Annotated in this window: 55 protein-coding genes and 3 tRNA genes (2 of these 58 cut by a window edge); 26 read left to right on the plus strand and 32 right to left on the minus strand. The window is 63.1% G+C overall.

What is annotated here, in order from left to right; translation table 11 throughout:
- Positions 1 to 259: the 5' end (the start) of a class I SAM-dependent methyltransferase gene (locus DM826_RS06550; protein WP_120102600.1), read on the minus strand. The gene continues 515 nt to the left of window position 1, outside the view; only the first 259 of its 774 coding nucleotides appear in the window; its start codon is at positions 257 to 259; the stop codon falls past the left edge of the window.
- 217 nt (positions 260 to 476) lie between these two features.
- Here DM826_RS06550 and DM826_RS06555 point away from each other — a divergent pair, with 217 nt between their 5' ends.
- Positions 477 to 1,370 carry a phosphatase PAP2 family protein gene (locus tag DM826_RS06555; protein ID WP_120102601.1) on the plus strand — a complete coding sequence of 298 codons (894 nt, stop codon included), beginning with the start codon at positions 477 to 479 and terminating at the stop codon, positions 1,368 to 1,370.
- 13 nt (positions 1,371 to 1,383) lie between these two features.
- On the opposite strand, the gene glnA is transcribed toward DM826_RS06555, so the two are convergent.
- Positions 1,384 to 2,751, minus strand: a complete 1,368-nt coding sequence (gene glnA, locus DM826_RS06560; RefSeq protein ID WP_120102602.1) for a type I glutamate--ammonia ligase — start codon at positions 2,749 to 2,751, stop codon at positions 1,384 to 1,386.
- A 125-nt stretch (positions 2,752 to 2,876) separates the two neighbouring features.
- On the opposite strand from glnA, the gene lrp reads away from it, so the two are divergent.
- Together lrp and hisH are read left to right on the plus strand one after the other, a co-directional pair.
- Positions 2,877 to 3,338, plus strand: a complete 462-nt coding sequence (gene lrp, locus DM826_RS06565) for an HTH-type transcriptional regulator Lrp (RefSeq protein ID WP_120102603.1) — start codon at positions 2,877 to 2,879, stop codon at positions 3,336 to 3,338.
- A 110-nt stretch (positions 3,339 to 3,448) separates the two neighbouring features.
- Positions 3,449 to 4,102 carry an imidazole glycerol phosphate synthase subunit HisH gene (gene hisH, locus DM826_RS06570; protein WP_120102604.1) on the plus strand — a complete coding sequence of 218 codons (654 nt, stop codon included), beginning with the start codon at positions 3,449 to 3,451 and terminating at the stop codon, positions 4,100 to 4,102.
- Positions 4,103 to 4,118: 16 nt separating this feature from the next.
- On the opposite strand, the gene ileS is transcribed toward hisH, so the two are convergent.
- Both ileS and DM826_RS06580 read right to left on the minus strand, forming a co-directional pair.
- On the minus strand, positions 4,119 to 7,277 hold the full coding sequence (gene ileS / locus DM826_RS06575; protein ID WP_120102605.1) for an isoleucine--tRNA ligase: 3,159 nt from the start codon (positions 7,275 to 7,277) through the stop codon (positions 4,119 to 4,121).
- Between the two features lie 224 nt (positions 7,278 to 7,501).
- Positions 7,502 to 7,780 (minus strand): DUF433 domain-containing protein, encoded by a 279-nt coding sequence (locus DM826_RS06580; RefSeq protein ID WP_120102606.1) that lies wholly within the window; start codon positions 7,778 to 7,780, stop codon positions 7,502 to 7,504.
- A gap of 322 nt (positions 7,781 to 8,102) precedes the next feature.
- On the opposite strand from DM826_RS06580, the gene DM826_RS06585 reads away from it, so the two are divergent.
- On the plus strand, positions 8,103 to 8,600 hold the full coding sequence (locus DM826_RS06585; protein ID WP_120102607.1) for a hypothetical protein: 498 nt from the start codon (positions 8,103 to 8,105) through the stop codon (positions 8,598 to 8,600).
- A gap of 190 nt (positions 8,601 to 8,790) precedes the next feature.
- Here DM826_RS06585 and thsA read toward each other — a convergent pair whose 3' ends face one another.
- Entirely contained in the window at positions 8,791 to 10,452 is a 1,662-nt protein-coding gene (gene thsA / locus DM826_RS06590; protein WP_120102725.1) for a thermosome subunit alpha, read from the minus strand.
- A gap of 327 nt (positions 10,453 to 10,779) precedes the next feature.
- Between thsA and DM826_RS06595 the strand changes: the two genes are divergently transcribed.
- Positions 10,780 to 13,317, plus strand: coding sequence for a CDC48 family AAA ATPase (locus DM826_RS06595; protein WP_205738807.1), 2,538 nt, complete (start codon positions 10,780 to 10,782; stop codon positions 13,315 to 13,317).
- Between the two features lie 9 nt (positions 13,318 to 13,326).
- On the opposite strand, the gene DM826_RS06600 is transcribed toward DM826_RS06595, so the two are convergent.
- The 9 genes from DM826_RS06600 to DM826_RS13020 all read right to left on the minus strand — a co-directional run bounded on the left by DM826_RS06600 (position 13,327) and on the right by DM826_RS13020 (position 21,118).
- Positions 13,327 to 13,860: a KH domain-containing protein gene (locus DM826_RS06600; protein WP_120102608.1), complete on the minus strand. Its 534-nt coding sequence runs from the start codon at positions 13,858 to 13,860 to the stop codon at positions 13,327 to 13,329.
- 65 nt (positions 13,861 to 13,925) lie between these two features.
- A complete protein-coding gene (rio1, locus tag DM826_RS06605) occupies positions 13,926 to 14,789 on the minus strand; it encodes a serine/threonine-protein kinase Rio1 (RefSeq protein ID WP_120102609.1) in 864 nt (287 codons plus the stop codon).
- A gap of 50 nt (positions 14,790 to 14,839) precedes the next feature.
- Positions 14,840 to 15,124: a translation initiation factor eIF-1A gene (eif1A, locus tag DM826_RS06610; protein WP_120102610.1), complete on the minus strand. Its 285-nt coding sequence runs from the start codon at positions 15,122 to 15,124 to the stop codon at positions 14,840 to 14,842.
- 52 nt (positions 15,125 to 15,176) lie between these two features.
- The gene (locus DM826_RS06615; RefSeq protein WP_120102611.1) at positions 15,177 to 16,283 is read right to left on the minus strand and encodes a hypothetical protein; all 1,107 of its coding nucleotides are present in this window, start codon (positions 16,281 to 16,283) and stop codon (positions 15,177 to 15,179) included.
- Between the two features lie 66 nt (positions 16,284 to 16,349).
- Complete coding sequence (locus DM826_RS06620) at positions 16,350 to 17,336, minus strand: tyrosine--tRNA ligase (protein ID WP_120102612.1); 987 nt, start codon at positions 17,334 to 17,336, stop codon at positions 16,350 to 16,352.
- Between the two features lie 60 nt (positions 17,337 to 17,396).
- Entirely contained in the window at positions 17,397 to 19,370 is a 1,974-nt protein-coding gene (locus DM826_RS06625) for a DUF460 domain-containing protein (RefSeq protein ID WP_120102613.1), read from the minus strand.
- A gap of 68 nt (positions 19,371 to 19,438) precedes the next feature.
- Positions 19,439 to 19,837: a hypothetical protein gene (locus DM826_RS06630; protein ID WP_120102614.1), complete on the minus strand. Its 399-nt coding sequence runs from the start codon at positions 19,835 to 19,837 to the stop codon at positions 19,439 to 19,441.
- Positions 19,838 to 19,932: 95 nt separating this feature from the next.
- Positions 19,933 to 20,877, minus strand: a complete 945-nt coding sequence (gene rnz / locus DM826_RS06635) for a ribonuclease Z (protein ID WP_120102615.1) — start codon at positions 20,875 to 20,877, stop codon at positions 19,933 to 19,935.
- Between the two features lie 73 nt (positions 20,878 to 20,950).
- Positions 20,951 to 21,118 (minus strand): hypothetical protein, encoded by a 168-nt coding sequence (locus tag DM826_RS13020; protein ID WP_165853264.1) that lies wholly within the window; start codon positions 21,116 to 21,118, stop codon positions 20,951 to 20,953.
- Positions 21,119 to 21,266: 148 nt separating this feature from the next.
- Here DM826_RS13020 and DM826_RS06640 point away from each other — a divergent pair, with 148 nt between their 5' ends.
- The 3 genes from DM826_RS06640 (at position 21,267) to DM826_RS06650 (ending at position 23,537) form a co-directional block, all read left to right on the plus strand.
- Positions 21,267 to 22,298 carry an AAA family ATPase gene (locus DM826_RS06640; protein ID WP_120102616.1) on the plus strand — a complete coding sequence of 344 codons (1,032 nt, stop codon included), beginning with the start codon at positions 21,267 to 21,269 and terminating at the stop codon, positions 22,296 to 22,298.
- Positions 22,299 to 22,300: 2 nt separating this feature from the next.
- Entirely contained in the window at positions 22,301 to 22,933 is a 633-nt protein-coding gene (locus DM826_RS06645) for a protein sorting system archaetidylserine decarboxylase (protein WP_120102617.1), read from the plus strand.
- 85 nt (positions 22,934 to 23,018) lie between these two features.
- The gene (locus tag DM826_RS06650) at positions 23,019 to 23,537 is read left to right on the plus strand and encodes a hypothetical protein (protein ID WP_120102618.1); all 519 of its coding nucleotides are present in this window, start codon (positions 23,019 to 23,021) and stop codon (positions 23,535 to 23,537) included.
- Between the two features lie 8 nt (positions 23,538 to 23,545).
- On the opposite strand, the gene DM826_RS06655 is transcribed toward DM826_RS06650, so the two are convergent.
- Positions 23,546 to 24,088, minus strand: a complete 543-nt coding sequence (locus DM826_RS06655) for a CDP-2,3-bis-(O-geranylgeranyl)-sn-glycerol synthase (RefSeq protein WP_120102619.1) — start codon at positions 24,086 to 24,088, stop codon at positions 23,546 to 23,548.
- Positions 24,089 to 24,182: 94 nt separating this feature from the next.
- On the opposite strand from DM826_RS06655, the gene DM826_RS06660 reads away from it, so the two are divergent.
- On the plus strand, positions 24,183 to 24,878 hold the full coding sequence (locus tag DM826_RS06660; protein ID WP_120102620.1) for a DUF502 domain-containing protein: 696 nt from the start codon (positions 24,183 to 24,185) through the stop codon (positions 24,876 to 24,878).
- Positions 24,879 to 24,887: 9 nt separating this feature from the next.
- On the opposite strand, the gene DM826_RS06665 is transcribed toward DM826_RS06660, so the two are convergent.
- The 4 genes from DM826_RS06665 to DM826_RS06680 form a co-directional block, all read right to left on the minus strand.
- On the minus strand, positions 24,888 to 25,337 hold the full coding sequence (locus DM826_RS06665; RefSeq protein ID WP_120102621.1) for a hypothetical protein: 450 nt from the start codon (positions 25,335 to 25,337) through the stop codon (positions 24,888 to 24,890).
- A gap of 117 nt (positions 25,338 to 25,454) precedes the next feature.
- Positions 25,455 to 26,399, minus strand: a complete 945-nt coding sequence (locus DM826_RS06670; RefSeq protein WP_120102622.1) for a branched-chain amino acid transaminase — start codon at positions 26,397 to 26,399, stop codon at positions 25,455 to 25,457.
- Between the two features lie 90 nt (positions 26,400 to 26,489).
- Positions 26,490 to 27,230 (minus strand): 3,4-dihydroxy-2-butanone-4-phosphate synthase, encoded by a 741-nt coding sequence (gene ribB / locus DM826_RS06675; RefSeq protein WP_120102623.1) that lies wholly within the window; start codon positions 27,228 to 27,230, stop codon positions 26,490 to 26,492.
- Positions 27,227 to 27,937, minus strand: a complete 711-nt coding sequence (locus DM826_RS06680) for a DUF120 domain-containing protein (RefSeq protein WP_120102624.1) — start codon at positions 27,935 to 27,937, stop codon at positions 27,227 to 27,229. Before DM826_RS06680 ends, ribB begins: the two co-directional genes overlap by 4 nt.
- 182 nt (positions 27,938 to 28,119) lie before the next feature.
- On the opposite strand from DM826_RS06680, the gene argS reads away from it, so the two are divergent.
- On the plus strand, positions 28,120 to 29,877 hold the full coding sequence (gene argS, locus DM826_RS06685) for an arginine--tRNA ligase (protein WP_120102625.1): 1,758 nt from the start codon (positions 28,120 to 28,122) through the stop codon (positions 29,875 to 29,877).
- Here argS and DM826_RS13280 read toward each other — a convergent pair whose 3' ends face one another.
- The 3 genes from DM826_RS13280 to DM826_RS06695 form a co-directional block, all read right to left on the minus strand.
- Entirely contained in the window at positions 29,878 to 30,006 is a 129-nt protein-coding gene (locus DM826_RS13280; RefSeq protein ID WP_267899966.1) for a hypothetical protein, read from the minus strand.
- Positions 30,007 to 30,045: 39 nt separating this feature from the next.
- Positions 30,046 to 31,743, minus strand: coding sequence for a cell division ATPase MinD (gene minD / locus DM826_RS06690; protein ID WP_120102626.1), 1,698 nt, complete (start codon positions 31,741 to 31,743; stop codon positions 30,046 to 30,048).
- Between the two features lie 260 nt (positions 31,744 to 32,003).
- Positions 32,004 to 32,076, minus strand: a tRNA-Arg gene (locus DM826_RS06695).
- Between the two features lie 204 nt (positions 32,077 to 32,280).
- Between DM826_RS06695 and DM826_RS06700 the strand changes: the two genes are divergently transcribed.
- From DM826_RS06700 to DM826_RS06710, 3 genes are all read left to right on the plus strand, one after another.
- Positions 32,281 to 33,804: a single-stranded DNA binding protein gene (locus tag DM826_RS06700; RefSeq protein WP_120102627.1), complete on the plus strand. Its 1,524-nt coding sequence runs from the start codon at positions 32,281 to 32,283 to the stop codon at positions 33,802 to 33,804.
- Positions 33,805 to 33,920: 116 nt separating this feature from the next.
- Positions 33,921 to 34,352 (plus strand): histone, encoded by a 432-nt coding sequence (locus DM826_RS06705; RefSeq protein ID WP_120102628.1) that lies wholly within the window; start codon positions 33,921 to 33,923, stop codon positions 34,350 to 34,352.
- Positions 34,352 to 35,359 carry a histone deacetylase family protein gene (locus DM826_RS06710; protein WP_120102629.1) on the plus strand — a complete coding sequence of 336 codons (1,008 nt, stop codon included), beginning with the start codon at positions 34,352 to 34,354 and terminating at the stop codon, positions 35,357 to 35,359. Before DM826_RS06705 ends, DM826_RS06710 begins: the two co-directional genes overlap by 1 nt.
- 40 nt (positions 35,360 to 35,399) lie before the next feature.
- Here DM826_RS06710 and cca read toward each other — a convergent pair whose 3' ends face one another.
- Positions 35,400 to 36,755, minus strand: coding sequence for a CCA tRNA nucleotidyltransferase (gene cca / locus DM826_RS06715; RefSeq protein WP_120102630.1), 1,356 nt, complete (start codon positions 36,753 to 36,755; stop codon positions 35,400 to 35,402).
- A gap of 99 nt (positions 36,756 to 36,854) precedes the next feature.
- Here cca and DM826_RS06720 point away from each other — a divergent pair.
- A tRNA-Asn gene (locus DM826_RS06720) sits at positions 36,855 to 36,927 on the plus strand.
- A 285-nt stretch (positions 36,928 to 37,212) separates the two neighbouring features.
- Positions 37,213 to 37,287: transfer RNA gene (locus tag DM826_RS06725), tRNA-Ile, on the plus strand.
- 606 nt (positions 37,288 to 37,893) lie between these two features.
- Here the strand turns inward: DM826_RS06725 and DM826_RS06730 are convergent.
- Positions 37,894 to 39,204 (minus strand): YncE family protein, encoded by a 1,311-nt coding sequence (locus DM826_RS06730; RefSeq protein ID WP_233735686.1) that lies wholly within the window; start codon positions 39,202 to 39,204, stop codon positions 37,894 to 37,896.
- A 243-nt stretch (positions 39,205 to 39,447) separates the two neighbouring features.
- Between DM826_RS06730 and DM826_RS06735 the strand changes: the two genes are divergently transcribed.
- The gene (locus DM826_RS06735; protein WP_205738808.1) at positions 39,448 to 40,014 is read left to right on the plus strand and encodes a nitrous oxide reductase accessory protein NosL; all 567 of its coding nucleotides are present in this window, start codon (positions 39,448 to 39,450) and stop codon (positions 40,012 to 40,014) included.
- A gap of 21 nt (positions 40,015 to 40,035) precedes the next feature.
- Here the strand turns inward: DM826_RS06735 and prf1 are convergent, their stop codons facing one another.
- Together prf1 and DM826_RS06745 are read right to left on the minus strand one after the other, a co-directional pair.
- Positions 40,036 to 41,283, minus strand: coding sequence for a peptide chain release factor aRF-1 (gene prf1, locus DM826_RS06740; protein ID WP_120102632.1), 1,248 nt, complete (start codon positions 41,281 to 41,283; stop codon positions 40,036 to 40,038).
- A gap of 64 nt (positions 41,284 to 41,347) precedes the next feature.
- Positions 41,348 to 41,902, minus strand: a complete 555-nt coding sequence (locus tag DM826_RS06745; protein WP_165853265.1) for a response regulator — start codon at positions 41,900 to 41,902, stop codon at positions 41,348 to 41,350.
- A 94-nt stretch (positions 41,903 to 41,996) separates the two neighbouring features.
- Between DM826_RS06745 and DM826_RS06750 the strand changes: the two genes are divergently transcribed.
- The 3 genes from DM826_RS06750 to DM826_RS06760 all read left to right on the plus strand — a co-directional run bounded on the left by DM826_RS06750 (position 41,997) and on the right by DM826_RS06760 (position 44,051).
- On the plus strand, positions 41,997 to 42,608 hold the full coding sequence (locus DM826_RS06750; RefSeq protein WP_120102634.1) for a DUF309 domain-containing protein: 612 nt from the start codon (positions 41,997 to 41,999) through the stop codon (positions 42,606 to 42,608).
- A 239-nt stretch (positions 42,609 to 42,847) separates the two neighbouring features.
- Positions 42,848 to 43,141: a hypothetical protein gene (locus DM826_RS06755; RefSeq protein ID WP_120102635.1), complete on the plus strand. Its 294-nt coding sequence runs from the start codon at positions 42,848 to 42,850 to the stop codon at positions 43,139 to 43,141.
- Positions 43,142 to 43,178: 37 nt separating this feature from the next.
- The gene (locus tag DM826_RS06760; RefSeq protein ID WP_120102636.1) at positions 43,179 to 44,051 is read left to right on the plus strand and encodes a DUF4382 domain-containing protein; all 873 of its coding nucleotides are present in this window, start codon (positions 43,179 to 43,181) and stop codon (positions 44,049 to 44,051) included.
- A gap of 38 nt (positions 44,052 to 44,089) precedes the next feature.
- Here DM826_RS06760 and DM826_RS06765 read toward each other — a convergent pair whose 3' ends face one another.
- On the minus strand, positions 44,090 to 44,650 hold the full coding sequence (locus DM826_RS06765) for a hypothetical protein (RefSeq protein WP_120102637.1): 561 nt from the start codon (positions 44,648 to 44,650) through the stop codon (positions 44,090 to 44,092).
- A 172-nt stretch (positions 44,651 to 44,822) separates the two neighbouring features.
- On the opposite strand from DM826_RS06765, the gene DM826_RS06770 reads away from it, so the two are divergent.
- From DM826_RS06770 to DM826_RS06795, 6 genes are all read left to right on the plus strand, one after another.
- A complete protein-coding gene (locus DM826_RS06770) occupies positions 44,823 to 45,794 on the plus strand; it encodes a phosphoadenosine phosphosulfate reductase family protein (protein ID WP_120102638.1) in 972 nt (323 codons plus the stop codon).
- Between the two features lie 91 nt (positions 45,795 to 45,885).
- The gene (locus tag DM826_RS06775) at positions 45,886 to 47,328 is read left to right on the plus strand and encodes an aldehyde dehydrogenase family protein (RefSeq protein WP_120102639.1); all 1,443 of its coding nucleotides are present in this window, start codon (positions 45,886 to 45,888) and stop codon (positions 47,326 to 47,328) included.
- A gap of 42 nt (positions 47,329 to 47,370) precedes the next feature.
- Positions 47,371 to 48,084 carry a diphthine--ammonia ligase gene (locus DM826_RS06780; protein WP_120102640.1) on the plus strand — a complete coding sequence of 238 codons (714 nt, stop codon included), beginning with the start codon at positions 47,371 to 47,373 and terminating at the stop codon, positions 48,082 to 48,084.
- Positions 48,085 to 48,144: 60 nt separating this feature from the next.
- Positions 48,145 to 48,420 carry a ribbon-helix-helix domain-containing protein gene (locus DM826_RS06785; protein WP_120102641.1) on the plus strand — a complete coding sequence of 92 codons (276 nt, stop codon included), beginning with the start codon at positions 48,145 to 48,147 and terminating at the stop codon, positions 48,418 to 48,420.
- Positions 48,413 to 48,676 (plus strand): type II toxin-antitoxin system RelE family toxin, encoded by a 264-nt coding sequence (locus DM826_RS06790; protein ID WP_120102642.1) that lies wholly within the window; start codon positions 48,413 to 48,415, stop codon positions 48,674 to 48,676. Before DM826_RS06785 ends, DM826_RS06790 begins: the two co-directional genes overlap by 8 nt.
- A gap of 60 nt (positions 48,677 to 48,736) precedes the next feature.
- Positions 48,737 to 49,030 (plus strand): transcriptional regulator, encoded by a 294-nt coding sequence (locus DM826_RS06795; RefSeq protein ID WP_120102643.1) that lies wholly within the window; start codon positions 48,737 to 48,739, stop codon positions 49,028 to 49,030.
- A 32-nt stretch (positions 49,031 to 49,062) separates the two neighbouring features.
- On the opposite strand, the gene DM826_RS06800 is transcribed toward DM826_RS06795, so the two are convergent.
- From DM826_RS06800 to DM826_RS06815, 4 genes are all read right to left on the minus strand, one after another.
- The gene (locus DM826_RS06800; protein WP_120102644.1) at positions 49,063 to 49,755 is read right to left on the minus strand and encodes a type 1 glutamine amidotransferase domain-containing protein; all 693 of its coding nucleotides are present in this window, start codon (positions 49,753 to 49,755) and stop codon (positions 49,063 to 49,065) included.
- A gap of 127 nt (positions 49,756 to 49,882) precedes the next feature.
- The gene (locus DM826_RS06805) at positions 49,883 to 51,196 is read right to left on the minus strand and encodes a HEAT repeat domain-containing protein (RefSeq protein WP_120102645.1); all 1,314 of its coding nucleotides are present in this window, start codon (positions 51,194 to 51,196) and stop codon (positions 49,883 to 49,885) included.
- 56 nt (positions 51,197 to 51,252) lie between these two features.
- A complete protein-coding gene (locus DM826_RS06810) occupies positions 51,253 to 52,095 on the minus strand; it encodes a polyprenyl synthetase family protein (RefSeq protein WP_120102646.1) in 843 nt (280 codons plus the stop codon).
- Between the two features lie 95 nt (positions 52,096 to 52,190).
- Positions 52,191 to 53,402: a helix-turn-helix transcriptional regulator gene (locus tag DM826_RS06815; protein ID WP_120102647.1), complete on the minus strand. Its 1,212-nt coding sequence runs from the start codon at positions 53,400 to 53,402 to the stop codon at positions 52,191 to 52,193.
- Between the two features lie 121 nt (positions 53,403 to 53,523).
- Between DM826_RS06815 and DM826_RS06820 the strand changes: the two genes are divergently transcribed.
- Entirely contained in the window at positions 53,524 to 54,804 is a 1,281-nt protein-coding gene (locus DM826_RS06820; RefSeq protein WP_120102648.1) for a DUF7094 domain-containing protein, read from the plus strand.
- 74 nt (positions 54,805 to 54,878) lie between these two features.
- Here DM826_RS06820 and DM826_RS06825 read toward each other — a convergent pair whose 3' ends face one another.
- Positions 54,879 to 55,723, minus strand: the 3' portion of a protein-coding gene (locus DM826_RS06825) for an aminopeptidase (RefSeq protein ID WP_120102649.1). The gene runs 247 nt beyond the window's last position; only the last 845 of its 1,092 coding nucleotides appear in the window; its start codon lies beyond the right edge, outside the window — the gene reads right to left on this strand; the stop codon is at positions 54,879 to 54,881.

Consider the following 55,723-nt stretch of genomic DNA (forward strand, 5'->3'; position numbering starts at 1 on the left):
CGCCAAACTGGTGCCGCAGGGCTACTGCGGCGTCACGATCCAACTCAACGGCGGTGTAGGACTGTGGGTTTCGATCGAGGGTGTGGCGGGCCGTGTAGCCGGTTCCGGGCGCAAACTCAACGACATCGTCGGTGTCAGTGATCGCCAGTTCGGTGAGTAAGTCGAGCGTTAGCTGTTTGCCGCCCGGACGGAGCGATCGCTTGCCGAGCGCGGAAAGTAGCTCATGGGCCGGTCGATCAGCCATCGATTGGTGAGCCATCAGTTACGCTCCGCGCCAGCGACGGCGGCGTCGACGATAGCGGTGTGTTGGGGACGATTGGGTGCAACCAGTCCAACTGATGTCGCCATAGTGGCCGGCACAGGTCGGCGCATTGTGGGCGGCTACGCTCGTGTGGGGTAAATCAGTTGGCTTGTATGGAATCCTGAGAGACGTTCGACAGCCACTACCGGATAGACCTCAAACGAGCCACTAACATATGGGGACAGCCGCGCTGCTGGTGACACCAACCGAACTCGCCGTGACTGGCTTTGCGTTCGTGACGCTGCTTGGCGATGCGTGGGTGCTCTTTGTCGGCCTCGCGCTGGGCTACTGGATCGGGCCGCGGATTGACGAAACCACCCGGCCGGCCGCAGCCACAGGGATCGCCATCGCCACGCTCGCCTTGGCGGTCGTCCTGGCGGCGAAAAGCTACACCGCGATCCCGCGGCCCACAGCGATGCCGATCGATCCCGCCGGCCTCCCGGGAACGCTCTCTGGCTTCGTCGCCGGCGAGCTCGACTCCGGTGGCTTTAGCTTCCCGAGCGGCCATGCCACCGGAGCGACTGCGGTCTACGGCAGTCTCGGGTTATTGCTGACCGTTGGGCGTCGGCGATGGCGGTATCTCCTTGCCGGCGGGGCGATCAGCCTGATCAGCCTCTCACGGCTTGTCTTGCAGGTGCATTACCCCCGAGACGTGCTTGCCGGGATGACCCTCGGTGCGGGACTGGTCGCCGGGGGACTGTGGGTTGTCCGCGACGGTGATCGCTGGCGAGTCGATCGTGGTTTCCTGCTGGCCGGTATCGCCGCCGTTGTCGGCATCGTGGTCGCATGGCAGGGCGGCCACGCCGAGGAACTGCGACATGGGATGATCGGCGTCGGCACCGCAGTCGGCGGTGGCGGCGTGTGGTACCAGTATGGCGAGCGACTGATCTCGAGGCCGGCAGTCTCGGTGCCGATTGCGGCTGGTGGCCTGGGTGTCGCCGGCGGACTGTGGATCGGTGCCTACGAGGGATTGTTTGGGTTGATCGGTGCAGCCGTCGGCAGCGCGGTCAGTGTGGCGATTATTCTGGGGCTCCCGCTGGCCGAATCGTGGCGGCAAAAAAGAGCGTGACGCGGGTGGCCGTTTAGAACTTCTCGAGGTAGCGATCGATCTCCCACTCGGAGACGCTGACGAGGTAGTCGGTGAACTCCTCGCGTTTGGCTTCGACGAACTTCTCGGCAACGTGGTCGCCGAGGCCGCCAAGGATCACATCATCAGCTTCAAGCGCGTCGACGGCGTCGCCGAGGTTCTTCGGCAGCGTCTCGATGCCGTACTCCTCGATCTTCTCCTCGTCGAAGTCGTAGATGTTCTCGCGGATCGGATCCGGCGCGTCGATATCGCGCTCGATGCCGTCGATCCCGGCGTTGAGCAGCGACGCGAAGCCGAGGTACGGGTTACAGGACGGATCAGGGAAGCGGGCCTCAATACGCGTGGCGACCGGCTCGCGGGCCGCCGGCTTCCGGATGAGCGCCGAGCGGTTCCGATCAGACCACGCGACGTAGACAGGGGCCTCGTATCCGGGGACAAGGCGTTTGTAGGAGTTCACGGTCGGGTTGGTGACCGCGGTGATGGCTGGGGCGTGATCGAGAATCCCACCAAGGAAGGAAAGCGCGGTCTCGCTGAGATCAAAGTCGCCCTCGCCGTGGAAGGCGTTCTCGCCGTCCTCAAACAGCGAGATGTGGGTGTGCATCCCCGAGCCGTTGATCTTCGGCACCGGTTTTGGCATGAACGTTGCGTGGAGGTCGTGTTGGGCGGCAACAGCCCGAACGACAAAGCGGAAGGTCGCAACGTTGTCGGCGGTGGTCAGCGCGTCGTCGTACTCGAAGTTGATCTCGTATTGGCCTTGGGCGACTTCGTGGTGGCTGGCCTCGATCTCGAAGCCCATCTCTTCGAGCGTGAAGATGATCTCCCGGCGCACGTCGCTTTGGAGATCCTTCGGGGCGAGATCGAAGTAACCGCCGTGGTCGGCGAACTCCGTGGTCGCATAGCCGTCGTCGTCGGTCTTAAAGAGGAAGAACTCCGGTTCGGGGGCCATGTTGACATCGAAGCCGTGTTCCTCGGCTTTGTCGATGGCCTCCTGGAGCACATAGCGTGGATCGCCCTCGAAAGGCTCGCCGGTCGAGGTGTTGATCACATCACAGATGAGTCGAGCCGCCCCGCTTTCCTCGTCGTTGCGCCATGGGAGAATGGCAAACGTGTCGGGGTCGGGTTTGAGCCGCATGTCGGACTCCTGGATCCGGACGAACCCGTTGATCGAGGAGCCATCGAAGTAGATGCCCTCAGTGAAGGCCTTCTCTGCTTGGTCGGCCGGCACTGACACATTTTTGACCGTTCCAAGGATATCAGTAAACTGGAGTCGAAGGAAATCGATTCCTTCATCATCAATTTCATCAATAACGTCTTGTTCTTTCTCAGTCAATCCACCGTCTGTGGCAACGTTCTTTTCAGTCATATTCCGGACGAGTATACCATTTGGTGCCAGTATAAAGGTCTTACCGCTTATGGCAATTACACCGCTCAAACTCAGAAATTGGATATTCGTAAAATTATAATCCCCCCAGTCCGTCGGTAGGTTGTATGACGTACGAAAACTTGGATGCGAAGTTGATCAATGCATTACTTGGCAACGGTCGAGCAAGTCTGCGCAGTCTTGGCGAGCAGCTTGATGTCTCGGTAACGACCGTCTCAAATCACCTCCGCGATCTCGAAGCCGAGGGGGTTGTCAACGGCTACACGCCGATCGTCGACTACGACAATCTTGGCTACGATGTAACCGCCATTATCAACCTCAAAGTTGAGGGAAGCGCACTGCAGACGGTCGCCGAGCGCCTGCGGGACGAAAAACAGATGGTCAGCGTCTATGAGGTCACCGGCGACTACGACATCGTTGCCATCGGCAAGTTCCAGAATACCGACGGTATGAACGACCAGATCAAGGAACTGCTGACCGACGTGGACATCCGGGAATCGAACACAAGTGTCGTGCTCAACGCGGCCTGCGAAAACGAACAGTTCGAACTCGACGTCGACGAGGAGTAACACCCATCGCAGACTGTTTTCGACGACCACCAACCAGCTCCCAAGCGGCGTCGCAAGCGAACAATTGAGCCAACGGAAAGGGCCTTGACGGTCGCCCACAGAGAGTCGGTATGAACGCGACACCACAGACGACAGCCGCCGAGGTCGTCGTCGTCGACTACGGGCTTGGCAACCTCCGGAGTGTCACCCGCGGGCTTGAACGTGCGAACGCGGGCGTGACGATCACCGACGACCCCGCAAGCTTCACCGACGCCGACGGCATCGTCCTCCCTGGCGTCGGGGCGTTCCGCGAGGGGATGGACAACGCCGGGCCCTATCGGGATGCACTCGCCGACGCCGCCGACCGTGGTCAGCCTATCTTCGGGATCTGTCTCGGGATGCAAATGCTGCTAGGCTCCAGCGAGGAGGCCGAACACGCCGGCGAGGGCGACGTCGAGGGCCTGAACTTCATCCCCGGCACCAACGTCCGGTTCGATGTCGACCGGAAGGTGCCGCATATGGGCTGGAACGAACTCGACGTCCAGCGGGAGCACCCCCTCGTTGACGGGGTCGATGGTGAGCACGCTTACTTCGTCCACTCCTACTACGCCGCCCCCGACGACGGGCACGCGGTCGTCGCCAGCACGGACTACGGCGTCGATTTCCCATCCGTGATTGCCAACGAAGACGGCACCATCTTCGGCACGCAGTTCCACCCCGAGAAAAGCGGCGAGACCGGCCTGCGGATCCTCCGGAACTTCGTCGACATCTGCGCCGAGCAGTAACCAAGTGTAGCCGGAATTAGGCGGTCTGTTCTGCGACAACCGAGACGCCGATTTCGACCTCGGTGTCCTCGATCTCCCACGTTTCCAGCCGGTCGGCGTCGTCGCTCGGCGCGTCAGTCAGTTCGGCGGCCCGAACCTCCTCGCTGATGAGATCGCGGTGCTCGTCGACGAAGCCGGCAACGCGGTCGCCGGCGACGGCGAGGCCGACGCTGATTTCGGCTTCGACATCGAGATCGAGTTCCTTCCGCATCTCCTGAATCCGGCGGATCACGTCGCGTGCGTAGCCCTCGGCTTCGAGGTCGTCGGTCAGTGTCGTGTCGACGTAGACCGTGCCGCCCTCGAAGTCGGTGCCGGTGACGTGTTCCGGTGGCTCCTTGCGGTATTCGACCATCTCGTCGTCGAGTTCGACTGTTTCACCGTTGACCTCGATACCGGCTTCGACTTCCTCGCGGGTCGCACCCTCGACGGCGTTCATCACGTCTTGAGCGTCGCCGCCGAAGGCTGGGCCGATCTCGCCCATCTGTGGGTCGGCGTGTTCAACAAGTTCGTCGAACTCGGAGACAACATCGATAGCGCGAGTGTTGACGCGCTCGCCGAGCAGGTCGGAAAGGTTCTCGACCGCGCTGGCAACGTCTTCGTCGTCGGTTTCGACGACGACACGCGAGACGGGCCATCTGAGCTTCCGGCCGCCGCGCTGGCGGGCATTTGCCGCGGCTTCCTCCACATCGCGGAGGACGGCCATGTCGGCTTCAAGCTCAGGGTCGCGGCGGTCGTCGTCGACCTCGGGCCAATCGAGGGCGTGAACGGTCGTCGCGCTGCCGTCGATAGTCTGGTACATCTCCTCGGCCATGTACGGCGTAACCGGTGCCAGTAGGCGGATGACGGCGTTGATGACCGTCGACAGCGTGGCGTACGCGCCGAGCTTCGTGGGCGAATCGCCCTCCTCCCACATCCGCTCGCGGGTCGCCTTGATGTAGAACCGCGACACGTCCTCGGTGACGAAATCCAGCACCGTGTTGAGCGCGTCGTCGATGCGGTAGTCGGCCCACGCCTCGCTGGATTCCTCGATAACAGATTGCAGCCGCGAGAGCACCCACTCGTCGACTGTGGTTAGCTCGCCCTCGCTGAGGTCGGGATCGGCTGGATCGTAGCCGTCGAGATCCATGTATGTCAGCGGGAAGCGGAAGACGTTCCAGCAGATGTTGAGCGTGCCAGCCATGCTGCCGAGGCCGTCCCAGTCGAAGGAGAGGTCGACGCCCTGCTGGTCGTGGCTCAGCAGATACGCGCGCAGTGGGTCGCGGCCGGCCCGGTCGATAGCTTCCTCCGGCGTGACGATGTTGCCGACCGACTTGGACATCTTCCGGCCGTGTTTGTCGTTGGCGAACCCGTGCATGAGGACTTCCTTGTAGGGGCTTTCGCCGAAGGCGGTCGTCCCCATGCCGAGTTGCGACCAGAACCACCCGCGGGTCTGGTCGTGGGCTTCGATAATGAGGTCGGCGGGCCACAGCTCGTCGAAGGCCTCGGTCTCAGTTGGATAGCCCAGCGTGCCCCACGTCGCCACCGAGGAGTCCAGCCACACATCGAAGACGTCCTCGATCCGGCGGTAAGTGGTGCCGGCCTCGGTGATCGTGATGTCGTCGACAGTCGGGCGGTGGAGGTCGATCTCGTCGGGGTCGATGTCTTGGTCGGCCCGTTCGGCGAGTTCTTCCCGAGTGCCGACGACGATCATCTCCTCGTCGAGGGTGGCGTCGCCGTCGCTGGCGGCGTCTTCGGGCACCCAGATCGGGATCGGAATCCCCCAGTACCGCTGTCGGGAGACGTTCCAGTCAGGGGCGTTCTCGATGAAGTCCCGGAACCGGTTGTCGCGGGCCCATTGGGGGTGCCACTCGGCCTCCTCGATGTTGTCCAGCAGTTCCTCTTTGATATCGGTGATCGAGATGAACCACTGGTCGGTGGCGAGTTGGATGATGTCCGTGTCGCAGCGCCAACAGTGGCCGTAGGAGTGGGTGTAGGTTTCCTCGGCCAGCAGCGCGCCGTTGGCGTCGAGATCAGCGGTGATCTCGTCGTTGGCATCGCGGACGAACTCGCCCGCGTATTTCCCACCCTCGTCGGTGTAGGTGCCGTCGCCAGCGACGGGGCAGAAGATATCGAGGCCCAATTCCTGGCCGCGGTGGAAGTCTTCCTCACCGTGGCCCGGCGCGGAATGGACGAGCCCGGTGCGGTCGGCTTCAACGAAGTCAGCAGTGTAGACTTCGCCCGCGCCCTCGAAACTCGGGTAATCGGGGACTTCCTCAGCCAGCGGGTGATCGTACTCCCAGCCGACGAGTTCGGCGCCATCGAGTTCGGCCTCGATCTCGTAGTCGTCGTACCGGCCCTTGCCGAGGACATCGTCGACACACTCGGCAGCGATGTAGAGTACGTCTTCGTCGTCGCCTTTCGTTGCGCGGATTTTCTGGTACGTGAGGTCTTCGCCGACGCCGACGAACGTGTTTGCCGGAATCGTCCACGGCGTCGTCGTCCAGATGACGAGGCTGCCCTCGCGATCGCTGAGTGGGAATTTGACGTAGATCGAGGGGTCTTCGACCTGATCGTATTCGACTTCGTTGTTGGCGATCCCGGTTTCACACCGTGGGCATTGGGAGATCGAGCGTTTGCCCTGCTCGACGAGGCCGCGGTCGGCGACCTGTTTGAAGCCGTACCACGCGGCTTCCATGTACTCCGGCGAGATCGTTTTGTAGGGGTTGTCCCAGTCGAACCACGCGCCAATGGATTGGAAGTCGTCGTCCATCGCCACGCGGTTCTCCTCAGCGAAGGTCTTGCACTCCTCGATGAACGCCTCCATCCCGTACTCTTCGATGTCCTGCTTGCTCTCGAAGCCGAGTTCCTCTTCGACTTTGACCTCGATGGGAAGGCCGTGCATGTCGTAGCCCGGCCGGTCGGTGACCTGGTGGCCGGTCATCCGCTTTTGGCGGATCACGGCGTCTTTGAGCGTTTTGTTCCATGCGGTGCCGAGGTGCATCTGCCCGGAGGTGTACGGCGGGCCATCGACGAAAAAGAAGGTCGGGTCGTCGGCGTGGGCCGCCTTGGTCGCCTCGTAGGCGTCGTGTTCGTCCCAGTGGGCTTCGGCCGCCGCCTCCACGTCGGCGGGCGAATACTGGTCGCTAACGTCGTCCATGTATCACAGGAACGGGTCGGCGTATATCAAAACGGTGATCCGAGGGCGATACGAGATCGTGGATTCTTATTCAGCCACGACGGTCGAAACAGACACCGCGAAAGCCCTCGGCGCGCTCGGATCCCGGGACTCGCTGCGCTCCTCGTTCGCTTCGCTCACTGCGGTGCTTACGTCGTCCGGGTTCGCCCAGCGCGCCTCGCCCTTTCAGTCCGCCAGGGACGTAATCAGGTCAACTCTGCGCGAAGCCGTTCCGATTCCCGCTTGATCGCTCGCCGCCGCTCGGCCGCTTCGGCCTCGCGTTCGCGCATCTCGTCGGCGTTATCGTAGTAGTACGCGAGCGCGTCGAACACCGCCGCGCCGTCGAGATCGTACTCGGCGGCGACCGCAAATGGATCCTCGTCGCCGTCGATCACCCGACGTTTGATGTCGAGAACGGAGATTCGGGTTCCCTCAATGCACGGATCACCTGACCGAATATCGGAATCCGTGACGATTGATACCATACGCTGAGTTGTGCGTCTCAATTGATAAACGCTCGGACGTGATCAAAGAGGGTTCGTTAGAATCTTGACGAATATTTATGAAAGCAGACAGTGATTACAACCTATGACAAAGGAGGAAATCAAGAAGACAGCCAAGAAGTGCCCGGATTGTGGTTCAATGGTGTTGAAACAGAGTTCAAAATGCGACTGTGGACACGATTTCAATGACTGACGACTCAAAAAAGGAAGCACTCAGGCAATGGAAGTGCCCAGATTGTGGTTCAAGTAACCTGACTCAACAGGGCAAGAAAAAATGTAGCAACTGTGGATACAAAGTTGAGTGATGTTTTCTCTCTTTCTGGAAATCATCGCACAGTGGTTTCTTTTGATTTTATTCTTGGTTGAATTAGGTGCGAAAGTATACTTGAATAAGGAACATCAGATGGCTACCGTGAGAGATCAATCTACGTATGATGAAATTTCTCAGCGTCAACGGGGGACTGCACTCTCAGTTGCAAGTCTTGTATTCGCAGGGATTACGCTGCTCCTATCTCAGAACGCACCTCAGTATGTTGAACAGATTGAGGTCTTCGTCGTCGCATTCGGGTTTTTACTGATTGCTGCGTTCGCCCACGAAATTACCCTTACACGTCGTATTATGCTAACAATTCAGGAGATGGCGCTGGAGTACGGTCTCCTGATGCTAGGATTCGGAGTCTATCTCCTGATCAGTGAAATTGTTGAGGGTGCGAGTTTTGTGGCACTCGGTGTTTTCTCTGTAGTTATGATTATCCGATTCGCAAGCACTCCCGGAGAACTGCAGGCGCACCAAAACACATGAATTCCGTTGAGTGTTGAATTTGTGCCCTGATCTTGTACGACACATCCTGACTGAATATAGAATAGACTGATTGCTATCGTAGGTAAGCGACTCAAATAAAAACAAGAATGGCCGCGGTCGCAACGCAGTCGATTCGAAGCCGGTACAGCGGTTAGGTTGGCGTGGGGGAGTGAGTAGGCTGTGACCTATTTCACATTGCGCCGCCCATGCCACCCATACCGCCCATGCCGCCCATGCCGCCGCCCATGCCGCCGCCACCGGGCATGTCTGGTCCGTCATCGTCGTCGTCGCCGACCTGGCCACCGGAGAGGTCGCCAGCGGCGATGACATCGTCGATGCGGAGGATCATCACAGCGGCTTCGGTTGCGGATTCGATCGCCTGCGTTTTGACTCGAAGCGGCTCGACGACGCCCTCGTTCTCCATGTCGATCACGTTGCCCGAGTAGGCGTCCAGCCCGGCGGTGAAGTCGCCGCCGTCGTGCTGGGAGCGCAGCGAGACGAGGGAATCAATCGAGTCCAGCCCGGCGTTCTCGGCGAGCGTGCGCGGGATAACTTCGAGTGCGTCGGCGAATGCCTCAACAGCCAGCTGTTCGCGGCCCCCGACGGAGTCGGCGAAGTCACGAAGCTGGAGTGCGAGTTCGGTTTCGGGCGCGCCGCCACCGGGGAGCACCTTGCCGTCTTCGAGCGTGGCGCGAACGACACCGAGGGAGTCCTCGATTGCGCGTTCGACCTCGTCGACGACGTGGTCGGTGCTGCCGCGGACAACGAGGGTGACGCTTTTCGCGTCCTCGACGTCCTCGACGAAGAGCCGCTCGTCGCCACCGATGTCCTTCTGGGTGACGCTGCCGGCGAAGCCGAGGTCGTCCTCGGTCAGGTCGTCAAGGTTGGAGACGACGCGGCCACCGGTCGCACGAGCGAGTGCTTTGAGGTCGGAGTTCTTCGCGCGGCGGGCGGCGATGATGCCCTCCTGAGCGAGGTAGTGCTGGGCCATGTCGTCGATGCCGTCGCCGACGAAGACGACGTCGACACCGGCGTCGGCGAGCTGGTCGACCATCTCCTTGAGCTGTTCCTCTTCCTGGTCGAGGAATTCCTGAAGCTGGGAGGGGTCGGTAACGTTGACCTCGGCGTCGATCTCGGTCTCTTTGACCTCGAAGGCACCGTCGAACAGCGCGATGTTGGCGTCCTCGGCGAAGTACGGCATGTTCTCGTCGACGCGCTCTTTGTCGACGATGACGCCCTCGACGAGTTCGGACTCGTCGATGGAGCCGCCGACGACAGTCTCGACGTCGACGTTGTCGAGGTCGATTCCGTCATCGTCCTCGACAGCGAGTACGGCGTCGACGACGAGTTCGGCGAGGTGATCTTTCGCGCCTTCCGCGCCCTTGCCGGTCATCGCCGTGGTGGCGATCTCGACGAGGGTGTCGCGGTCGTCCGCCGAGACCTCGATGGCCTCGGTTTCGAGGATGTCTTTGGCCTTCTCGGCGGCCTCTCGGTACCCCTGGGCGATCGTCGTCGCGTGAATCTCGGAGTCGATCAGCTCTTCGGCCTGATCGAGGAGTTCACCCGCAACGACGACAGCGGAGGTGGTGCCGTCGCCAACCTCGTTTTCCTGGGTCTCGCTGACCTCGACGATCATGTTGGCTGCCGGGTGGTCGATGTCCATCTCCTTGAGGATCGTGACGCCGTCGTTGGTGACGACGACCGAGCCCCCGGAGTCGACGAGCATCTTGTCCATGCCCTTCGGTCCGAGTGTGGTGCGTACGGACTCGGCGACCGCCTTCCCGGCGGTGATGTTCATCGACTGGGCGTCTTTCCCGGAGGTGCGCTGGCTGTCCTCCGAGAGGACGATCATCGGCTGGTTACCCATCCGCTGTTGTTGAGACATAGTCACCTCCGGATTGTTTGTGATTCTATATAAACCCTTCGTATAGGATTACTGAGCGGGGCGCTGTCTGACAAATTCAAGCATGTGAGTTACTACCAACCACGTGTTTTATATACTGCATCGAGCGGCCACGGCTCCCACCGGTCGGTGCTGGCGGAGGCCAGTGGTGACACCGACAGAGCGCAGGCGGGGCAGCAAGCACCCACCTATTTGACTCGGGTCGGCGTAGGGCTCTCATACACGTGGCCGTCGTGTCGCGCCGGGACGAACGCGACAGGATGGCGGTTCCAACCGATGAAACTACGCGTCAAACCACTCGACAGGGAGACTCCGGGCAACGGGATCGCAACGATCGACCGCGAGTCGATGGCGACACTCGGGGTCAACAACGGCGATTTTGTCACGATCAGCCACGGGAATCGGACGGCTGTTCTCCGGGCGCGACTCAGCCAAAACCGGGATCGACAGCGCGGGATCATCGGCATCGACGGCCAAACACGGAAAACCCTCGGCACCCGCATCGACCAACTCGTCGAGGTCTCCTCGGCCGATGTGGAGCCAGCCGCCCGACTGGCGGTTGTCATCCCCGAGGGACTCCGCATCCAAGGTGATATCGCCGCCTACATCCACGACAAACTCGCCAACCGGGCGGTCAGCCCGGGCAAAACGGTGTCGGTGACGATGGGGTTTCGCTCGCTGAACGGGAGTTCGAACCGCCGGATCCCGGTGAAGATCGTCGGCAGCGAGCCCGGCGGCACCGTCGTCGTCACCGACTCAACCACGATCGATATCGTTGAGGAGCCGACCGACCGAGACAGCGAGGAGACGGAGCCAGCCGACGCCGACCCGCCGGGGATCACCTACGAGGACGTTGGCGGCCTCGCTGCCGAACTCGATGCGGTACGGGAGATGATCGAGTTGCCGATGCGCCACCCCGAGCTGTTTCAGGCCCTTGGGATCGAGCCGCCACAGGGCGTCTTGCTGCATGGCCCACCCGGCACCGGCAAGACCCTCATCGCGAAGGCCGTCGCCAACGAGATCGACGCGGATTTCCAGACCATCTCCGGGCCGGAGATCATGTCGAAATACTACGGCGAAAGCGAGGAGCGACTGCGGGAGGTCTTTGAGACCGCCGAAAGCGAGGAGCCCGCGATCGTCTTCATCGACGAGATCGACTCGATCGCGCCGAAACGTGGCGACACTGAGGGCAGCGTCGAACACCGCGTGGTCGCCCAACTGCTCTCGCTGATGGACGGGCTGGGCGATCACGGCCAGATCACCGTCATCGGCACCACAAACCGCATCGACGCCGTCGACCCCGCCCTACGGCGTGGCGGCCGCTTCGACCGGGAGATCGAGGTCGGCGCGCCGGATGCCAGCGGGCGCGGGGAGATCCTCCGGATTCACACCCGCGAGATGCCGCTAGCCGACGATATCGATCTCGACAGCTACGCCAGCAACACCCATGGCTTCGTCGGCGCGGATCTCGAAAGCGTCGTGCGGGAAGCCGGAATGAACGCCCTCCGGCGTGTGCGGCCGACGCTCGATCTTGAGGCGGAGACGATCGACGCCGAGACGCTCGAACAGTTGGCCGTGACCGCGGCGGACTTCCGGCGAGCCCTCCGGGAGGTTGAGCCATCAGCACTCCGAGAGGTCTTTGTCGAAGCCCCGGATGTGACCTGGGACGATGTCGGCGGCCTCACGGAAACGAAAACCAGGCTCCAGGAGGCGATCCAGTGGCCACTCGCCTACCCAGCGGCCTACCAGCAGGTCGACCTCCAGTCGCCGACCGGCATTCTCCTGCATGGGCCACCCGGCACCGGCAAGACACTGCTGGCGAAGGCCGTTGCCAACGAAGCCGACTCCAATTTCATCTCGGTGAAAGGGCCGGAACTGTTCGACAAGTATGTTGGCGAATCCGAGAAAGGCGTCCGGGAGATCTTTGCGAAGGCACGGGAGAACGCCCCGACAGTCGTCTTTTTCGATGAGATCGACGCCATCGCAGCCCAACGCGGCAGCGGGAGCGACTCCCAGGTCAGCGAGCGCGTCGTCAGTCAACTGCTGACCGAACTCGATGGGCTCGAAGCCCTCGAAGAGGTGGTCGTGATCGCCGCGACAAATCGACCGGAACTCCTCGATGACGCCCTCACCCGGGCTGGCCGAATCGAAGAACAGATCGCGGTCGAGGAACCCGACGAAGCGGCCAGACGCGAGATTCTGTCGATCCACACGCGCGACCGTCCGGTCGCCGGCGATGTCGACCTCGACGCGTTGGCAGCAGCGACCGAGGGCTTCGTCGGCGCGGAGGTGGCAGCGCTCTGTCGAACCGCGGCGACCGAGGCCGTGCGGGCCCACGTCCATGCCCGCAATGAGGGGCGACCGGCAGTCGTCGAGGAGATGCGGCTCACACGACCAGGATTTGAAGCCGCACTCAACGAGGTCAGCGACGAAGAACGAACGATCAACTGGCCCGCCCGCGACGACGACGCGACCGCTGTGACCGAGGCCGACAGCGAGGCCACAGCCGGCAACACCGCCGACGAAGCGACCGACAGCGCGGCTGGTGGCGACACAGACGACACCGCGGTCGCTGACGACGTACCCACCGACGGAGCTGACGAAACACGCGAGGCTGATCCCGCTGATGCGGCGGTTCCACCGGAATCGGGTGTCGAAAGCGGCGGAAGCACGGTCGACGCTGACGAGAGCCGTGAGGAGTCAGCTACGGACGCAGAGACACCGGCTGCTGTCAACGCCGAGACGACAGAGAGCGAAGCCGAACAGAAAACGGACAGCGACAGCGGCGACACAAACGAAGACGAATCGACCTGACGCCGCCGATCAGGCGAGATCCGGGCCGCGTGTCAACTCGCGGTGTTTCTCCTCAAGGAACGAGTAGACCGCGCCGTGAGGTGAGCCATCGAGAATCATCCCGACCGCCCGCCGAACCGCCTCAACCTCCTCAGATTCGCCGATAATCCCAACCGTCGAACCGTAGATGACGACATCGGCACCCGATAGCTCTTCCATAAGCTCCCGTGTACGGCCATCCTCGCCGATGATTCGGCCTTTCTGGCGGCGAAGGTCGTTGTCGTTGCGTGTCTGCTCGGAGAGATCGATCAGCTCGAAGCGTCGCATATCGCCATCCAGCAGCGACAACGCGGTTTCGGGCTTGAAGCCCCGGCCGATCGCCTTGACGATATCCGGGGCGACAAGCGCGGTCACCGGATCGCCAACGGATTCGATGGCGACCGAGCCGGACTCGGAGTCGATATCCAGCCGCACCTCCGCCCGGGATTCGATCTCCCGCATCATCTCGCCACCCTCGCCGATGAGGACGCCGATCCGATCCTGCGGGACTTTGACGTGTTGCATACGGTTGCTACCCCGCGGATCTGTTTAAGCGTGTTCCTCGGCCCACGCGAGGCCACACATAGGGCTCACCACCGGACTCGATCGTCGTCACCGGCGATGTACTCAAAGAGGTCGTCGCCCGAGGTCTCCAGCCCTTGCCGGCTGAAGAAGGCGGCGACGTTTTCACAATCCCGGCGAAGCAGGTCGCCGGCGTTTGGGTGATGGATGGTGACGGCTTGCCCGAGATCAATGATCACGAGTTCGCCGTCGTGGATGATCATGTTGTACTCCGAGAGATCACCGTGAATCAGCCCCGCCGTGTGGAGTCGGCGCATGTACTCGCGGACGACCTCGTAAGCTGTTTCGGGGTTTTCAACGTTGACCTCAGCGAGCCGACGGGCGCGATCCTCGACCAGCCCCACCAGTTCCATCACGAGGACGTTGCGCTCGACGGCGATCGGATTGGGGACACGGACGCCGGCCTCCCGAGCGCGGCGGAGATTGGCGAACTCCTTGCGCACCCACGCGAGGACGACCTGTTTCTTGTTGTTGCCGATCCCCTCGAAACGGGGGTCGCCCTCCAGATACGTCCGCATCTGCTGGAACGGCGAGGCGTTGATCCGAAAGATCTTGACCGCGACTTCGGTGTCGTCGGCGCCGAGGGCCTCGTAGACGTTGGCCTCCTTGCCGGTCGAGATCGGTCCGCCGAAGGCATCGATGTGGCCGTCGGCGATGAGTTTGTACAGCGCACCGAAGGTCGCATCGTCGAAAACCGACTGTTCGACCTTGAACTGCTCGGCGTCTTTGATCTGCTCCTCGAACTGCTCGAACTCCCGGTCGCGCTCGCGGGCGATCCGGTCGGCCTCGGTGTCGGTGACATCGATCTCTTCCCACTCGTCGCCGATGGCGGCCTCGGGATCGGTATCGAGCAGTCCGTACTCGTCGGTCATTGCCGATGGTTACATGCGGCAGCGGGAAAAGAGTCGCCGGTCGGCCGCCGTTACTGAATGTGGCCTTCGTTGCGGAGCTGATCGGCCTCGCTTTGCTCGTAGCGGTGGACGATGTCGGCTTTCTCGTCTTGCCAGTCCCATGGATCGACGATGACGAGGTCATCTTCGCGGATCCAGACGCGTTTCTGCATCCGGCCCGGGATGCGGGCCGTGCGCTCGACACCGTCGGCACAGCGAACGGTCACGCGGTTGGCACCGAGCATGTCGGTTACCTCGGCGAAGACCTCCCCGTCGTCGGGCATACGGAGGTCACGTCGCCCCTCGTTGTCGCTCATACGCGAGCGTTGGGATGCACGTGTGTAAAAATCGTGGGATTACAGCCGAGGGCTACGCACACCCGCCAGCCGTCGATTCGACGGTTTCGGGGGCGTCGTCATCGACCACCCCTTTTGTCAGCGTATAACAGATATCGCCGGTGACCGCTGGATCGGAGCCATCCGGTACTGTGAACGATGTCTCCGGGCTGTCGTAGTCGCTGTCGTTGTAGACCCAGACCGTCGTCGCGTCGGCGATGCGATCGTTGTACCGGTTCCGCACGTCGACTGGGAACGGCCAATCATCGTCAGCGGTGGCGTTTCGGAGGTAGGTCGGCGACGGCTCGGTAGCGTTCGTCCCGATATCGATCTTGTGAACCGTCAGCTCGTAGGTTTCTGAGCTGTCGAGGGTGATGGTGGCAACGTCGCCAGCGACGGCGACAGAATCGACAGTCGACTGTCCATCGAGGATTGTTTCGCGCCACGTCTCGCCGGATAGGTTGGTCGGAAGCCGCAGGCGGATCGGATCGCTGCTGGCTTCGATGTCGATCGTCGTCGAGTCGGTGACGCGGTCGGGAACGACGGATTCGGTAGCGACGCCCGACGCCGTCAACTCACCGTCAACAACGGTCAGCGTGATCGCCGTCTCGTCAACGACCGGTTGGCGATTTGCTGCGATCTCGATTCGGCTGTTCGAGTCGTACCGGGCAGCGAGTACGCCGTGTTCAAGCCGGTAGCGCGGCGCGGCGTCGAGTTCCCGGTAGGCTGGCTCGTAGGTGATCGCCCGTGTCGGGTAGCTCCGTGTCGTCCCGTTCCAGTAGGTGTCAAACGCTTTGTCGTCGCCGACGGCTTCGGCGTTATCGATGCTGAGCGTCGCCGGGTCAGTCGTACGGAGCGTGCCGGCTCGGGGTGGCGGATAGACGAACAGCAGCCGGTCGTCGTACTCGGCCCCGAGATCGAGCGTCGTCGGCTGCGGGCGGCCGGTCACGCTGGTCTCGAAAACTGCTGTCTCAAGGCCGACCAGCTGATCGGCCACTCGCTGGCTGTGATCGAGTTCCACGCGGCTGATATCCGCCGGAACGAGCTGTGCTTGGGCGGTCGTCAGCGCGATCAGGAGGAAGCCGAACAGGAGGATCGCGCCGATCTGCAGGGACTGGCCGCGACTGTCGGAGAAACGCATTGCGCTGCGTGGTCTCGGTATCCGACAAAAAGTATCGGCTGTGAGGGAGCGTCGCGTCGATGGAGATTAGGCGTTCAATTGCTCGCGGCCGGGTTCGATGAGCGCGTTGAGTTCCGCGGCCAGCGCAGATTTCGCGTCCATCGGGTGGAGCTCGCCGGATTCGAGGTCGGCTTCCAGCGTCTCGTAGCCGTCGTATTCGAGGTCGCCGCCGTACTCCTCGGGCCGTTCGACGACGACCGTATTGACCCGCGGGAAGACGTGGTACTGGAACAACTGGAGGACAGGGTTCTCACGCTCGTTGCCGTCGCCGTCAGGATCGGGATCGGCCGTGGGCGGACAGTAGGCGTCGTTGATTTTTGCCTCAATGTCGTCCTCGCTGTCCTCCATCGAGATCGTCACGCCGGAACTGGAGGCCATCTTGCCGACGCCGCTTGAGAGATCGGCGATGATCGGCGTGTGCAGGGCGGGCCGCACATCGTAGTCGAGTTCCGGCAGCGTTTCGCGGGCCAGCATGTGAACCTTCCGCTGGTCAAGGCCGCCGACCGCGAGATCGACATCGAGGTATTCGATATCGAGCGCCTGCATGAGCGGGTAGACCATCTGTGAGACCTTCGCGTGGTCGCCGCGGGCGATCTCGGCCATCGCGCGTTTGGCCCGCGAGAGCGTCGTTTCGAGCTCAGCAGCGTGGAGGTCGAGGGTGTACTCCTCGTCGAGTTGGAACTCCGAGCCGAGGACGAACTCGGTTTGGCTCTCGTCGAGGCCGTAGGCGATGAACTGCTCTTGCATCCGGTCGGCGGTCTCCCGGATTTCCGCGAAGGTGCCCTTGTCGTTGAGGTAGGCGTGCACGTCAGCCAAGAGAACGGTCACATCGAAGCCGGCCTCTTGGAGGTCGATCAGTTTGGTGGCCGTCAGCATGTGGCCGATGTGGAGAACGCCGGAGGGTTCGTAGCCGACATACGCGCGCTTGCCCTCGGGGTCGTCGGCCAACTCCTCTAGTTCCTCCTCGGTGACCACCTCGGCGGCGTTCCGGGTGATCAACTCGTAGGCGTCCATGCACGCCCGTCGGGTCAGCGGTGTAAAATGACTTCTGAATACGGCCGGAAACTGACCGAGTTACGTGCCGCCGCTTTTCGTATCCGCTCGGTGTTCGGTGATGAGCTCATCGACCATGCTCGCTTTCTGTTCGCGTTCGCGCGCTTCGGCACGCTCCTCCCAGTCGTCGATGACGGCCTCGATCTCGTCGTCGTCAACGACAGCCAACTCGTCGATCTCCTGAATCGAGACGGCTTCAGCGGGGCCGACGGGAATGCCGGCCTTGAACAACACTTCGTCGGCCGCATCCGAGAGCCCGCCGCCGCGGATGACAACCCGCGGTTCGATCTCGGCGACGCGTTCGGCCGTGCTCCGGCCGGCTCCCGAGGCGTCGCGGAAGTAGATGATGTCGCCACGCGTGAGGCCGACTTCGTCTTCGGCGTCGTCGAGGGCGCGATTGGTAAACTGTTCGACGATTTTTACCGACACAAGATTTCGATCGCCGGTGACAGCGGCATCCGAGTGATCCAGCTTCCAGAGCTCCTTGAGACGGTCGAGTTTGGCTTCGAGGTCGGCGGCGCGTTCCTGTGCCTCGTCGCGTTCGCGCTCCAGCCGGTCGGTTTCGCGTTTGAGCCGCGAAACTGCGCGTCGCTCGCGGGCCTCACGTCGCTCCTCGCGTTTGGCCTCGGAGAGTTCCTCCTCGTATTCTTCGATCGTCTCCTCCCGATCGGCGAGTTCGGCCTGTAGCTCCTCGTTGTGGGACTGCAACCGATCGACCTGTGCTTCGAGGTCTTTGATGCGCTGTTCTTCGGTTGTGAGTTCCCGCGGTTCATGCGTCGACTCCTCATCGTCGCCATCGTCTTCGTCCGAAAGCTCCGCCAGCGCGGCCTCGACTGATGATTCGTTGGCGACGACGTGGGCGATGACCTCCTCGCGGTCGAACTGCGGTGGCGTCTTGTCGCTTATACGGTCGAACTGATCCTCGCGGTCATCGTAGGCGTAGAGGGCGGCCGCCATGGCGTCGCGTTCGTGATCGTTGTCGTACTCGTGATCACGGGTGCGGTGGAGCTTCTCGTCGACTGGCAGATCGCTCTCTGGTGTCCACGCGGTCGCCTCGAAACTCCGGCGGAACGCTTCGACCGTCTGGGGGATCGGCGTCACGTCGGCGGCGACGATCAGCGGCCGACCCTGTTCGATCAGCCACTCTGTCACCTCGGCGGTGTCGGCCGTCCGGCTGGAAAACCGCGCCAACACGCGACCGTCCAGCGAGACGACCGCCGCCGCTGTCGTCGTGCCGGGATCAATGCCGACAATCACGCGGTCGCGCCGCTTGACGAGCGGTTCATAGCTGATTCCGTCGCGCTGCTCGCGCTCGATCTCGATGCGGGTGTCGCCGGCGCGATGCGTGGAGACGGGGAGTTCGTCCGGCGTCGCTTCGACGGTGAAGATCGCATTCGAGTAGCCGCCGTACTTCTCGGTCACGTCCTGCTCGTAGTCGAGATTCGCGCTGTCGAGTTTGGATTCGACCTCGCGGGCGACCTTCTTGACGTTGCCGTGGATCCGCCGCGTGTAGCGATCCTGACTCCAGCCGCCGCTACCGGTCGAGCGGCCGCGGGCGACCTTGACTGTCGTGGTGTCCGTGAACGCCGAGACCTCACAGCCGACGTTGGCGGTCGCTAGCCGCGCGGCGGCCTCGGCTTCGGCCATCGGTTTCTTGTCGTAGGGGACGCCGTGTCTGGAGGCGACCCGCGAGAGGGGTTCGGGGCGTTCGTCACCGGTCACCTGCACAAGCTTCGTCGCCGACGGCAACGACCGCAGAAAGCCGACGAGTTCGTTTTTGTCGGCGGCGAGTTCGTAGGCGTTGTCGGTGGCGACGAGGGCCGGCTCCTCGTCGTCGATGAGTCGGCAGAGCTTCCGGAAGGAAACGACATCGCGCTCGATCTCGTCGTCATCGAGGACGACCAACGCATACGCTGGCGCGTCGCCCCGGATATCGCCGCTTTGGATGTCGACGCCGAACACCGGCGCGTCGATGGCGTTTGTCCGGACGGTCACAAAGAGAGGTAGGGAATCAACCGCTAAATAGGCCACGCCGAGTGGGAGCGTCGCCAACGAGAGTACTGTTATTCAGCCGACACCGACGGCGACGCCTGTCGGCAGTTCGTTGTGGTGACAACGCGAGCGAGTTCGGGAACGATGCCGGGGTCAGCCGTGTCGACACGCGCATGGATCGACAGCGACGCTGGCAGTGTCGTCACCGCGGCTGCGGCGACGATGACAGCCAGTGTGGGGTGGCGGGTGCGGAGGGCTGCCCGAAAATCAACCAGCGAGAGGCCGTCGGTGTCGGCGTCGATGAGCACACAGTCAGCGGGAGCCACAACACGGGCCGGCTGGCTGTCGTCAGGCACCACCGTCGCTGTCAGGGTGAGATCCGGACAGGGATCGACGGCGTCGGCCACGGCCTCGCGGTAGGATGTGTCGTCTGAGACCAACAGCAGGCTGATCGCTGGGGTGATACCCATATCTGAGCGTGGACAGCGAGCGACAAAACCGCTGCTAGGAGGGCTCCTGTGAGAACAACCCTCGTAGGCACATCCGCGGCGTCCAGCCGGGAATGTTACTGCAGCTCCGACTCGTCATCGGGGTACGGAACCGCAACCTGCTGGCCGTCACTGGCGATGAAGACCTCGCCGTCGAAGGCGTCGGCAGCACTGGCTTTGATCGGCGACGGATCAGCCCCATACCGCGAGGAGATATGCGTCAGCGCGAGCCGTTTTGCGCCGGCCGCCGCGGCGAGTTCGCCGGCCTCCCGGCCGGTCGCGTGTTTGGTCTCGCGAGCGCGGGCGGCGTGATCGTCAGCGAACGTGGCATCGTGTACCAAGAGATCAGCGTCGGCGGCGACCGATTCGACGGCTGCCGTCGGGCGGGTGTCGCCGGTGTAGACAACCCGGCGGCCGGGACGTGGGTCGCCGACAACATCGTCGGGTTCGATTACCCGACCGTCATCGAGTTCGACCGACTCGCCGTTGTGGAGTTTGCCGTACATCGGACCCGGGGGGATGCCTAACTCATCTTCGGCTTTTTCGCGGTCGAATCGGCCCGGCCGGTCGGCCTCAATGAGCGCGTAGCCGACGGAGGTGACGCGGTGGTCAGTTTCGACGGCGCGAACAGTGTACTCGTCGGTCTCGTGGGCAACGTCGCCCGCGGTGACCTCGTCGATGTCGATCGAAAACGACGGGGTGTAGCCGCCGACACCGAGAAGCTCATCGATATCGCTGTAGGTACCGCGAGGACAGTGGATCGTCAGCGGCTCGCTGCGGCCGTTGAAGTCCCAGCTTTGGACGAGGCCAGGGATGCCAAGCACGTGGTCGCCGTGAAGATGCGTGACAAAGATATCTGAGACGGTAAAGCCGGTGCCGTGGCGCATCATCTGCCGCTGGGTGCCCTCCCCGCAGTCGAACAGCAGGCGGTCGCCCTCGCGGTTGACCATGATCGCACTGGGGGCTCGCTGGGTCGTCGGCACGGCCCCGCTGGTTCCGAGAAACGTCACGCGTAACGACATGGGCGGGGCTCAACCACCGAGCGATAAACCCCCTTCGGAACGCCAGCCGAGAGCAAGCGGGGCGGAGCGACGATCAGCTACCTGCTGAGGCGGTGTCACCGCCACCCGGGAGGGAAATCGTCCGATTACTGGCGAACAACGCAAACAGCGCGAACAGCGCGTACAGTTCGGGCTCGTTCGTCCACAGGCCGATCACCCCAAGGATACCAAGGCCACCAAGCCGGTTTGCTGGTACCTCCATACGGTGATATCTGCAGTATTGATAGAAATGAGTGACGCTTCTCACACCCGACAGATCACCGATCCACGCGACCACCGGCTGGGCGAGGACAAGCGACCCCGACCCAATAACCGACCGATTCTTACGCCACCGGCCCCCAGCGTCGCCAATGGACGCACCGCTGTGGATCGACACCTACGCCCCCGAACTGGCCGACCTCCCACAGCCGGAGGTGCGCGATCGCCTGCAACGAACCGTCGGCGAACCGATGAACCTCCTGCTGCAGGGGCCGCCGGGCGTCGGCAAGACAGCCGCCGCCCGCGCGCTGGCCCGGGCAGTCCACGAGGATCCCGACGCCGATCTGATCGAGCTCAACGTGGCTGACTTCTTCGGTCGCAGCAAAAAGGAGATCAAAAACGATCCCCGATTCGAGGGGTTTCTCGCCGGCAAAAGTCGGATGGCGAAAGCCGATATGATCAACCACGTGCTCACCGAGTCGGCGAGCCATGCCCCTGTCTCGGGGGCGTTCAAAACGATCCTGCTTGATAACGCTGAGGCGATCCGGGAGGACTTCCAGCAGGCCCTGCGGCGGGTGATGGAACAACACCACCGGACGACACAGTTTGTCTTCACGACCCGCCAGCCGACAAAGCTGATCGCGCCGATCCACTCGCGGTGTTTTCCGGTGCCGATGCGAACGCCGACGACCGACGAGATCATCGCCCGGCTAGAAACCATCTGCGACGCCGAGGACATCGCGTACGACACCGACGGGCTCGAATTCGTCGCCAGCGCGGCCGACGGCAACCTCCGGGAGGCGATCCTGACCGCCCAGACGACCGCCGAGCAGGAGGGCGAGCTGACGATGCAAACCGCCTACGAAACGCTGGGGGATATCGGCGACGACGAGGCGATTGCCGCCGCCCTGACCGCCGCCCGAGCCGGCGAGTTCAGCGATGCCCGTGGGACGCTGGATGACCTGCTGTCGGATGGCGGCTACGACGGCAAGACGCTCCTGACCGAGTTGCTGCGGGTCGCCCGCTCACAGTCGGCCCTCGACAGCGACGAGATTGCCCGCCTCCACAAACTCGCCGGCGCGGCCGACCACGAACTGAGCGAGGGCCTCGACGACAAGCTCCATCTCATGCATCTCTTGACTGCATGGGCTGATGGCCGAACTGAGCTTCGGGCGATGGCCTAACCATGCTCCCGATGCTCCCTACCACTGCTGTCGCACCCGGCGCGTGGCGATACGCCGCGGCCTGTTTTGTCGCTGCTGTCATCGCCGTCATCGTGTTTCCGCCGCTTGCGGGCGTCGCGCTCGCGCTCGGCATCGCCGTCCTGTGGTTCCACCGCGATCCCGGTCGGAACCCACCGGAATCAGGGATCGTCGCCCCCGCCGACGGCCGGGTCTCGGTGCTGCGCGAGGAGGGCGACGAGCTCCGCGTTGGGATCTTTATGAACGTCACCGATGTCCACGTAAACCGCGCGCCAGCCAGCGGCACGGTGCAATCCGTCGACCACCGCCCCGGCGCGTACAAGCCGGCGTTTTCGAAGGACTCCGATCGCAACGAGCGCGTCGTCATCGACTGTGGCGACTACCAGATCGCGCTGATCGCCGGCTGGTTCGCCCGCCGGATTCACCCCTACGTTGCCGGCGGCGACGACCTCGTTCGCGGGCAACGAATCGGCCATGTCTCCTTCGGGAGTCGGGCTGACGTGGTGTTGCCGCCGCGATACGACCGCGAGGATGTGCTCGTCGCCGTCGACGAGACAGTCACCGCCGGGAAAACGCGTCTCGTTGCGACCGAGGCCGCAGAGTCGACAAGGAGATAGCCGACAGCAACTGATGGCGACAGCCGGCAGTATCGACGGGCTGGGACGGAATTTTATACCGTGGCTGGGTAACGAATCCTAAGCCGTGGACGACGCAATACTGGGCACCGGGGCGATCGGCGCGGTCAGCGTGCCACCCAGCAAACCCCCGATCGAGATCGTTGCCGACGGGCGAGAGAGCGTCGTCCGAGAGTTTGTCAGCGATGATGAGACCGACCCTAAAGTGTTGTCAACCTACGAGAACCGGCGGCTGGCCGAACGGGCCGTCCGCAAACAGCTGTCGACGAGTCGCTACCCCTGTGCGTTGGTCTGGGAGACCGACCACAGCGTCGGCGGCCTCCTGTGGAACGACCAGTTCAAACGCCTCCGGGTGTCGTACAGTCAGTTGCAGCGGGCCTGGACTGTCGCCCCGGTGACCGACGAGTTCATGTTTTGCTCGCTGCAGGAGCATCGACACGCCTGCCGGTTCGCCAGATCGATCCAGCGAATATATGAGTTCAAGCATCTCGAAATACGGACAAAAGCCGGTGCGGTGGATCGGCTCATCGACCACCGCTTTCTCCGGCAGTCGATTACGGACTCAGGTGTGCAGTTTACGCGATAGCAGGGCGACTACCACGGCTCGTTTTTCGCACCGATGAGGTAGGCGATGATGTTGGTGCCAACGTGTAACACCGGAGTCACGACGACGATGACCGCGAGCACGCCAAGGGTGAACGTCGCCTGTGCCCACCCAGGCGCGAGGACGAAGGCAAAGAGGATGGCACCCACCACAAAATCGAGTTGATCAAGCCCGGGAAACGCCGCCCCACGGGCACGGCCGCTCCGGCGTTTAACAAAGGAGGCTGCGATATCACCGGCCATCGCGCCGGCTGCAAGGCCGAGCGCCCCCGCCGGCGGAAACGTTGGCAGCGAGAATCCGATGGCGGAGCCCAGCGGCGCGGCAGCGACATTGAGCCCGGCGGCAAGGGTGATCCCGACGAGCGTGCCGACTGCGGTTCCGCGCCACGTCTTACCGTCGCCAAGCAGTCGCCGATCGCCCCAGGTTCGACCGCCATCGATCGGGCGGCCGCCGCCGGCAAGTACCGCCGCGTTGTTTGGCACATAGGCCGGCAGCATCGCCCAAAACGCTGTCACAACGAGCCCGACTACCATATCCGAGGGAGGCGGCGGCGCGCCTAAAGAGACACTGGTTCGGCGACAGGGGGTGATCCACATGACCTAAGCGTCCACACACCAACCATAGGACATGTCCTCGTGGAAACGTGATGTCGCCAGCGGACTGGTGGTGCTGCTGCCGCTGGGCATTCTCCTGTTTGTGCTCAACTATCTCTACGAACGAGTTATCGCCCTCCCGCTGATCAGCAGCCTCGATTTTATCGGCCTCGGCGTCCCTGAGAGCCTCGTCCCGCTGGCCCGGATCGTCGTTGCCCTCCTCCTCATTATCACGTTGATCCTCGCGGTGGGCTATCTGATGCGAACGACCGCCGGCCGGCTCTTTGAGTCGGCGTTAGACGGCGCGATCAACCGGATGCCTGGGCTCCGAGTCGTCTACAACGCAACGAAACTTGCCGTCGAAACCGCACTCTCCGGCACCGACGACCTGCAAGAGCCCGTCCGGCTTGAAACCTGGCCCGGCATCCGGATGACCGCGTTCAAGACCGGCAAAAAGACACAGGACGGTCGGATCGTGCTCTTTCTGCCGACCGCGCCGAACATTACGACCGGATACGTCATCGAGGTCGAGGAAGATCGCATCGAAGAGACAGGCGAACGCGTCGAGGAAGCACTGACACGCGTGCTGAGCGCGGGGTTTGCCGAGTCAGCCCACCAGATCCCCGTCGAGGAAGCCGAAAATCCGGCGCGAACTGATGACGACACCACCACGACCGTCAGAACTGAGTCGTCGGACGCCGGTGGTGACGGCGCGGCAACTGACGACTAACGTGGCTGCTTACTTGGAATCGGTCAACGGCGATGTCGACGCATGCGCCGAGAGATGATGTCGACGCGCAACGACGCTGCCGGCGACCGCGGCGGTGAGCAGTCCGGCGGGCAACGCGACAATAAGTATCGCGGTTGCGAGGCCGATCGGCTGCGTCATCGCAACGACGAACGCGAGCCCGCTACCGACGCCGAAGCCGCCGACAGCAGCCACCGTGACCGAGAGGTTGCGGCGCGTGCGATCGCTCGCCCGGCCGGTTTGCCGTCGCTCCGCCCAGGCGGTGAGCCCAAAGAAGACCAGCGGGACGGCAGCGATACCGGCGACACCACCGGCCGGAACCCCCAGCATGAGCGATGGCCAGACGTAGGGGGCGAGCCCCTCCGTGACCGCAACCGTTAGGACACCGAAGACAACGATGCCGACAGCGACGCTGGCGAGGGCTCTTGGAAGTCGATTCACACCCAAGAAAGGCTCGCTGAGCGCATAACGATGCCGGCGTATCGATCGCCTACGTGGGTGTATTAACAGGCTCAGATGAGAGAACCGACCGTCGCTAATGGAGGAGATCGGTCGTCGTTAGACGTACGTAAACCAGTCGTCGTGGGCGTCAGTTTTCCGTTCGACGAGATCGAAGAACGCTGACTGGATCTCCTCGGTGACGGGGCCGCGGTCGCCATCGCCGATCTCAACGTTGTCGACCTTGCGGATCGGGGTGACCTCGGCGGCCGAGCCGGTAAAGAAGAGTTCGTCGGCCGTGTTGAGCTCGCCGCGGCTGATCGTCGCCTGATCGTGGACGGTGTAGCCAAGTTCCCGGGCCAGCGTGATCACCGTATCACGGGTGATGCCATCGAGGATGCTCTGGGAGAGGCCGGGCGTGTAGAGCTCGCCGTCACGGACGAGAAACAGGTTCTCGCCGGGGCCTTCAGCAACCTGGCCCTCCTTGTTGAGGACGATCGCTTCCTGGTAGCCGTTGCGGCGGGCCTCCTCGCCGGCCAGTAGGCTGTTGACGTAAAGCCCGGTTGTCTTGGCGTTCGTTGGGATCTGACTGGAGGCGTGTTTCCGCCACGAGGAGACCATGACCTCAATACCGTGTTCGAGGGCATCCTCGCCAAGATAGGCCCCCCACGGCCAGGTGGCGATGGCGACATCCGTCGGGCAGTCGTCGGGGCTGATCCCGAGACTGCCGTAGCCGAAGTAGGCGATCGGCCGGATGTACGCACTGTCGTGATCCTGCCGGCGGAGGAGTTCGAGGGTTGCCTCGGTGAGTTCCTCGCGGTCGTAGGGGATCTCCAACTCGTAGGGATCCCCCGAGGCGAAGAACCGATCGAGGTGTTCCTCCCACCGGAAGATGGCCGTCCCGTTTTCGGTATCGTAGGCACGGGCCCCCTCGAAGATCCCCGTCCCATAGTGGAGGCCGTGGGTGAGGACGTGGATCGTCGCATCGTCCCAGTCGACGAACTCGCCGTTCTGCCAGATCGTCTCGATATCGCCCGCCTCGCGCATCTCGTCGAAGGATGCCATTGCTACTCTGAACCTTCGGCTACCGATTCTTAACAGTTTGCAACCACCGATCAAAACAGATCGTCTCGCGGCTAAGCAGGCGGCCGGCGGCTACCCCAGTCGGTCGAGGAGGGCCGATCCCTCAACGTAGACAAGGTCGTTGCGCGCCGCGTAGGCGGCCGCATCAGCCGGTGACAACGCGGTGCCGGTGTCGTCGTCGAGCATCTCACAGACAACGGCTGCCGGCGGCTGGTCGGCCGCCTCGGCGAGGGCGATCCCCAACTCGGTGTGGCCGGCCCGGTCGGCCAAGAGATTCGGGGCCGCCCGCAGCAGGTGGACGTGACCGGGGCTGCGGAACTCAGTGGCGAAAGTCTCGCCGTCGTAGTCGGCTGTCGCCGCAGCTGCGCCGAGTTCACTGATCGTCGTTGCCCGGTCTCGGTCGGTGATCCCCGTTTCCGTCGTCCGGTGGTTGACCGTAATCGAGAACGACGAGCGGTCGTCGTAGCTCAGTTCGTGGTTCTCAGTCGCCGGATGAGTCAGTGCATCTTGGAGGAAGGGCAGGTCGAATCGCTCGGCAACGCTGTCGCCGAGAGCGACACAGACGAGCCCGCCGGCGTCGTTGCGGAGTCGCCGAACCGCTGCGGGATCGACCGCGGTCGCTGGATAGACGATATCGGTTTCGCCCTCACGATCAGCAAAATCGTGGATCAATACCGGCTGGCCCGCACGGAAAGCGTCGATCGCGGCGTCGACACTGTTGGCTGCCTCCCCGTTTTCCATGGGCACACTGCGTGAGGCGTCGGCGTCAACCCCAGGCGCGTCGCTGTCGGCGTCAGCAGTCGGCGGGCTCATTTGAGCTCCGCCTCCGCGACGTGGATGGCCAGCATCTCGCCGTCATCGAGATCGAGTTCGTCTCTGAGCTTGATGGGCGCGATCAGTTCGAGGTTTTCCTCGTCGTGGTGGGTGCGATCGGGCACGATGATGTGAGCGGGCTCGAAGGCTCGGCCATCACGTTCGACCGTCGCCGGATAGCAGGTCGCCGCGCCGTAGGTGCGGTCGTCGTCCTCCCAGCTATCGATCGGCACCGACGCCTGCCCCGGGAGGTCGGCCCGGGCGTGAATGCTTGCGGTATCAAGCTCGACGTTGAGCGTGCCCGGAAACGGCGTGTAGCCGAGGCGGGAGTCGAACTGGCGTTCATACCCCGGCAGCGAGATGTAGTGTTTGCCCTCGCCCATGCCCGTCGTTACGGTGCCGGTCAGCGTCAACTCCGTCGGCGACTCGAACAGTTGGCGGTAGTCGGCGTACTCCGAGCGAAGGGCCTGCTCGCCGCCGTCGGTGACCGAAACCAGTTGGCCGTCGGCGACGCGCTCGCGGTCGAGATAGCCGCCGGCCTCAAGCGCCTGCAGCCGACGGGAAGCGGTCTGTGTCGAGGCATCGAGGCGGTCGCCGAGGCCGCTACAGGAGACGGTCACCGTGCCCGTGAGGCCACCGTCAAGGGCGACATGCTTCAACGCGAGCAGTTCGTCGTGGGTGAGGCTGCCCGCTGCCGATTCTGACATAGCTAGGGGAAGGTGATCGAGTGTGATAAGCATATCGCACATGGAACGCATCTCAAAATTGTTATAGATTGTCCGTCGAAATCGGCTTCGTTACCGTCGTTTAGGGAGCCTGCGTTGAAGACCCCTCTGATCGCGGGTGTCGCTTCGGAAGGCCCTTTAGCACCGACCGGAAACCCGACGGCATGTTCAGAGCCTTTCGCGCGGAGGTCGCCGACGCCCTGACGGCGGGCTTGGAGTCACTTGAGTTGCCGACCGGCGACCTTGGGATCGAGGAGCCGCCCGAAGATCTTGACGCGACGCTGGCCTCAAGTGTCGCCTTCCGACTGGCCGGCGAGTTGGAGACCGCACCGCCACAAGCCGCCGCCGAACTGGCTGCCGCCATCGACTCGGCTGACTACGAGTACATCGGTGCGGTGACCACGAAAGGCCCATACATCAACTTTCGGACGACCGACCGATACCGACAGGAGACGGTTGAGGCCGCACAAGCCGACGACTACGGCCACCTCCCAGAACGGGACGAATCAGTCGTCGTCGAACACACGAGCGCGAATCCGACCGGCCCGGTACATGTCGGCCGCGCCCGGAACCCGATCCTCGGCGACGCAGTCGCCAACACCCTCGATATGGCGGGCTACGACGTGGAACGCCACTACTACGTCAACGACGCCGGCCGCCAGATGGCCGTCTTCACCTGGGCCTACGAGAAGTTTGACGAAAGCGACCTCGACAGCGAGCCGGCCCGCGACCGCGCGGAGTATGATCTGGTGCGGTACTACCGCAAAGGAAACTCGTTCCTCGAAGACGCCGACGAGGCCACGACCGAGGCCGCCGAGGATGAGATCGCCGCGATCATGCAGGGACTGGAAGCCGGCGACGAGGACACCTACGAGCGCGTCGGCGAGGTCGTCGACACCGTCCTCGGTGGAATGAAAGACTGTCTCGCCCGCCTGCCCGCCGAGTTCGATGAGTTCGTCAAGGAGACGCGATTCATGCGAGACGGCTCGACCGACGATGTCGCCGCCCGGCTCAAAGACAGCGAGTACGCCGTCTACGACGAGGAGGCCTGGCAGCTCGAATTGGATGCGTTCGGCATCGACAAAAACCTCGTCTTCCTGCGCTCCGACGAAACGAGCCTCTATACAACCCGTGATCTCGCCCACCACGAGTGGAAGTTCGCCAACTTCGACCGCGCGGTGACCGTCCTCGGCGAGGATCACAAACTCCAGGCCAGCCAGCTCCAGGCGACGCTGGACATCCTCGGCAACGATCCCGACCGGCTCGACGACGTGATCTACTCGTACGTCAATCTCCCGGAGGGGAAGATGAGCACCCGCCGGGGAACCGGCGTCATGCTCGATGATCTGTTGGACGAGGCGATCGACCGCGCCCGCGAGGAGGTCGAGGATCGCCTCGGCGACCGCATCCGCGACGACGACCTCGACGAGGAGGATATCGAACGCATCGCCCACCAGGTCGGAATCGGCGCGGTGCGCTACGATATCGTCTCGAAACAGCCGACAAAGGGGATCACGTTCAAATGGGATGAGGCACTCGACTTTGAGGCCCAGTCGGCTCCCTACGTCCAGTACGTCCACGCCCGCTGTTGTGGGATTCTCGACGAAGCCGACGGCGAGCCAACCGCCGAGGACATCGACAGCACGGCGTTGTCGACACCGGAGGAAGCCGCGTTGATCGATGCGATCGCCCGGTTTCCGGCAGTCATCGAAGACGCGGCCGACGAATGCAAACCCCACCGCGTGGCGACCTACACCCGCGAGGTTGCCGACGCGTTCAACGCCTTCTATCGGTCGTGTCCGGTGTTGTCAGCCGACACAGCAGCGACCCGTCGCTCGCGGCTCGCGCTTGTCGCCGCCGCACAGCACGCTGTCGCCAACGCGTTGGCCGTCCTCGGCGTCGAGGCCCCCGACTCGATGTAGCTAGGCGACCGGCAGTAGGAAGAAGATGCTCCCGCCGACAAAGTTGATCGCGCCGATGGCACCGCCAAGCGACAGTAAGAGGAAGAACACGATCCACCACAGCGGAACACTCCCATCGTTGTCTGCCATACGCCGGTGTGGCCACGCCGTGAGTAAGAACGTATCGCTCTAGCCGAAAAACAGCCGCCGGAAGAAGCCCTTTGTCTCATCGTCATCGTCGTCCGATTGTTCATCGGCGGCTGGCTCATCGGTGCCACCACCGAGTTCGGTCGTCATCGTCGAGGGCTCGTCGGGGGTCGGCGACGATCCACCTTCGGCGTCGGGGATCAGCGGCTCATCGCTCTCACTATCGTCGCTATCGGCTGGCTCGTCGGACACCGCAGCCGTCGACTCACTGCCGGCCGACTCGGCCGGTTCGTCGTCGACCTCGTCGCCGACATCCTCGTCGCGGAACGGGATGGCTTCCTCTGCCGGGGCGGCTGCGTCACCTGTTTCGGGATCAGGCGTCGGCTCGGCGTCGTCAGCGAAGTCGTCGTCAGCCGATGGATCAGGCGTGATCCCCTCGGCTACGTCGGCAACCGGCGAGGACGCGTCGGGCTCGCCCTCAGTGATCGTCTCGGTTGTCGGCTCCGGTGTCACCCCATCGTCGGTATCGGCGTCGGCCGCTGCCGGTTCTGTGTCATCACCCTTATCGTCCGTATCAGCCGCGTCGACCGATGGCTGGTTAGTCTCGGGGTCGTCGACGTCTTCTGGGGCTGTCGTCGACTCGTCGTCGGCATCCGACATGGCCGCCGCCTCGTCGGCCAACTGCTCGTCAACATCAATTCCGGTGCCGGTGGCCGCTTCTGCCCACTTCGATTCAGCTTCGGGCACCTGTCGCTCGTCGCTATCGGCGTCGGTGTCGGCTTGATCGGCTGCTGACGCAGCCAGTTCTGGATCGGTGTCGACTTCGGCAGTTGCGTCAGTTGATGTGTCAGCGGTCGCTGCTGTGTCGGCTGGCTCAGTGTCGGCTGCATCTGTGTCGGCTGGCTCAGTGTCGGCTGCATCAGTGTCGGCTGGCTCAGCGTCGGCTGCGTCAGTATCGACTGTCTCGGCGTCGACCGCGTCGGCGTCCGCTGGCGAATCAGGGGCTGTCGCCGCGGGCTCGGATTCGGGCGGAGCCTCGGGTTCGATGCCGGTGAGTTCGGCGACGAGTTCGCGGTAGGCCGCGGCGGCGGGGCTGTTGGGGGCGTACGTCGACAGCGGTTCGCCGACCGCCAAGGAATCGCGGACTGCCTCGTCTTCCGGAATCGACGCCAGCACCGTCGCCGCGAGGGTTCCGGTCGCAAGCTCAGAAACCGGCGTCGATGCGTCGGTGCGGGTCATGACCGCGCCGGCGACGGTGCCGCCGAGCTGTTCGGTGAGCTGGCGGGTCTTTTCGGTGTCGCGGAGCGCGTCGCGCTCGGGCGTCGACACCAACAGGACTTCATCGGCAAGCGACAGCGGAAGGCTCGTCTCGTGGCTGACGCCCGCACCGACATCGATCAGGACGTAATCGGCCTGTGAGTGGGTGCGGAGCACCGAGGGAAGATTTTCGGGCTCAGCCGAGGCGTACGAGGAGAGGGCGGTGTCACCGGGGACGACGTAGACGCCGCCAGGGCCTTCGTAGGTCGCTTCAGAGGTCTTGGCGGTGCCACTGAGGACATCGTGGAGCGTTGTCGGTGGAGACTCGATCCCGAGGGCCGCTCCGAGATTTGCCATGCCGATGTCGCCGTCGATCACTACGACATCAGCTCCGGTCTCGGCGAGGATCGCTCCAAGGTTCGCCGTTGTCGTCGTCTTGCCAACGCCCCCTTTCGCGCTGGCGACCGCGAAGACCCGTGCCATACAGTCGTTGTACCACGACGCGACTATAAAAGGTGTCCCTCAGTGCAACGTGGTGCACATCACAATCGGCTGTTCAGTTCGAAAAACGTCCTGACGGAGCGACTGCTGAGCGAAGCGAAGCCGTCCGAAGGAATGAACGTCCTGACGGAGATTTGAACTCACTCGCTCACTCCGTTCGCTCGCTGCTCAAATCTCCGCGTACTCCGTTTTCGCCGACACGGACGCCTCGCTGCGCTCGGCGTTATTGTGTCGGCGAAAAACGTCCTGACGGAGATTTGAACTCCGGTCCCTGGCTCCGCAAGCCAAGAGGATAGTCCACTACCCTATCAGGACTCACCTCTTCGTACCCGTGGTTTACTTAAGACGGTTACGGTACGGCGGCCACCCACCTGAGGTTTTTATCTGATACCGACACACCCCCGCCATGCGCACCCAAAACACGGCGACTGGCGGCCGATCGAGGTCAACGTCGACCGCCCACGAACCGAGCCAAGGACAACGCTTAACCGGGAACTACCCCTGCCACTGTGTATACCTATGGGTGTCATAGCGGACGAATACGAGGCCCTCGACACCGACGTGTCGCTCGAAGAGTTCCGGGAAGCCGTCGAGGACAAGGTCGAACAGATGGGTGGGCTGGCCGACGAGGAGACAGCCGCGAAACTGATCGCCCACGAGCTGAAAGACGAGGAGGTCAACGGCATCGCCGATATCGAACCCGGCATGGACGAGGTGAAATTCCTCGGCAAGGTCGTCTCGATCGGCGAGCTCCGAACGTTCGAACGCGACGAGGAAGACGCAGAGGATGGCCGGGTCGTCAACCTCGAAGTCGCCGACGAGACAGGCCGGATCCGGATCTCGATGTGGGACAAGCTGGCGGTCTCAGCAGTTGGCGACCCAGAAGCCGACACACACGGCGAGATCGAGGTCGGCGACGTGTTGCGGATCGCCGGCCGGCCGAAAGAGGGGTACAACGGCGTTGAGGTCAGCGTCAACAAGGCCGAACCCGACGATGACGCCGAACTCGACGTGGAAACCCAGGAGATGTATCGCGTCGAAGATCTCTCGATGGGAGTGTCGGATGTCAACCTCAAGGGAACTATTCTCGATGTGGGCACGGTTCGAACCTTCGACCGCGATGACGGCTCCGAGGGGCAAGTATCAAATCTGTCGGTTGGCGACCCCACAGGCCGGGTTCGCGTGACGCTGTGGGACGAGCAGGCACCCCTTGTCTCTGAGTTCACCGACGGCCAATCGGTCGAAATCGTCGACGGCTACGTCAAAGAACGGGACGGCAGCCTCGAACTCCATGTCGGCTCCCGCGGCGCGGTCGAGACGATCGATGAGGAGATCGAATACGTTCCTGAGACGACCGACATCGAGAGCGTCGAGATCGGCCAGACGGTCGACATCGCCGGCGGCGTCATCGAAGCCGACTCGAAACGTACCTTCGACCGCGACGATGGCTCTGAGGGCCAGGTTCGCAACATCCGCCTCCGCGATGAGACTGACGACATGCGGGTCGCGCTGTGGGGCGAGAAGGCCGACAAAGACATCGAGTTGGCCGACCACGTGCTTGTGACCGACGCAGAGATCCAGGAGGGCTGGCAGGACGACCTCGAAGCCTCCGCCGGCTGGCAGTCAACGGTGACCGTTCTTGACAGCGAGGCCGACGCCGGCGACACGGCCGAAACAACAGGCTCGGCTACCGACTCAAGCGCAAGTGCGGAAACCGGACTTTCGGCGTTCGAGGACGCCGACGGTGACGAGACCAGCGAGGACTCAACGGCTGCCGATGATGCCGCCGCTGAGGCCGCGGCTGCGACGGCAGGAACCGACACAACGACCGGCGGCGAAGCCAGCGGGGCCGCGGCGACCACACAGGTCAGCGAGACCGTCGAGTTCACCGGCACCGTCGTCCAAGCCGGCAGTCCAATCATCCTCGACAACGGCACCGAAACCCGACAGATCGAGGCCGACACCGACCTCCGACTCGGCGAAGAGGTGACCGTCCGCGGCACCGAAACCGACGGCACGATCGACGCCGACGACGTCTTCTAAAATCGGTCGGCAGCGGGCGCAGACTGTCATCAACGGGATGAAGCCGACAGCCGCGACCGTCGGCAACAGCGAGGACAACGGAAAGCATTATACGACCCACAACCGGGTATGTGGGTATGAGTGTCGAGTTGCCGTTCGCCCCGGTTGATGCGATTATTCGGCGCAACGCTGGCTCACTCCGGGTGAGCGCCGACGCCGCCGAGGCGTTGGCCACACGTGTCCAACAACACGGGGCAACCCTGGCGGTGGGAGCCGCCGAGGCGGCAACCGCCGACGGCCGGAAAACGCTGATGGCGACCGATTTCGGCGTCGAAACGGTCGTCGATCGTGAGAGCCTCGAACTCCCGATCGCCCCCGTCGATCGGATCGCCAGACTGGAAATCGACGACAGCTACCGGGTGTCGATGGACGCCCGGATCGCCCTGGCAGATATTCTTGAGGATTACGCCGACAACGTTGCCGCCGCCGCTGTCACCCTCGCCCACCACGCCGACCGACGCACCGTACAGGCCGACGACATCGAGACCTACTTTTCGCTCTTCGAATAATGCAGTTCGGCTACAGCGAGGTGTGTCTGGAGCACGATACGGGCGAACGACACCCCGAGACGGCTGATCGACTCCGGGCGATCCGGCGAGCCCTCCAACACAAACACCACGTCGACTATCAGGATGGCCCAGCAGCAACCCGCGAGCAGATACAGGCTGTCCACCGCGGTACCTACCTCAACGAACTCAAGCGATTCTGCGAGGACGACGGCGGCAGTTGGGATCGCGACACCGTCGCCTCCGAGGGCACCTGGGATGCCGCCCGCAAGAGTGCCGGCCTCGCGCTGTGGGCCGCCCGGCAGGCCCTCGATGGGGCCGATGGCCGCCAAACCCCGTTTTCGCTCGGGCGACCGCCGGGCCATCACGCGGTCAGCCACAAAGCGATGGGGTTCTGTTTCTTCAACAACGCCGCCGTCGCCGCCCAGACGCTGCTCGATGAGGGCGAGGTTGATCGGGTCGCCATCTTCGATTGGGATGTCCACCACGGCAACGGCACACAGGATATCTTCTATGACCGCGAGGACGTGTTCTATGGCTCGATCCACGAGGAAGGGATCTACCCGGGTTCCGGCGATGTTGACGAAACCGGCACCGGTGACGGCGAGCAGGCAACCCTGAATGCGCCGCTGCCGGCTGGGGCTGGCGATGCCGATTTCCTCCACGTCGTCGATGCGGCGCTTGGGCCTGCACTCGCCGACTTTGATCCGGATCTCGTCATCGTCAGCGCGGGGTTTGACGCCCACGAACACGATCCGATCTCCCGACACCGTGTGACGACAGAGGGGTACGCGCTGTTGACCGATCGGTTGCGGTCGATCGCCGACGCCAGCGACGCCGCCCTCGCGTTCGTCTTAGAGGGTGGCTACGGGCTAGATACGCTCTCGGAGGGCGTTGCGATGGTACACGAAACCTTCGACGGCCGGGAGCCGATCGCCTGCGAGGACGACCCGGAGACAGCAACGGTCGAGATCACCGACGATATTCGGAGCCGGCTCGATATCGAGTAGCGCTGCTGTCGGGTGGTATTTGTATCGCTAGCTGTCGTTGTTAGGGCGTTGGCTGGAAATACGCCGCCAACTCGGTCCCGAACGCATCGGCCAGCGTCGCCACCGCCTCATCCCACAGGAGTTCGTAGCCGTCCGCAAGCGCCGTCTCGATCTGTGCGCCGAGGGCGACCTCGAAGATGGCGTCGCTGTCGAGGTATGCGCGGGCGTCAGTCACCGCGCGTGGACGTTCGACCACGTAGCGATCGCCGTCGAGAAACGGCCCATACACCGTGTCGTCATCGACATAGCTCTCGAAGAAGCCCACAGCGTGATCGCGGACGGCCACCGGCGGCCCCTCGTGGCGTTCGATCGCCGGCCGCGTCGTGTCGGCGAGTTCGACAAGCAGGACACTCCGATCGGTATCGGCGATGGTCGTCGATCGGACGACGCCGAAGTCGTGGCGTTCGAGGCCGTCAACAATCCCAGCCAGTGATTTGCGGAGTTGGGGATACAGTTGATCCTCGACGATAGCCGGTGTTTCGAAGACGATGGCGGCGGCGGTCGTCTCGCGGTTGGCGAGATGCGTCCGGACGCTCTCGCGGTCGAGCGGCGATGGTTCTGAAGGGGTGAATATTGCGTCGCGAGGGTCGGCAAGCAAGTCGCGGGCATAATGCTGGAGCCGAGCGAGATTCGTCGCCGAGAGCACGGCCGCGACGTTGCGCTCGGGATCGGTTGGATCGATAACGGTGAGCGGGTCGTCGAAGGATTCGGTGCCGTGCTCCTCGGGGTCGAGCGTGAGCGGTGGCTGCCAGTCGGCGGCCGCCCGGAGCAGAGCGTCGACACCGTCGTATTCGAGAACGAGCAGTTCGGCCAGATAGCCCGAAAAGCCCTCTGTGCGGAGGTCACTGCCGTAGGCACCGATCCCTTTCAGGAAGCATTTGAACAGGCGAACATCGCGGGCGAGGGCGTCGTCGAGGTGAGATTCGATATATTGGGTGTGAAACGGGGTACGATCGACCGCCGATCGGATCTCGGTCGCGCGCTCGACAGCATAGCAGGGGACGAGATCGACAGCGAATCCCTCGTGGGTGCCGGTGACGTAGGGGTGTTCGGCGTACTCCTCGTGGCCCTCGGGGAGTACCTCGTGGCCGATGGCAAGCCCGAGGCGTTCTAACGCGGCGCGGTCGTAGTCGGTTGGAAATCGAACGAACAGGTCGATATCGCGGTCGCCAGCGAGCCAGGTACCGCGGGCCGTCGAGCCGACCTGGAGTACGTCGCCGTCGATGTCGCGATCGGCGAGGGCGGCCCCGGCGCGGTCGGTCAGCGTCGCTGCTGCGTCGGCCAGCCGCTCTCGTTCGTCGCGTTCAGGGGTGACGCGGTCGGCGACAGTATCGAGGACGCTGTCGAGGCTCGGCATACGCGCCGTTTCAGTACCAGCCGTCGAAAGGATGTCGCTTCCGTCGGGGGAAAAACGAAAGCCCTATTAAAACGATCCGACTACCCTGTGACGCGTCGGGCCGTCGTAGCTCAGATGGTAGAGCACCTCGCTGTTAACGAGGTGGTCCCAGGTTCGAGCCCTGGCGACGGCGTGCTTTCTGCCCCGACAACTACGCGAGGAGCGTTGGCTCCGAGTACGCACTGTGGGGGGCTGTAGTCGCTCAGAAAGGGCTCGTGCAGACAAGTCGCAGCACCCGAGCGAAGCGAGGGTGACCGTCTTGGCGAGTTCGAGCCCTGGCGACGGCGTGCTTTCTGCCCCGACAACTACGCGAGGAGCGTTGGCTCTGAATATTCACTCTCATGGCGAGTTCGAGCATCACCGCTCGTGTTCGAAAACTCGATACTCTCATATGGGGGCAGTCGGTATCACTCGGGTAGGGCCCTTAGCTTAGTCTGGTAAGAGCGCCGAGCTCATAACTCGGTGGTCATTGGTTCAAATCCGATAGGGCCCATTTCTCAGACGCCAACAACGGATGATAAAGAGCCGCCGGCAGCCATCCTGCTACGGCGGGACGACGCCCGACCGCAGAGTGGCATCAGGGGCACCGACGGATGGTGTCTCGGTTCTCAGTGCTGAACATCGCAAGCCTGTGTCCGTAGGCCACTTTCACAGGCTGTATCCGACACAAACGGGATGAGAGCATTAAACCTGTGTATCAAATTATCAGCGTTGAAAACACCCACGGCGAATAAAGGCTAGAGAGGCGACTATGCAATCCCCCGCGACCCCCGTAGAAACTCCCCCGACGAAACGAAAGTCAGGGGTCGCCATCTGGCATCGGGATCAGGCGTTCCATGTTCAACACTGATAACCGAGACACCAGATAGGCACTAACAACTTGATTCTCATATGTATTAAATTCAACGGTCACCACAACGGGAAACCGGCAGGCGAGGGCGACATAGTGTCCCCGGACACACGACAAGCAGATTTCTCGCGGCCAGCAGGCGAGCAGAAATCAACTCGGGAGCCAGCCCACAGCGCGAGCGTTCGACCTGTCGGGTTGTGATGGTCACACAACCCCGAATGGTGGCCACGATTCGGCGCGCGGTGGCCGTTATTGATTGGTCGCAAGCGTGTGTCCACAGGCACACTTCCCGATACAGTAGGTTGTCTCCGCTGTCGACGCCGCAATCCCGAGGCGTGCGAGGGCGACCGCCATCGTCGACGCCGAGTCGGTTGCGGGTCGAACTGTCGCGGCGGTCGCCCCGTAGGGGCTCGGGCCGACATCGATCCGCTCGACGATTTCGCCCGCCGCGTGGTCGATGACCGCGACCTCGTCGTTTGTTTGTACCGGGATGTAGAGGCTCGTCTTTGATGGATCCCAGGTGCCGACAAACGCCGAGCCGCCAAGATCGAGGCGGTCGGTGACGGTGCCCGCCGCGAGGTCGATGATGCTCACGTCGTTGCTCCCGGGCGTGAACACGTAGCCCGTCTCGCTGTCGGGGCCGATCTCGCTGGTGAGCGCGCCGCTCCCGAGGCCGTCGTCGGTCGTCAGCCGAACCCGCTCGCTCGGATTGGCGGGATCGGTCACGTCCCAGATACTCTCGGTGCCGCTGTCGCCCTCGTTGTGTTCGACCAGCATCGTCTCGCCATCAGGGGCGATTGTCGCCATCCACGGTGCGGCCGCGTCGGCGACGACCGGCTCAACATCGATCTGTGTCTCGATTTCGAAGGGGTCAACGCTGAGAACCGTCAGCGTGTCGCCAAAGAGATCTGGCACGTAGGCGTACTCGCCGTCTGGGTGGATCGTCACGTCACACGGGCCGGGGCCGTCGGCGTCGCCGCGGCCGCCCTCGTCAGTTCGATCGAGTTCGCCCGTCACCTCGCCGAAGGTTTCGGCGTCGCGGTCGGCGTCGATCCGGTAGTTCGTGTGGCTCGGCTCCCGCGCGCTGACAACGACGTGGCTGCCATCGGGCGTTTGCTCCTGCCAGTTCGCCCCGGAACCGGTGTCGACACGAGAAACTTCCTCCAGCGTCCCAGCGGTGAGTGCGCGCACTCCCTGTTCGACGTTGAGCCACAGCGCGTCCTCGGACTCGTCGGTCAGATCAGGGGTGTACTGGTTTGACGGAAACGACGAGGAAAGCCCGACCGCCCGGGAGCCGACGACCTCGTTGCTCGCGGGATCAATCAGGCTCACCGTCCCGTCGCCGGTGTTAAACACGAAGATGGTCGGCTTCCCTGTCGACGCCGCGTCCTCGTCGTCGCCGGCCTCGCTGCCGCCATCGCCGGCACAGCCCGCGGCAGCGACCGCGCTCGCGGTGGCTCCGCTGGCCAACAGATGCCGGCGGGACAGCCCCTCGCGGCCGTCGCCGTCGCCGTCGGTGCCGCGGTTCGGATAGAGTCGATCGGGTGGCGACTGTGTCACAGTTACAGTCTCACACTGGAGTGCCGAAGTGGTACCGGTGGTGGCAGCATCCGCGACGATCACCCTGATCGCAACGGTCGTCGCGCCGTGGGTGGCCGTCGTCGGGCTTGTTTCGAATAATACACCAGAGAAATTAACGGCATATCGCTCAAACGGCTGTCTATGGCACGATCCGGTCTCACGGATAGACGGACAGTGCTTCGAACAGCCGCAACCGGCGCGATCCTCGGAGTTGCAGGGTGTATGGGACAAACTGACCCCGAAGCCGACGGCAACACGACCGACGGCGAGGCGGCTGACGACGAGACAGCCACACAACCGGCAGCGATCCCGGCGGATGCAAACTGTGAGGTCTGTAACATGGTCGCCGCCGACTATCCGGCGTGGAACGCACAACTCACCCACGACACCGGCGACAACGCGTATTTCTGCTCGTCGGGCTGTCTGGCAGCCTACATCGCCGAGCCATCGCGGTTCGGTGGGCCAAAGGCTTCGATCGACACGGCGTGGGTGACCGAATACGAGACGGAATCGTTCCTTCAGGCGAGCGAGGCGTTCTTTGTGCGGGTGGCGAATCCCGACCACGTTGATGACGTGATGATGAAGAATCCGACGCCGTTTGCGACTCGTGAGGATGCTGTCGCGTTTACGGAGTCGTTTGATGCCTACGGCGAAGACGACATCCTCCGATTCAGCGACTTCGACATGGAGCTGGCGACGTTCTACCGTGGCAAATTCTTCAAGGACGACGAGTCGATGAACAGCTCTGAGGGGAACGAGAGTGCTGAGAATACAACCAGCACAGCGTAGTTATCAACCAGTACAGCGTAGTTATACGCCAGTCGAGTACCGCAGGATGCCAGCGATCCCACCGAAGGCGTTGTAGAGCTGTTCACCCTTCTCGAAGTCACTGGAGATGAATTTGACCTCAGTGCCACGCTGTTGGGCGATTTCGATAAGGTGATCGATGGCGTCTTCGCGCTCAACGACGTCTGCCGTCGCGCCGTCGTCGCACTCGTGTGTTGGTGTCTCATGCCGGCGGTCGACGAGCTCGTACTCCTCGGTGCCGTCACAATCGTAGACGACCACGTCCTGTCGCAGATCTTCGGAGATGAGCAGCCGATCGACCGACCCCATCACGAGGTTTCGGCGGGTCGGCTCGAAGCCGTAGGTCGCCTCGTCGCCGTCGTGGAGGTTCTCGAAGAACTCCTCCATCTGTTTTTTATCCTTGACGACCTCCTGGTCGGCCAGCACGTCGCTGGCGGCGTCAACCAGGTCGTGGAGGCCGGACTCGTCGGTGTAGGCAACATCGAATTTACCTAAGACCATATCCTGGAGTTCGTGGTGGAGATAGTCGCCGTCGACGAACTCATCTTTCGTCGGCGAGGGGCCACCGATGAGGATGCCGTCGAGTTCGTGGCGTTTCGGCACCATCATCTCGTCGGCCATCTCGGCGATCTCCTGATAGAAGTTGTCGATCGCTTCCAGCCGCAGGCGGGCGAATCGCTGGGCGGACTGCCCACCCTTTCGCTGCTTGCCGGGCACCAGCGAGGAGGCGGATTTGACCGGCTCGACGCGTTTGCCCTTCAACCAGCCGACGTTGGCCTCCCGGCGGTCGAGGACAATCAGACCGAAGAGGCCCTTGTCGAGCAGCATGTTTTCCAGCGGCTCGGTCAGGAAATCAGAATCGCAGTGATACCGGAACGACTGGATCGGTTCGGACGGCGACTCCAGTACACGAGTGACCATCTCGGTTTGGCCGCCGCCGGAATCGACCGCCCCAGAGAAGATGACAATCCCGTTTTCGGGTGGGTAAGTGTCGTAGTACCGCAGACGGTCTTTGATCGAGGTAAGCGCGTCTTGGACGTTCGTCCGCGTCTGTTTGGACTTGATATTCGAGGCCTCGGAGTGTTCCTGGATGACGTGTTCGACGACCGAAGAGATCTGCTTGTCGTCGGGAATGTAGATCGTGACGAGCTGGGTGCCGGAGCCTTCGAACTCCTGGAGTTCTTCGATAACCTTCTTAAACTCGTATTTCTGCCGGTCGTCACCGGCTTGCTCGTCGGCGTCCGTGCTCATTGTGGCTACATCGCCCGGCGGCGGGTAAGTATGCTTTGGCTCCGTGTTTTACGCCGCCCGAGGATTACGCAAGGAGATTAGTGACGCTGCTGTCGTCGAGTTTCTCGATCGTCTCGTCGAACTCGGCTTCCAACTCCGCCATGCGGTCTTCAAGCTCAGCAAACTCCTCGTTGCCCTCAAGCTCAGAGCGGGAGTACGCCTCCCGCAGGACATCGTAGGTCTCGGCGGCCGCGTTGTACTCGGCGACAAGCTCCTCGTATCGCTGCTTGAGAAACACCTGCTCGACGGCATCCAGCAATTCATCCTTCGAGACGGATTTCGTGAGATAGCCATCGAACGGGAGATCGATGATGTCCGTGTCGGGATCAATCGCCGACACGAGGATAACCTGAAACTCAAGCTCCCAGTCGTCGATCCGCTTGATCACGTCGTCGCCGGCCATCCCCGGCATCCGCCGATCCAACAACACCAGATCGACATCCGGGCCGAGTTTCGTCAGTGCTTCGCCGCCGCTGGTTGCGGTCTTTGTCTCGTAGTGATCATCCAGCCGGAGGGCGTACGACTCCGCGAGATCGGCCTCGTCGTCGACGATAAGGATCGTCTTCGCAGCCTCAGTCATACCTGAACACCCACGCAACACCCAAAAAATCTTGTTACTTTTCGCATCGGCGGCTGGACGGCAAGGGTTTGTATCGCCCGTCACAAACGCCTGCATGGACGACGCCCTCCGAGCCGGTCTCGCCCTCTACACCGCCGGCGACTACCACGCCGCCCACGAGCCATGGGAGGCGGTGTGGCTGGAGTTGCCTGCCGGCGACGACAAACAGCTTCTCCAGGGGCTGATCCAGTTCACCGCGGCCGTCTATCACGCTCGCCAGCGCAACTGGGACGGTGCGGTCGGCCTCGCCGAACGGGCCCAGTCGTATCTCACCGCGGTGCCAACCCCTTACCGTGGTATCGACGTCGACAGTGTGGTGGCGGCACTCCGAGTACTCGAAGCCGACCCCGAGCGGGTCGAACGCGAGGCGATTCCGCCACTGCACTACCGAGGCCGAGAGCTGACCGCGGCCGACCTCGAAATTAAGGGGATCACGACTGCCGCCAGCGTCGTTGCCACGGAGTACGAGGGCTACGACTCGGAAGTCGTCGAGACCGCTATCGACTACGCACGCGAGGAGGCCACCGGCTCAGAGGCGCAGTTTATTCGGCTGCTGACCTCATTTGTCGACGACCGCGACCACCGCGGCATTGTCTACAACCGGCTTCGACAGAACGTTGAGCGACGGCAGGCCAAGCGAGACGATGTTGCCGGGCTGTTTGACTGATCGGTCGCAAGCAAGAGAGCAATCATAGAGACTCTTGATCGGCCTCCGGAAGTCGATGCGGGCCAGCCCAGATTCTGCGGCGTCAGTGTCGACACAGCGAGCAGCCGGTCAGATGCGCAGTTCGATCGGCGAAACAGCGCGAAAATCGGCGAAAATGGGGGCAAGAGCACGCAGCTAACAGCAATTCGCGTCGACTGTCGACCCGGATTAAGTGTAGATCTGGCCATGGACAACACGCAATGAACCGAACAACACTCCTCGCAGTCGGCGCGGGGCTGCTAGTGCTTGTCGCCGGACTCCCGGCGGCCGCAGCTGCCGCCCCCGCGGACGCACCGATCGACGCTCAAACGCCCGACGATCGATCTGTCGGCCCCAGCGACGGGCTGCCGGGACCGGTGCCGGATTTCGTGAGCGACATCCATAGCACGATCACCAGCTTCCTCAACGGCGATATCGACTCACTCGGCGAGTCGCTGCGTGGGCTGCTCTCAGATCGCGGCCCCGCTGACGCCGGCAACAGCACAGACGCGTAAACAAAGACGTATCCCTCCAACAGAACCATACATAATGATGCCATCTTCACGCGAGCACCTTGATCGACGAACATATCTCAAAACAACTGGCCTTGCGACCGCCGGCATGGTTGGCCTTGCCGGCTGTACAGGCGACAGCGACAGCGGGAGCGACGGCGGCGACAGCGACGGAACCACCTACGGGACACTATCGACAGCCGTGACCGACCAGCCGAGCGCGATCGATGACTTCGAATCGCTCACAGTCACCATCGACGGGATCTGGATCACACCCGCTGGGAGCGACGAGGAAGACGCCGACGACAGCGACGAGGCGACAAACGAGACAGACACCAACGAGACCGAAACAAACGACACAGACACCAACGAAACCGAAACAAACGAGACCGACGACGACGCCGAAGAGATGGAGGAAGCGGATGACGACGGCGAAGACAACGACTCTGGCCGACGGTACATCGAGTTCGAGGAGCCCCAAGAGGCCGACCTTGTGCAGCTACAGGGCAGCAGCACGAAACTCATCGACGAGACGGAAGTCGAGACCGGCGACTACGCGTTTCTCCAGATCAATGTCGCTGGCACCGAGGGCGTCCTGACCGACGGCTCCGAAGCCGAGGTCACCACCCCCGGGAACGCACCGCTAAAGTTCAACACAAGCTTCGAGATCCGCCCCGAGGAGACAACCCGATTTATCGCCGACTTCGCGCCGAACAAACGAGGGCGCAATGGCTACATCATCCGGCCGGTCGCGACGTCGACAACGGTGCTCTACGGTGACGAAGAGTACGACGGTGGCGACGGCGACACCACCGATGATGGCGGCAACACCACCGACGAGGAAACGATGGACGGCAATCAAACAGCCGACGGCGGCAGTCAAAACGAGACGACGACGAACCAGACCGCGTAAGCGGCGCTGTCAGTCCAGAACGTCCAGTTCCCAGACGATTACCGCTTGTTTTCGAGGACGGCCCATCCGATGCCACCAAGCCCAGCACAAACAGCCGGATAGAGGACGCCCGCGAGGATGATCGCGGCCGTGAGATCCGGGGCGCCGGTGGCGCCACCGACAGTGATCTCGAACAGCAGCCCACCGATCACCGTCACCACCAGATAGCCCGGCACCACGCTCAGCCCAGCGAGACCGCCGGCTGTGGGATCGGTGGCGGCCTGCTGTCGGGAGATGAGCGCGCCGGCCGCGATCAGGAGCACCACCGGAACCAGATACAACGCTGGCGTGAATCCGGTGTCACCACCGATGTAGGCCGTCGTCTGGCTCCCGAGAATCGGGATATCGAGGACGACATCCACGAAATGGGCGTTGTAGAACACCCAGCCGACCAACTCGTGGGTCGCCGGCGCGCCATCAAGCGTTTCGATGATCCGATTGAGCGGGGAGTCTCGGAGATTCGGTGCAACGAGGAGGTATGTGATCGCGTAGCCGACGACCCACGGAAGGGTACCGACGAGGCTGCCGGTCGCAATCGAGCGGGGAGTAATCGAGGGCATCAATCGCCTGATGTGTCCCAGCGGCAAAAGGAGTGGCCTTACTGTCTCGTGATTCGTTGGCGGCGCGGTTGAGGCCAATGTGCGCCGATTGTCTCGCCACGTTTGGCAACTACTGACACCGAAACCGGCTGTCATAAGACCTTTATTCCGGCTAATTAGATATCATTACACGATGTCAGCAGACTTCCCAGAGTACCTCGATGTCGATTACACCGACGGCGAGGGCGAAGATCCAGCCGACTATCCGCAGTTACCCGATAAGATCGAAAAAGCCATCGACGTGACCAAAGCCGGCCTCGAACAGTACGAGAATCCGGCGGTCATGTGGACCGGCGGCAAAGACTCGACGCTGACGCTGTATTTCATCAACCAGGTCGCCGAAAAGTACGGCTACGACAAGCCGACGGCGGTCTTCATCGACCACTACCAGCACTTCGATGAGATCACCGACTTCATCGAACACTGGGCCGAGGAGTGGGATATCGACCTCGTCTACGCCCGCAACGAGGACGTGGGCGCGTACGTCGATGAACACGGCCTCGAACCCGGCGACGACATCCCGATCTCGGAACTCTCCGAGCACAACCAACACCACGTGCGGGAGATCCTCGAATACGAGGACGAAACCTTCCCGTTCCTGCTGGACACCTACGTCGGCAACCACCTGCTGAAGACGGTCGCGCTCAACGACGCCCTCGAAACCCACGACATCGACGGTGTCATCTCCGGCGTCCGCTGGGACGAACAGGAGGCCCGCGCCGACGAGACGTTCTTCAGCCCACGACACGACCCCGACATCTACCCACCCCACGACCGCGTCCAGCCGATCCTCCAGTTCGACGAAAGCGACGTGTGGGGCGTATTCTGGAACTACGTCGTGCCGGACACCGTTGAGGCGTTCCCGGATGACGGCTACGTGCCGGAATCGGCCGACGACCTGCCGGACGGCGTCGAGCAGGACGACGTGCCGATCTCCCCGAAATACTTCGCCGGCTTCCGGAGTCTCGGCAGCGAAGTCAGCACCGAAAAGACGACCGACGAGCCCGCGTGGCTGCAGGATCTCGACAACACGACCGAACGCGCCGGTCGCGCCCAGGACAAGGAAGACTTGATGGAGCGACTGCGCGATCTCGGCTACATGTAGACGACGGCCGAACGGCGTTTCCGAGCGCGCGGTAGCGGTCAAACTGGTCAGCAGCATAACCCTTTTTTCTCATCTCGGTAAGGCTGACTGAATGTCAGATTCTGCGTCGACACAGACGGAAAAACTCTACATTGATGGAGCGTGGCAGGAGGGAAGCGAGACGATCGTTGTGTCCGATCTCGCAACCGACGGGACAGCCGGCCAGATCGCGGCGGCCTCACAACAGCAGGCCGACGACGCGCTGGCGGCAGCCGCGGCGGCCCAGCCGGCGATGGCAGAGACGACCGCCGTCGAACGCGCAGGGTGGCTTGAGACGATCGCCGACGCTGTCGAGGCCCGTGCCGAGGCGTTCACCGACACGATCGTCCGAGAGGCCGGCAAACCGATCTCCTCAGCCAGCGGCGCGCCGGCGGCGGCCGCCGAACGCTTCCGGTTTGCGGCCGCCGAGGCCCGCGATCTGGCGACAAACTACGGCGAGTACCGCGAGGGCGCGACCGCCGGCCACGAGGAGTGGACGGCTATCGTCAAACCCGAGCCGATGGGGACGGTGCTCTGTATCTCGCCGTACAACTATCCGCTCCAGACAACCGTTCTGCAGATTGCCCCAGCACTGGCGGCCGGCAATACGATCGTCCTCAAACCTTCCTCGAAGACCCCGTTGACCGCGGCGATACTGACCGATGTGATCACCTCGGCCGTCGACTTGCCTGATGGCGCGATCAACTTCGTGCCCGGCCACAGCAGCGAGATCGGCGACACACTGGCCGGTGACGACCGCGTTGACACCATCGCGATGACCGGCTCCTCGGGCGCTGGCCAGCACGTCGCCCGCGAGTCCGGCATGGTCAACCTCGTGATGGAACTCGGCGGCAACGCTCCGGCGATCGTGTTCCCGGATGCGACCCTCGCCGACGCGGCGGGCTCCTGTGCGGCCGGGTCATTCAAATTCGGCGGCCAGCGGTGTTCCGCGGTCTCTCGGGTACTGACCCACGAGTCGATCCACGACGAGATGGTCGAACAGCTTCGGCTGACAATGGATTCGTGGGTCGTCGGCGACCTCTTCCATGAGGACACCGACTTCGGGCCGCTTATCGACGTTGACCAGGCCAAAACGGTCGAGGAACTCGTCGACGACGCAGTCGACGCCGGCGCGGAGTTGATCGCCGGGGGCGACCGCGACGGCGCGTTCTACGAGCCGACGTTGCTGGCAAACGTACCCCACGACGCCCGGATCATCCACGAGGAGCAGTTCGGCCCTGTCGCCGCGGTCACCAGCTTTGCGGATGAGGCCGAGGCGATCGAACTCGCCAACGCCGGTGATCTCGCATTAGATGCCTCGGTGTTCACCACCGACCACGACCGAGCGATGCGGGTCGCCGAGGCCGTCGACGCCGGTGGGGTGCGGATCAACGGCGCGCCCTCCCATGGCTTGGGCGATATTCCCTTCGGCGGCAACGACGGCTCCGGAATCAACCGCGAGGGGATTCACGCCACCATCGAGCAGATGCTCCGCAAGAAGTCGATCATCCTGTAGCCGACCAAAGGGGGTATTACGCTCCCGGTTCTGCACCGGGGTATGACAGACGATTGGGTGAGCCTCTTTTCTGGCGGGAAGGACTCCTCGTGGGCGCTCTATCAGGCCCTTGCGGCGGGCCACAACGTGACGCGACTGCTGACCGTCCACCCCTCCGAGGACTCCTATATGTATCACGTCCCCGAGACACAACTCGCCAGTCTCGCCGCCGAGAGCATCGGCATCGACCTCATCGAAATTGATCCCGGCGATCTCGACGCCCACGAGGCGACTGACTCGGCCGCCCAAGGCGACGCCGAACTCGAACCGCTGGAAGAAGCCCTGACTGCTCTCGCCGACGACATCGACCTTGCGGGCGTCACCGCGGGTGCCATCGAAAGCGAGTTCCAGACCAACCGGATTCAGGGCATGTGTGACCGCCTCGGGATCGACCTCTTTGCGCCGCTGTGGCAGCGCGATCCCGAGGAACTCGCCGCCGAGATGCTGGATGCTGGTTTTGAGATCACAATCCTTCAGGTGGCGGCCTACGGGCTCGACGAATCATGGCTCGGCCGCACGCTCGACGCCGACGCTATCGACGACCTCAGAGAACTCAATGCGGAGTACGGCGTCCACCTCCTTGGCGAAGGCGGCGAGTTCGAGACCTTTGTCACCAATGGCCCACACATGGATCGGCGCATTGAGTTGGAGTACGACACAGAGTGGAACGGCGACAGCGGCCGCATCCGGATCACTGACGCGAAGCTAGTCGAGTAGCTGAGCCACGAAAAATCGATCCAGCGAACGTTTTTATGTGATACAGCTGTATCACAGTATATGAGCACCGAGAGCGAGCAGGGCGACGACCGGATGGCGAAAATCAACGTTCGGGTTCCGGAATCGCTCCTCGATCAGATCGACGCAGCATGGGAACAACGCGGCTACGCCAGCAAATCCGAGGCGATCCGTGACGCACTCCGTGAGTGGGCCAACGAGCCGGCAGCACTCTCCGAGGAGACACTGGCTGCACTTGAGACGAGCCGCGAGCAGGTCGACAACGGTGAGACAGTCTCGGCCGCGGAAGCGCGCGAACGATTAGGGCTCGATGACTGAGGTCAGCTACACCGAGAAAGCGATCGATCAGTTGGAAGATCTCGAAGCACAGACCGCGGATCGGATTCTGTCGAAGGTCGACGACGCAGCCGAGTGGCCGGATCACCACCTTGCATCACTGCGTGGGTTTCCGTACTACAAACTCCGAATCGGCGACTATCGTGCCATCATCTCGTGGGATCGCAACGACGAGAGCCTGCGTGTCGAAGCCGTCGGGCACCGGAGCACGATCTACGACCGACATCTTCCACCGTAACGACAGCACAACCGAACCGTACTGGCTGTGTTTTTGATCGTCGGCGATAGAGGGGTATACATGACCGATTCAACGCGTCGTGAACGACTGGCCGACCGCCTCGGCGAGGGGCCAGCGACCGCCAGCGAACTCGCCGACGAACTCGATACACCGGTCTCGACAATCTACACCGATATCCAACACGTCGCCCGATCGACACGCTACGCCGAACAACGGGAGTTCCTCGTCGCGCCACCGGAGTGTGTGAACTGTGGGTTCAGCGGCTACGATGATCCAATCAACTATCCCTCACGCTGTCCGGAGTGTCGCAGCGAAAATATCGAGGAAGCCGTCTTCAAAATCGACGCGGAATAACGGAAAACGGTTGTGACGCGCCGGCGTGCCGGTTAGGCCGTCGCTTCGATCCCGAGTTCAGCTAGGAGTGTCTCGGCGGCCGCCCCGGAGGAGCCCGGACCGCGGGCGGTGATTAGATCGCCGTCGATGGTGACACTGGTGTCGGCATCGAGTTCAGCATCCCAGTTCGCGCCGGCGGCGATAACCTCATCTTCGACCCAATAGGGGAGTTTCCGGCCATCATCCATCAGGTCGTGGTCATCGACGATCCCCTCCTCCCACTCGTTGGGGAAGCCGGTCACATCGCGGCCGTCGACAAGATACTCGCCGTCATCGGTGCGGGTGAAGCCGAGCAGCCCGACAGCGTGACAGACGACGAGCGCGGTGCCCTCGTCGCCAGCGACGGCGTCGGCCAGCAGATCGCGGGCGTGGCGATCCGTATTCACGTCCCACATCGTCCCGTGACCGCCGGGGAAAACGACAGCATCGTAGTCCGCGGCGTCGACAGTGGTGATCGAGACGGGGTTCTGGAGGCGCTCGTCGGAGCCGTCGCATTCCAATACCTGTTCGGCGAGTTCCTCGCCGACCTCCGCGGGATCGACCGACCGCTCATCGACGACCGGCGGCTCGCCGGTCGGCGTCGCCACATCAACCTCGACGCCGGCGTCATCAAGCCGGAGCAGTGGTTCGATACATTCTTCGCCCCAATAGCCGCGCTCGCTAACGACGAACAGTGCGTTTGCCATCACGAGGTGTATGTACTCAGGCGTAAAAAGCGGCGGTGCAGCGTGACTGACAGCTTTGTCGGAACGGCAGAACGCGCCGATGTGCGGATGCAGTGGCCGAAACGACTGAGCCGGACAGCATGACCCGTTAGGCGTTCGGCACCGCAGCGTCGAGTTCCTCGCGGGCTTTCTCAAGTTCGGTCTGGACGACAAACGTCGCGTCGCTGCCGTGATCAACCGCGGCCTCAAGGGCGCGTTTGGTGCCGATCTGCCGGAGGGCCCAGGCGGCTTGGGCGCGGACGTTCGCGTCATCGTCGGCTTTCAGCGTCTCCGACAGCGGCTTGATCGCGCGGGTATCGCCGATGAGACCCAGCGCGCGGGCGGCCTGCGGACGAACCACGTCGTTGTCCATCAGCAGTTTGTCGGCCAGCGGCTGGACGGCGCGGTCGTCGCCGATCTCACCGAGCGCCCGGAAGGTGACCTTCTGGAGCGGCGCGTCGCTGTCGGCGTCGACGTACTCGATCAGCGTCTCGACGGCCTCGGTCGCGCCCATCTTGCCGAGAATCCGAATGGCGGGTTTGTCTCGCTTTTCGGCGCGGGCGAGCATCGTCTCGATGGCCTCATCGGTCGCGGCGACCGGCCCCATGCGTTCGAGGGCGTCGAGACAGTGTTCCTCCATGAAATCCGAATCGAGACTGTCGAGAGCCATGAGAACCATGTCCGTGTTGCCACGCTTTTCATGTTCTTTGAGGGCGGCCCACTCCATCGGGTAATCCTTGGTGTGGCCGAGGACATCATAGTAGCCCTCCGACTGCAGGGTCTCCCGCACCGAGAGGTCGGCCCACTCTTGGGCGGCCTCAATGTCGCTGTCGAGCGCGTCAGTTGCCTCAACCAGCGCGGCGATGGTTTCGTTGTCAGCATCGGGGTCGAGGCCGGCTGCCTCGACTGCCGCCCCGACGGTATCGAGCGTCGTGGTCGCCTCGGCGAACGTCGCCGGTGATTCCGCCTCGACGTCAATCTGCTCGGCGACGGCGTCAACAAACGACCCGACGGCGTCAACAACTTCGCCCTCTCCTTGTTCAGTCCAGTCGCCGTCGTCGATGGCGGCTGTCGCCGCCTCGATAGCGTCAGTTACGTCCTCGGCGTAGGGGCCACGCGCCGCTTCGAGGTCATCGCGGAGGTCAGCAAGCTGGGAGCGAGCTTCCTCGTGAGGATCGTCGGGGTCGTCTTCGTCGTCCTCGTCAGCCTCCGGCACTGGCGGGAGGTCAGCCTCGATGGCGTCAAGCGTCGCTGCTACGTCGTCGAGGTCGGCTTCTGTTGCTGCGGCATCGAGTGCCTCAGCGGCGGCCTCACAGCGTTCGTCAAGATCCTCGGTTGTGGCCAACTCACCGGCGTCGGCGTCAGCCGCATCCTCGGCGTCGACCTCGTCGGCGTCGGTCGGATCGTCATCGCCGTTGCTCATATGTCACACACTGCGGGCGATAGTCAAAAGAGCGTTTCCATTCGTGGGTTGGCAGGCTATCGCTCGCGGACGACAACAAACTCGGCGAGATCACGGAGATACGCTACAGCGTCGGTCTCCGGGAGGTCGACGCCGTCGAGGGCCTCCAAGGCGAGATCGGACTGTTTGCGGGCGCGCTGATCGGCCTCCTCGGGGGTGAGATCGGTGATCTGGATCAGCGAGGGCCGATCCATCGTCTCGTCTTGGCCCGCAGGCTTACCGAGATCGGCGGTGCTGGCGGTCGCATCCAACACGTCGTCTCGGATCTGGAAGGCGACGCCGACCCGCTCGGCGTACTCGCCGAAGGCGTCGACCGTCTCCGCGTCGGCTTCGCCGGCGACCGCCCCGAGTTCCGCCGAGGCCCGAAACAGCGCGCCCGTTTTCCGCCGGGCCAAGGTCATATACTCGGCTTCGGTTGTCGGCTTTGCGGCGAGTTCGGTGCCTTCGCCCTCCCCGAGTTCGACCATCGCATCGGCAACGATCTCCATGGCGCGGTCATTGTCAGCAAACAGCGCGAAGGCTTCTCCGAGGAGGCCGTCGCTGGCGATGATCGCCGGCCCGTAGCCGTATTCGGCCCACGCACTCGGCGTTCCCCGACGGGTATCCGAGCGGTCGATGATGTCGTCGATGACCAAGGAGGCATTGTGGACGAGTTCGATGCCGGCCGCGAAATCGACCGCCTGCTCGCGGTCGCCACCGACAGCTTCACACGAGAGGATCGTCACCGCCGGCCGTACCCGCTTGCCGCCGGCGAGGACAACATGCCCGAGTTGGTCGCCTAAGGCGTCGGGATCGGCGGCCTCGATGACCGCCTCCAGCCGGTCGTTGACCAGCCCCACCCGACGCTCCAGATACTCCATACAGTCGGTAGGTGAGCGTCAGCAAAGTAGGTGACGAAACCACGAACCACCTCGCTGAGCCCGCGAGTGATGCCTCATAAAAGCGGGGATCGGAATCAGCGCGGCGGAGCGTCGGAATCGGAATCTGTCGAGGGATCGCCAGCACCGTCATCAGCAGTCCCGGTCGCGTCGTCGCCGTCAGCACCGCCGCCGGTCGCGTCGACACCCGGCAGCGTGATCAGATTCTCGCGGCCGATCCGGAGCTTCGAGATCCGCTCCTCGTCAGCCATCGACGACAACAGCTGTGAGACCTTTGCATCCGACCAGTCGGTCTCCTCGACAATCGCGGCCTGTCGCATCCGCCCGCCGTTGCGCTCAAGCAGGCGTTCGACCCGCTCATCATCGGCCAACAGCGAGAGATCTTCGTCGGGCGGATCGGCCGCAGCCGACTCCTCGATCGTCGCAGCCCCGGCTGTGTCAGGATCGTCGCCGTCGCCCGGGAGGACGCGGTCGCGGACAGCGATACGATCGTTGCGGCGCAGCAGGACGGCAAGCGCGATAATCACCGCCGCAATGATCACGGCGATGCCGACAAACCGCAGTGAGCCGGCCCCAAGCACCGACTCCTCGAAGGTGATGCGGATGTGATCATCGGGACTGAATCGCCGTGGCCCTTCGAGCTCGACAGTGTTGTCGGCAAACGGGACGTTTGCGCTCGTGATCGCGTAGCCGCGGGGCGTGGTGATCCGGAGTACCTGATTCTCGCTGAGTGTCGAGAGCCACGTGCCATCGGGCGTCGACAGCGCGTCGTTGAAGATGAGTCGCTCCTCGCCCGCGTCGGCAAGGAAGTTCGTCCACGTGAACGACAGCTCAAGCCGACCGGTCGTCCCGCGTCGAACCGCGTCGTAGCTCGGGTTCTCGACGCTCATCTCTCGGCCGGTGGCCTCGCTGGCGCGGGCTGCGAGATTCGCATACAGTGAGGCACTCGGGCCAAACTCAGCCTCGCCGTCTCGGTAGGCGGCCGCGAGGTCGGCAAAAGCAGCCTGTTGGTCGTCGGTACGGAGGTCGTAGGTGACCGTCACCGTCCAGTCGGCACTCCGGTCGGGCTGGAGGGCGAGTTCGAAGGTTGTCGTTGGCTCAGCAACACCCTCGGCGGCAAGCGCGCCATCCGGAGCGGTCGCTTGGGCGACCGGCGGAACCGGGGTGCTGGCAGCCGTCGTATCGACCGACGTGGCCGCGGCAGTGTCGCTTGGAACAGCGGCCACGGCGGCTGGAGGGGCGAGGGCGAGGCACACGAGGAAGACCACCCCGAGGGCTACAAACCGCATTACCGGAGCCTCACAGTCGCCGCGGAAAACGCTTTCTATCACACCGACTGTGTGACAGGTGCCCGCCAACCCCCGTCGCCTGTAGATGGATTTTTGTCGATCCGGCAGAGAGTCCCGACGAATGAGAGCCCTCCCGCTGTTCCTCGCCGCGCTGTTGGTCACAGCGACGGTCGGTGCCGGCGCGATGGTACCCGCCGAGAGCGATGCCGCCGGTGTGTCGGCTGCCACGACCGCCACAGCCACAGCAGCACCGCTGCAGGTCACGGCTGGCGGCGACCGCACAACCGAGACAGCGAACGCGACCCCACGAAACGTGTTGCCACTGCGAGCAGGGACGATCGATCGAAGCAGTCTGCGTCGCCACCACGTCGACATCGGGCCGGCCGCGGGCTTCGAGACTGCCGCCGCAACGGATGCGCTTGCCACCGGGGCGATCGAACAGAATCTCTCCGCAGAGAGTGTTGAGACCGATCGCCTTGCCGCCAGCGTCGACGCGATGGCAGCGACCGCCGACCGACTCCGCCAGCGAGAAGCCGACGCCATCACCGCCTTCGCCGCTGGTGACCGTGACCCGGAACCCCTCCTCGAAGAATTGGTGCTGATCAGCCAGACCGCTGATCGGCTTCGTGATCGCGTGGATGTGATCGACGCACGGATCGAAGCCACCGCCAGAGATGATCAACGCGCGCTGTCGGATCGACTCACCACCATCGATTACGAGCTTCGGATGCTCGATGGGCCGGTGCGGGCCTACGCCGCCGACGTGTTCAGCGGTGAGCGACCGGCCGGTCGGGTGTCGATCCAGGCCGGGCCGGAGAACTTCGAGCTCACAGCGATCGACGACGGTTCCTACCTCCGAGAGGCCTACCGATTCGACAACCGCGCGACCGGCGGCCAGATCACCGCGGCGACCGCCGAGGATATCGTCGCCGACCAGTATCCGTGGTTCTGGGAGCGACGCAGCGGCGGCACCTGGAGTATCGGTGGGCCGGGCTCGCTGTCGCTCGTGTCGATCGAGATCGATGAGGGCTCGTTACAAACGTTCATCGATGGGACGACCGAGCAACGCTTCGTCGAACACCAGCAGATTGCGCTGGATGAGATCGTTCCCGTGACACGAACGACGAAACGACAGGATGGGTTGGCCGTGACCGTCGAGCGCACCTACGTCGGCGGCCCGCTGGATGTGCGCGTCGTCGACGCCGACACCGGCCAACCGGTCGCCGCCGATGTGTCGATCGGGCAAAACGGCCAGGAAAGCGTCTTCGTCGGGTCGACAAGCGACGGCGGCGACGTGTGGACGCTGACACCGCGAGGGACGTTTACGCTCACGATCCTTGCAGAGGATGACTCCGCGGCGTTCGTGGAACTCACCCCGCAGGACGCCGATAGCGTCCTGTAGCTCTCGTTGAGCATTGGTATCAACAGATACTCGTTGTCCTCGTCGACGAGGATGTGCCGTTCGACACCACCGGCTCAGGCAGCCTCGAAACCGTCCTCGAAGACGAACGTGCCGTTCCGCTGGACGACCTCGCCGTCGAATTCGAGCCGGGCGTTCTCGCTCATGTCGACGATCATGTCGACGTGTTCGGCTGATTCGTTGACCACGTTGTCGTCGCCGACGGTCTCGGGGTAGGCCGCGCCGACCGCAAGATGCACCGTCTCACCCATCTTCTCGTCGAACAGCATGTTGTAGGTGAACTGATCGATCGCGCGGTTCATCCCGATGCCGAGTTCGCCGAGGCGGTTCGCGCCGTCGTCGGTGTCGAGGATCTCGGTCAACAGTTCCTCGTTGCGGCCCGCGCTGTGGGCGACGACCTCGCCGGCCTCGAAGGTGAGTCGCACGTCACGGATCTCTCTGCCCTGCCGGTAGAGCGGCATATCAAAGTGGATCTCGCCGTCAACGCTGTCGACGACGGGGGCGGTGAACACCTCGCCACCGGGGAGGTTCTTCTCGCCGTAATCGTTGAGCGCGTGGTTGCCGGCGACCGATAGCGTCAGGTCGGTTTCCTCGCCGGCAGCGATGCGAACCTCGTCGGCATCCTCAAGTCGGTCGGCCATCTGGGCCTGAAACTCGCGTTGGGCGTCCCAGTCGAGACCCACGGCGTCCCAGACGAAATCCTGGTAGGCCTCGGTGCTCATCCCGGCGAGTTGGGCGTGGCCGCTGGTCGGGTACTGGGTGAGACACCAGCGTTTCGAGAGCCGTTCCTCCTGGACGGGCTTGTAGGCGCGTTTGAACGCCGCATTGTTTGCGGGCGGCACATCGCTGGTCTCGGTGACGTTCGCGCCGCCGCGGGCGATGATGAAGGCGTCCGTTTCCT

Origin of the sequence: Halonotius aquaticus, assembly GCF_003605575.1 — an archaeon.
Classification (GTDB): domain Archaea; phylum Halobacteriota; class Halobacteria; order Halobacteriales; family Haloferacaceae; genus Halonotius; species Halonotius aquaticus.

Bases quoted from the DNA above. Each gene is read 5' to 3' on its own strand.
- DM826_RS06760 (WP_120102636.1), top strand. From the start codon at position 43,179: ATGCCATCTTCACGCGAGCACCTTGATCGACGAACATATCTCAAAACA.
- DM826_RS06780 (WP_120102640.1), top strand. From the start codon at position 47,371: ATGACAGACGATTGGGTGAGCCTCTTTTCTGGCGGGAAGGACTCCTCG.
- DM826_RS06680 (WP_120102624.1), bottom strand. From the start codon at position 27,937: ATGTCAGAATCGGCAGCGGGCAGCCTCACCCACGACGAACTGCTCGCG.
- minD (WP_120102626.1), bottom strand. From the start codon at position 31,743: ATGGCACGGGTCTTCGCGGTCGCCAGCGCGAAAGGGGGCGTTGGCAAG.
- DM826_RS06580 (WP_120102606.1), bottom strand. From the start codon at position 7,780: ATGGTATCAATCGTCACGGATTCCGATATTCGGTCAGGTGATCCGTGC.
- thsA (WP_120102725.1), bottom strand. From the start codon at position 10,452: ATGATCGTCCTCTCGGAGGACAGCCAGCGCACCTCCGGGAAAGACGCC.
- DM826_RS06745 (WP_165853265.1), bottom strand. From the start codon at position 41,902: ATGACTGAGGCTGCGAAGACGATCCTTATCGTCGACGACGAGGCCGAT.
- cca (WP_120102630.1), bottom strand. From the start codon at position 36,755: ATGCCGAGCCTCGACAGCGTCCTCGATACTGTCGCCGACCGCGTCACC.
- ribB (WP_120102623.1), bottom strand. From the start codon at position 27,230: ATGAGCCCGCCGACTGCTGACGCCGACAGCGACGCGCCTGGGGTTGAC.
- DM826_RS13020 (WP_165853264.1), bottom strand. From the start codon at position 21,118: ATGGAGGTACCAGCAAACCGGCTTGGTGGCCTTGGTATCCTTGGGGTG.
- DM826_RS06705 (WP_120102628.1), top strand. From the start codon at position 33,921: ATGAGTGTCGAGTTGCCGTTCGCCCCGGTTGATGCGATTATTCGGCGC.
- lrp (WP_120102603.1), top strand. From the start codon at position 2,877: ATGACGTACGAAAACTTGGATGCGAAGTTGATCAATGCATTACTTGGC.
- DM826_RS06750 (WP_120102634.1), top strand. From the start codon at position 41,997: ATGGACGACGCCCTCCGAGCCGGTCTCGCCCTCTACACCGCCGGCGAC.
- DM826_RS06630 (WP_120102614.1), bottom strand. From the start codon at position 19,837: ATGGGTATCACCCCAGCGATCAGCCTGCTGTTGGTCTCAGACGACACA.
- DM826_RS06600 (WP_120102608.1), bottom strand. From the start codon at position 13,860: ATGCAACACGTCAAAGTCCCGCAGGATCGGATCGGCGTCCTCATCGGC.
- glnA (WP_120102602.1), bottom strand. From the start codon at position 2,751: ATGACTGAAAAGAACGTTGCCACAGACGGTGGATTGACTGAGAAAGAA.
- DM826_RS06815 (WP_120102647.1), bottom strand. From the start codon at position 53,402: ATGCGGTTTGTAGCCCTCGGGGTGGTCTTCCTCGTGTGCCTCGCCCTC.
- DM826_RS06785 (WP_120102641.1), top strand. From the start codon at position 48,145: ATGAGCACCGAGAGCGAGCAGGGCGACGACCGGATGGCGAAAATCAAC.
- DM826_RS06655 (WP_120102619.1), bottom strand. From the start codon at position 24,088: ATGGTAGTCGGGCTCGTTGTGACAGCGTTTTGGGCGATGCTGCCGGCC.
- prf1 (WP_120102632.1), bottom strand. From the start codon at position 41,283: ATGAGCACGGACGCCGACGAGCAAGCCGGTGACGACCGGCAGAAATAC.
- DM826_RS06640 (WP_120102616.1), top strand. From the start codon at position 21,267: ATGGACGCACCGCTGTGGATCGACACCTACGCCCCCGAACTGGCCGAC.
- DM826_RS06770 (WP_120102638.1), top strand. From the start codon at position 44,823: ATGTCAGCAGACTTCCCAGAGTACCTCGATGTCGATTACACCGACGGC.
- DM826_RS06820 (WP_120102648.1), top strand. From the start codon at position 53,524: ATGAGAGCCCTCCCGCTGTTCCTCGCCGCGCTGTTGGTCACAGCGACG.
- rnz (WP_120102615.1), bottom strand. From the start codon at position 20,877: ATGTCGTTACGCGTGACGTTTCTCGGAACCAGCGGGGCCGTGCCGACG.
- DM826_RS06765 (WP_120102637.1), bottom strand. From the start codon at position 44,650: ATGCCCTCGATTACTCCCCGCTCGATTGCGACCGGCAGCCTCGTCGGT.
- DM826_RS06595 (WP_205738807.1), top strand. From the start codon at position 10,780: ATGAAACTACGCGTCAAACCACTCGACAGGGAGACTCCGGGCAACGGG.
- DM826_RS06735 (WP_205738808.1), top strand. From the start codon at position 39,448: ATGGGACAAACTGACCCCGAAGCCGACGGCAACACGACCGACGGCGAG.
- DM826_RS06585 (WP_120102607.1), top strand. From the start codon at position 8,103: ATGTTTTCTCTCTTTCTGGAAATCATCGCACAGTGGTTTCTTTTGATT.
- rio1 (WP_120102609.1), bottom strand. From the start codon at position 14,789: ATGACCGACGAGTACGGACTGCTCGATACCGATCCCGAGGCCGCCATC.
- DM826_RS06790 (WP_120102642.1), top strand. From the start codon at position 48,413: ATGACTGAGGTCAGCTACACCGAGAAAGCGATCGATCAGTTGGAAGAT.
- hisH (WP_120102604.1), top strand. From the start codon at position 3,449: ATGAACGCGACACCACAGACGACAGCCGCCGAGGTCGTCGTCGTCGAC.
- DM826_RS06555 (WP_120102601.1), top strand. From the start codon at position 477: ATGGGGACAGCCGCGCTGCTGGTGACACCAACCGAACTCGCCGTGACT.
- DM826_RS06755 (WP_120102635.1), top strand. From the start codon at position 42,848: ATGAACCGAACAACACTCCTCGCAGTCGGCGCGGGGCTGCTAGTGCTT.
- ileS (WP_120102605.1), bottom strand. From the start codon at position 7,277: ATGGACGACGTTAGCGACCAGTATTCGCCCGCCGACGTGGAGGCGGCG.
- DM826_RS06620 (WP_120102612.1), bottom strand. From the start codon at position 17,336: ATGGACGCCTACGAGTTGATCACCCGGAACGCCGCCGAGGTGGTCACC.
- DM826_RS06805 (WP_120102645.1), bottom strand. From the start codon at position 51,196: ATGAGCAACGGCGATGACGATCCGACCGACGCCGACGAGGTCGACGCC.
- DM826_RS06810 (WP_120102646.1), bottom strand. From the start codon at position 52,095: ATGGAGTATCTGGAGCGTCGGGTGGGGCTGGTCAACGACCGGCTGGAG.
- DM826_RS06660 (WP_120102620.1), top strand. From the start codon at position 24,183: ATGTCCTCGTGGAAACGTGATGTCGCCAGCGGACTGGTGGTGCTGCTG.
- DM826_RS13280 (WP_267899966.1), bottom strand. From the start codon at position 30,006: ATGGCAGACAACGATGGGAGTGTTCCGCTGTGGTGGATCGTGTTCTTC.
- DM826_RS06710 (WP_120102629.1), top strand. From the start codon at position 34,352: ATGCAGTTCGGCTACAGCGAGGTGTGTCTGGAGCACGATACGGGCGAA.
- DM826_RS06670 (WP_120102622.1), bottom strand. From the start codon at position 26,399: ATGGCATCCTTCGACGAGATGCGCGAGGCGGGCGATATCGAGACGATC.
- DM826_RS06615 (WP_120102611.1), bottom strand. From the start codon at position 16,283: ATGCGTTTCTCCGACAGTCGCGGCCAGTCCCTGCAGATCGGCGCGATC.
- argS (WP_120102625.1), top strand. From the start codon at position 28,120: ATGTTCAGAGCCTTTCGCGCGGAGGTCGCCGACGCCCTGACGGCGGGC.
- DM826_RS06795 (WP_120102643.1), top strand. From the start codon at position 48,737: ATGACCGATTCAACGCGTCGTGAACGACTGGCCGACCGCCTCGGCGAG.
- DM826_RS06700 (WP_120102627.1), top strand. From the start codon at position 32,281: ATGGGTGTCATAGCGGACGAATACGAGGCCCTCGACACCGACGTGTCG.
- eif1A (WP_120102610.1), bottom strand. From the start codon at position 15,124: ATGAGCGACAACGAGGGGCGACGTGACCTCCGTATGCCCGACGACGGG.
- DM826_RS06775 (WP_120102639.1), top strand. From the start codon at position 45,886: ATGTCAGATTCTGCGTCGACACAGACGGAAAAACTCTACATTGATGGA.
- DM826_RS06800 (WP_120102644.1), bottom strand. From the start codon at position 49,755: ATGGCAAACGCACTGTTCGTCGTTAGCGAGCGCGGCTATTGGGGCGAA.
- DM826_RS06645 (WP_120102617.1), top strand. From the start codon at position 22,301: ATGCTCCCGATGCTCCCTACCACTGCTGTCGCACCCGGCGCGTGGCGA.